This window comes from Pseudomonas sp. RHF3.3-3 (assembly GCF_048069595.1).
Lineage (GTDB): Bacteria > Pseudomonadota > Gammaproteobacteria > Pseudomonadales > Pseudomonadaceae > Aquipseudomonas > Aquipseudomonas fuscovaginae_B.
The window spans coordinates 6,058,436-6,113,544 of sequence record NZ_CP182250.1 but is presented as its reverse complement, the minus strand read 5'-3'; the positions used below and the strand labels follow the sequence as shown (position 1 = coordinate 6,113,544).

53 protein-coding genes are annotated in these 55,109 nt (G+C 63.8%); 30 read left to right on the top strand and 23 right to left on the bottom strand.

The window, feature by feature from the left end; all coding sequences use genetic code 11:
- Positions 1-44: 44 nt before the first annotated feature.
- Together hisD and hisC are read left to right on the top strand one after the other, a co-directional pair.
- On the top strand, positions 45-1,367 hold the full coding sequence (gene hisD, locus ACMGT0_RS26830) for a histidinol dehydrogenase (RefSeq protein WP_054058977.1): 1,323 nt from the start codon (positions 45-47) through the stop codon (positions 1,365-1,367).
- A gap of 12 nt (positions 1,368-1,379) precedes the next feature.
- Complete coding sequence (gene hisC / locus ACMGT0_RS26825) at positions 1,380-2,432, top strand: histidinol-phosphate transaminase (protein WP_054061741.1); 1,053 nt, start codon at positions 1,380-1,382, stop codon at positions 2,430-2,432.
- Between the two features lie 172 nt (positions 2,433-2,604).
- On the opposite strand, the gene algW is transcribed toward hisC, so the two are convergent.
- On the bottom strand, positions 2,605-3,762 hold the full coding sequence (gene algW / locus ACMGT0_RS26820) for a Do family serine endopeptidase AlgW (protein WP_054058979.1): 1,158 nt from the start codon (positions 3,760-3,762) through the stop codon (positions 2,605-2,607).
- A 101-nt stretch (positions 3,763-3,863) separates the two neighbouring features.
- Here algW and ACMGT0_RS26815 point away from each other — a divergent pair, with 101 nt between their 5' ends.
- From ACMGT0_RS26815 to cysN, 3 genes are all read left to right on the top strand, one after another.
- Positions 3,864-4,622 (top strand): Nif3-like dinuclear metal center hexameric protein, encoded by a 759-nt coding sequence (locus ACMGT0_RS26815; RefSeq protein WP_054058980.1) that lies wholly within the window; start codon positions 3,864-3,866, stop codon positions 4,620-4,622.
- Between the two features lie 167 nt (positions 4,623-4,789).
- Positions 4,790-5,707, top strand: a complete 918-nt coding sequence (cysD, locus tag ACMGT0_RS26810) for a sulfate adenylyltransferase subunit CysD (protein ID WP_017904285.1) — start codon at positions 4,790-4,792, stop codon at positions 5,705-5,707.
- 13 nt (positions 5,708-5,720) lie between these two features.
- Complete coding sequence (gene cysN / locus ACMGT0_RS26805; RefSeq protein ID WP_054058981.1) at positions 5,721-7,619, top strand: sulfate adenylyltransferase subunit CysN; 1,899 nt, start codon at positions 5,721-5,723, stop codon at positions 7,617-7,619.
- Between the two features lie 260 nt (positions 7,620-7,879).
- Here cysN and ACMGT0_RS26800 read toward each other — a convergent pair whose 3' ends face one another.
- The 4 genes from ACMGT0_RS26800 to ACMGT0_RS26785 all read right to left on the bottom strand — a co-directional run bounded on the left by ACMGT0_RS26800 (position 7,880) and on the right by ACMGT0_RS26785 (position 12,073).
- The gene (locus ACMGT0_RS26800) at positions 7,880-8,338 is read right to left on the bottom strand and encodes an REP-associated tyrosine transposase (protein WP_416770498.1); all 459 of its coding nucleotides are present in this window, start codon (positions 8,336-8,338) and stop codon (positions 7,880-7,882) included.
- A 233-nt stretch (positions 8,339-8,571) separates the two neighbouring features.
- Positions 8,572-9,477 carry an acyltransferase gene (locus tag ACMGT0_RS26795; RefSeq protein ID WP_416770497.1) on the bottom strand — a complete coding sequence of 302 codons (906 nt, stop codon included), beginning with the start codon at positions 9,475-9,477 and terminating at the stop codon, positions 8,572-8,574.
- 101 nt (positions 9,478-9,578) lie between these two features.
- Entirely contained in the window at positions 9,579-11,678 is a 2,100-nt protein-coding gene (pta, locus tag ACMGT0_RS26790) for a phosphate acetyltransferase (RefSeq protein WP_416770496.1), read from the bottom strand.
- Between the two features lie 56 nt (positions 11,679-11,734).
- Complete coding sequence (locus ACMGT0_RS26785; protein ID WP_081005897.1) at positions 11,735-12,073, bottom strand: DUF3565 domain-containing protein; 339 nt, start codon at positions 12,071-12,073, stop codon at positions 11,735-11,737.
- On the opposite strand from ACMGT0_RS26785, the gene ACMGT0_RS26780 reads away from it, so the two are divergent.
- From ACMGT0_RS26780 to ACMGT0_RS26770, 3 genes are all read left to right on the top strand, one after another.
- Positions 12,042-12,527 (top strand): FKBP-type peptidyl-prolyl cis-trans isomerase, encoded by a 486-nt coding sequence (locus ACMGT0_RS26780; RefSeq protein WP_054057319.1) that lies wholly within the window; start codon positions 12,042-12,044, stop codon positions 12,525-12,527. The genes ACMGT0_RS26785 and ACMGT0_RS26780 overlap by 32 nt on opposite strands.
- A 136-nt stretch (positions 12,528-12,663) precedes the next feature.
- The gene (locus ACMGT0_RS26775) at positions 12,664-13,146 is read left to right on the top strand and encodes a glutathione peroxidase (RefSeq protein WP_054057318.1); all 483 of its coding nucleotides are present in this window, start codon (positions 12,664-12,666) and stop codon (positions 13,144-13,146) included.
- Between the two features lie 254 nt (positions 13,147-13,400).
- Positions 13,401-14,504 (top strand): NADH:flavin oxidoreductase, encoded by a 1,104-nt coding sequence (locus tag ACMGT0_RS26770; protein ID WP_416770494.1) that lies wholly within the window; start codon positions 13,401-13,403, stop codon positions 14,502-14,504.
- Positions 14,505-14,507: 3 nt separating this feature from the next.
- Here ACMGT0_RS26770 and ACMGT0_RS26765 read toward each other — a convergent pair whose 3' ends face one another.
- A complete protein-coding gene (locus tag ACMGT0_RS26765; RefSeq protein ID WP_416770492.1) occupies positions 14,508-15,686 on the bottom strand; it encodes a glycosyltransferase family 4 protein in 1,179 nt (392 codons plus the stop codon).
- A gap of 147 nt (positions 15,687-15,833) precedes the next feature.
- Between ACMGT0_RS26765 and ACMGT0_RS26760 the strand changes: the two genes are divergently transcribed.
- Positions 15,834-16,412 carry a hypothetical protein gene (locus ACMGT0_RS26760; RefSeq protein WP_054061733.1) on the top strand — a complete coding sequence of 193 codons (579 nt, stop codon included), beginning with the start codon at positions 15,834-15,836 and terminating at the stop codon, positions 16,410-16,412.
- A gap of 50 nt (positions 16,413-16,462) precedes the next feature.
- Here the strand turns inward: ACMGT0_RS26760 and cysZ are convergent, their stop codons facing one another.
- Positions 16,463-17,218: a sulfate transporter CysZ gene (gene cysZ, locus ACMGT0_RS26755; protein WP_054057314.1), complete on the bottom strand. Its 756-nt coding sequence runs from the start codon at positions 17,216-17,218 to the stop codon at positions 16,463-16,465.
- 302 nt (positions 17,219-17,520) lie between these two features.
- On the opposite strand from cysZ, the gene trxB reads away from it, so the two are divergent.
- Positions 17,521-18,483 carry a thioredoxin-disulfide reductase gene (trxB, locus tag ACMGT0_RS26750; RefSeq protein WP_054057313.1) on the top strand — a complete coding sequence of 321 codons (963 nt, stop codon included), beginning with the start codon at positions 17,521-17,523 and terminating at the stop codon, positions 18,481-18,483.
- 169 nt (positions 18,484-18,652) lie between these two features.
- On the opposite strand, the gene ACMGT0_RS26745 is transcribed toward trxB, so the two are convergent.
- From ACMGT0_RS26745 to ACMGT0_RS26720, 6 genes are all read right to left on the bottom strand, one after another.
- A complete protein-coding gene (locus ACMGT0_RS26745) occupies positions 18,653-18,991 on the bottom strand; it encodes a HopJ type III effector protein (protein WP_010445219.1) in 339 nt (112 codons plus the stop codon).
- On the bottom strand, positions 18,984-19,280 hold the full coding sequence (locus ACMGT0_RS26740) for a DUF1244 domain-containing protein (RefSeq protein ID WP_054057312.1): 297 nt from the start codon (positions 19,278-19,280) through the stop codon (positions 18,984-18,986). Before ACMGT0_RS26740 ends, ACMGT0_RS26745 begins: the two co-directional genes overlap by 8 nt.
- Before the next feature lie 77 nt (positions 19,281-19,357).
- The gene (gene folX / locus ACMGT0_RS26735) at positions 19,358-19,729 is read right to left on the bottom strand and encodes a dihydroneopterin triphosphate 2'-epimerase (protein ID WP_054057311.1); all 372 of its coding nucleotides are present in this window, start codon (positions 19,727-19,729) and stop codon (positions 19,358-19,360) included.
- Positions 19,730-20,290 carry a GTP cyclohydrolase I FolE gene (gene folE, locus ACMGT0_RS26730; protein ID WP_054057310.1) on the bottom strand — a complete coding sequence of 187 codons (561 nt, stop codon included), beginning with the start codon at positions 20,288-20,290 and terminating at the stop codon, positions 19,730-19,732. It lies immediately after the preceding gene.
- Between the two features lie 23 nt (positions 20,291-20,313).
- Positions 20,314-21,024 carry a dihydromonapterin reductase gene (gene folM / locus ACMGT0_RS26725; protein ID WP_054057309.1) on the bottom strand — a complete coding sequence of 237 codons (711 nt, stop codon included), beginning with the start codon at positions 21,022-21,024 and terminating at the stop codon, positions 20,314-20,316.
- A gap of 92 nt (positions 21,025-21,116) precedes the next feature.
- Positions 21,117-21,686, bottom strand: a complete 570-nt coding sequence (locus tag ACMGT0_RS26720) for an antibiotic biosynthesis monooxygenase (RefSeq protein WP_054060562.1) — start codon at positions 21,684-21,686, stop codon at positions 21,117-21,119.
- A gap of 211 nt (positions 21,687-21,897) precedes the next feature.
- Between ACMGT0_RS26720 and ACMGT0_RS26715 the strand changes: the two genes are divergently transcribed.
- On the top strand, positions 21,898-22,857 hold the full coding sequence (locus ACMGT0_RS26715) for a MerR family transcriptional regulator (RefSeq protein WP_416770487.1): 960 nt from the start codon (positions 21,898-21,900) through the stop codon (positions 22,855-22,857).
- Positions 22,858-22,876: 19 nt separating this feature from the next.
- On the opposite strand, the gene ACMGT0_RS26710 is transcribed toward ACMGT0_RS26715, so the two are convergent.
- Positions 22,877-23,482 (bottom strand): hypothetical protein, encoded by a 606-nt coding sequence (locus ACMGT0_RS26710; protein ID WP_054061730.1) that lies wholly within the window; start codon positions 23,480-23,482, stop codon positions 22,877-22,879.
- Between the two features lie 67 nt (positions 23,483-23,549).
- Positions 23,550-24,014, bottom strand: a complete 465-nt coding sequence (locus ACMGT0_RS26705; RefSeq protein WP_054061729.1) for a PAS domain-containing protein — start codon at positions 24,012-24,014, stop codon at positions 23,550-23,552.
- A 154-nt stretch (positions 24,015-24,168) separates the two neighbouring features.
- On the opposite strand from ACMGT0_RS26705, the gene ACMGT0_RS26700 reads away from it, so the two are divergent.
- Positions 24,169-24,624: a flavodoxin gene (locus ACMGT0_RS26700; RefSeq protein ID WP_054061728.1), complete on the top strand. Its 456-nt coding sequence runs from the start codon at positions 24,169-24,171 to the stop codon at positions 24,622-24,624.
- Here ACMGT0_RS26700 and ACMGT0_RS26695 read toward each other — a convergent pair.
- Positions 24,605-25,501, bottom strand: coding sequence for a LysR family transcriptional regulator (locus ACMGT0_RS26695; protein WP_054060567.1), 897 nt, complete (start codon positions 25,499-25,501; stop codon positions 24,605-24,607). The two genes, ACMGT0_RS26700 and ACMGT0_RS26695, sit on opposite strands and share 20 nt — an antisense overlap.
- A gap of 98 nt (positions 25,502-25,599) precedes the next feature.
- On the opposite strand from ACMGT0_RS26695, the gene ACMGT0_RS26690 reads away from it, so the two are divergent.
- From ACMGT0_RS26690 to ACMGT0_RS26665, 6 genes are all read left to right on the top strand, one after another.
- Complete coding sequence (locus ACMGT0_RS26690) at positions 25,600-25,986, top strand: CidA/LrgA family protein (RefSeq protein ID WP_054060568.1); 387 nt, start codon at positions 25,600-25,602, stop codon at positions 25,984-25,986.
- Positions 25,976-26,662: an LrgB family protein gene (locus ACMGT0_RS26685; RefSeq protein ID WP_054061727.1), complete on the top strand. Its 687-nt coding sequence runs from the start codon at positions 25,976-25,978 to the stop codon at positions 26,660-26,662. The genes ACMGT0_RS26690 and ACMGT0_RS26685 overlap by 11 nt, the downstream gene beginning before the upstream one ends.
- Positions 26,663-26,810: 148 nt before the next feature.
- Positions 26,811-27,722, top strand: coding sequence for an SDR family oxidoreductase (locus tag ACMGT0_RS26680; RefSeq protein ID WP_054061726.1), 912 nt, complete (start codon positions 26,811-26,813; stop codon positions 27,720-27,722).
- Positions 27,723-28,260: 538 nt separating this feature from the next.
- Complete coding sequence (locus ACMGT0_RS26675) at positions 28,261-30,045, top strand: DUF1302 domain-containing protein (RefSeq protein WP_273825806.1); 1,785 nt, start codon at positions 28,261-28,263, stop codon at positions 30,043-30,045.
- Between the two features lie 24 nt (positions 30,046-30,069).
- Complete coding sequence (locus ACMGT0_RS26670) at positions 30,070-31,437, top strand: DUF1329 domain-containing protein (RefSeq protein ID WP_054060572.1); 1,368 nt, start codon at positions 30,070-30,072, stop codon at positions 31,435-31,437.
- Positions 31,438-31,712: 275 nt separating this feature from the next.
- On the top strand, positions 31,713-34,262 hold the full coding sequence (locus tag ACMGT0_RS26665) for a LuxR C-terminal-related transcriptional regulator (RefSeq protein WP_416770483.1): 2,550 nt from the start codon (positions 31,713-31,715) through the stop codon (positions 34,260-34,262).
- Positions 34,263-34,471: 209 nt separating this feature from the next.
- Here ACMGT0_RS26665 and ACMGT0_RS26660 read toward each other — a convergent pair whose 3' ends face one another.
- Complete coding sequence (locus tag ACMGT0_RS26660) at positions 34,472-35,266, bottom strand: IclR family transcriptional regulator (protein WP_054061724.1); 795 nt, start codon at positions 35,264-35,266, stop codon at positions 34,472-34,474.
- A 182-nt stretch (positions 35,267-35,448) separates the two neighbouring features.
- On the opposite strand from ACMGT0_RS26660, the gene hmgA reads away from it, so the two are divergent.
- From hmgA to maiA, 3 genes are read left to right on the top strand one after another with little or no spacing between them, the layout of a single operon-like run.
- A complete protein-coding gene (gene hmgA, locus ACMGT0_RS26655) occupies positions 35,449-36,747 on the top strand; it encodes a homogentisate 1,2-dioxygenase (protein WP_054060358.1) in 1,299 nt (432 codons plus the stop codon).
- A 3-nt stretch (positions 36,748-36,750) separates the two neighbouring features.
- Positions 36,751-38,055, top strand: a complete 1,305-nt coding sequence (gene fahA / locus ACMGT0_RS26650; protein ID WP_416770481.1) for a fumarylacetoacetase — start codon at positions 36,751-36,753, stop codon at positions 38,053-38,055.
- A gap of 12 nt (positions 38,056-38,067) precedes the next feature.
- On the top strand, positions 38,068-38,706 hold the full coding sequence (gene maiA / locus ACMGT0_RS26645; RefSeq protein ID WP_054060360.1) for a maleylacetoacetate isomerase: 639 nt from the start codon (positions 38,068-38,070) through the stop codon (positions 38,704-38,706).
- A gap of 44 nt (positions 38,707-38,750) precedes the next feature.
- Here the strand turns inward: maiA and ACMGT0_RS26640 are convergent, their stop codons facing one another.
- Together ACMGT0_RS26640 and ACMGT0_RS26635 are read right to left on the bottom strand one after the other, a co-directional pair.
- Entirely contained in the window at positions 38,751-40,106 is a 1,356-nt protein-coding gene (locus ACMGT0_RS26640; protein ID WP_416773553.1) for a Fic family protein, read from the bottom strand.
- Positions 40,107-40,248: 142 nt separating this feature from the next.
- Complete coding sequence (locus ACMGT0_RS26635) at positions 40,249-41,052, bottom strand: SirB1 family protein (RefSeq protein WP_416770479.1); 804 nt, start codon at positions 41,050-41,052, stop codon at positions 40,249-40,251.
- 183 nt (positions 41,053-41,235) lie between these two features.
- Between ACMGT0_RS26635 and ACMGT0_RS26630 the strand changes: the two genes are divergently transcribed.
- Positions 41,236-42,255, top strand: coding sequence for a Leu/Phe/Val dehydrogenase (locus tag ACMGT0_RS26630; RefSeq protein ID WP_054060363.1), 1,020 nt, complete (start codon positions 41,236-41,238; stop codon positions 42,253-42,255).
- A 9-nt stretch (positions 42,256-42,264) separates the two neighbouring features.
- Here the strand turns inward: ACMGT0_RS26630 and ACMGT0_RS26625 are convergent, their stop codons facing one another.
- Positions 42,265-42,531: a YebG family protein gene (locus tag ACMGT0_RS26625; protein ID WP_054060364.1), complete on the bottom strand. Its 267-nt coding sequence runs from the start codon at positions 42,529-42,531 to the stop codon at positions 42,265-42,267.
- 311 nt (positions 42,532-42,842) lie between these two features.
- Here ACMGT0_RS26625 and ACMGT0_RS26620 point away from each other — a divergent pair, with 311 nt between their 5' ends.
- Positions 42,843-43,343: a phosphate-starvation-inducible protein PsiE gene (locus ACMGT0_RS26620; RefSeq protein WP_054060365.1), complete on the top strand. Its 501-nt coding sequence runs from the start codon at positions 42,843-42,845 to the stop codon at positions 43,341-43,343.
- A gap of 28 nt (positions 43,344-43,371) precedes the next feature.
- On the opposite strand, the gene ACMGT0_RS26615 is transcribed toward ACMGT0_RS26620, so the two are convergent.
- Positions 43,372-43,716, bottom strand: a complete 345-nt coding sequence (locus ACMGT0_RS26615) for a YXWGXW repeat-containing protein (protein WP_054060366.1) — start codon at positions 43,714-43,716, stop codon at positions 43,372-43,374.
- 270 nt (positions 43,717-43,986) lie between these two features.
- Between ACMGT0_RS26615 and ACMGT0_RS26610 the strand changes: the two genes are divergently transcribed.
- Both ACMGT0_RS26610 and ACMGT0_RS26605 read left to right on the top strand, forming a co-directional pair.
- Complete coding sequence (locus ACMGT0_RS26610) at positions 43,987-45,522, top strand: DUF1800 domain-containing protein (protein WP_416770476.1); 1,536 nt, start codon at positions 43,987-43,989, stop codon at positions 45,520-45,522.
- Between the two features lie 8 nt (positions 45,523-45,530).
- Entirely contained in the window at positions 45,531-46,730 is a 1,200-nt protein-coding gene (locus ACMGT0_RS26605) for a DUF1501 domain-containing protein (protein ID WP_416770473.1), read from the top strand.
- Here ACMGT0_RS26605 and ACMGT0_RS26600 read toward each other — a convergent pair.
- Entirely contained in the window at positions 46,727-47,050 is a 324-nt protein-coding gene (locus ACMGT0_RS26600; protein ID WP_054059997.1) for a DUF3509 domain-containing protein, read from the bottom strand. The genes ACMGT0_RS26605 and ACMGT0_RS26600 overlap by 4 nt on opposite strands.
- Before the next feature lie 428 nt (positions 47,051-47,478).
- Here ACMGT0_RS26600 and ACMGT0_RS26595 point away from each other — a divergent pair, with 428 nt between their 5' ends.
- From ACMGT0_RS26595 to dacB, 5 genes are all read left to right on the top strand, one after another.
- Positions 47,479-47,892, top strand: a complete 414-nt coding sequence (locus tag ACMGT0_RS26595; RefSeq protein WP_054059996.1) for an HPF/RaiA family ribosome-associated protein — start codon at positions 47,479-47,481, stop codon at positions 47,890-47,892.
- A 339-nt stretch (positions 47,893-48,231) separates the two neighbouring features.
- The gene (locus ACMGT0_RS26590; protein ID WP_081006049.1) at positions 48,232-48,804 is read left to right on the top strand and encodes an RNA polymerase sigma factor; all 573 of its coding nucleotides are present in this window, start codon (positions 48,232-48,234) and stop codon (positions 48,802-48,804) included.
- Positions 48,801-49,787: a FecR family protein gene (locus ACMGT0_RS26585; protein ID WP_416770470.1), complete on the top strand. Its 987-nt coding sequence runs from the start codon at positions 48,801-48,803 to the stop codon at positions 49,785-49,787. The genes ACMGT0_RS26590 and ACMGT0_RS26585 overlap by 4 nt, the downstream gene beginning before the upstream one ends.
- Before the next feature lie 174 nt (positions 49,788-49,961).
- Positions 49,962-52,412 (top strand): TonB-dependent siderophore receptor, encoded by a 2,451-nt coding sequence (locus ACMGT0_RS26580; protein WP_416770468.1) that lies wholly within the window; start codon positions 49,962-49,964, stop codon positions 52,410-52,412.
- A gap of 258 nt (positions 52,413-52,670) precedes the next feature.
- Complete coding sequence (dacB, locus tag ACMGT0_RS26575) at positions 52,671-54,191, top strand: D-alanyl-D-alanine carboxypeptidase/D-alanyl-D-alanine-endopeptidase (protein WP_416770466.1); 1,521 nt, start codon at positions 52,671-52,673, stop codon at positions 54,189-54,191.
- 42 nt (positions 54,192-54,233) lie between these two features.
- On the opposite strand, the gene ACMGT0_RS26570 is transcribed toward dacB, so the two are convergent.
- On the bottom strand, positions 54,234-55,109 hold the full coding sequence (locus ACMGT0_RS26570) for a helix-turn-helix domain-containing protein (RefSeq protein WP_054060420.1): 876 nt from the start codon (positions 55,107-55,109) through the stop codon (positions 54,234-54,236).

Sequence of the window (55,109 nt, the reverse complement as noted above, 5' to 3'; positions counted from 1 at the left end):
GACTTGCTGTTCCCAAGCATTCGCCAATTATTGAGGCCCTCGCTATGACTACGTCCACCGCCATTCGCCGACTCAACGCTGCCGATCCCGATTTCGCCCATCATCTGGATCATCTGCTGAGCTGGGAAAGCGTGTCCGATGACTCGGTCAACCAGCGGGTGCTGGATATCATCAAGGCGGTGCGCGAGCGCGGCGATGCCGCCGTGGTCGAGTTCACCCAGCGCTTCGATGGCCTGGAGGCGGCCTCGATGGCCGACCTGATCCTGCCGCGCGAGCGCCTGGAACTGGCCCTGACCCGCATCACCCAGGCCCAGCGCGAAGCCCTGGAAAAGGCCGCCGCCCGTGTGCGCAGCTATCACGAACGGCAGAAACAGGACTCCTGGAGCTACACCGAGGCCGATGGCACGGTGCTGGGCCAGAAGGTCACGCCGCTGGATCGCGCCGGCCTGTACGTGCCCGGCGGCAAGGCATCCTACCCATCCTCGGTGTTGATGAACGCGATTCCGGCCAAGGTCGCCGGCGTCGGTGAGGTGGTGATGGTGGTGCCGACCCCGCGTGGCGAGGTCAACGAACTGGTCCTGGCGGCGGCCTGCGTCGCCGGTGTCGACCGGGTGTTCACCATCGGTGGCGCCCAGGCGGTCGCGGCGCTGGCCTACGGTACCGAGAGCGTGCCGCAGGTCGACAAGGTGGTTGGCCCCGGCAACATCTATGTGGCCACCGCCAAGCGCCATGTCTTCGGCCAGGTCGGCATCGACATGATCGCCGGTCCTTCGGAGATCCTGGTGGTCTGTGACGGCCAGACCGATCCGGACTGGATCGCCATGGACCTGTTCTCCCAGGCCGAGCACGATGAAGATGCCCAAGCCATTCTGGTCAGCCCCGATGCGGCGTTCCTCGACCGTGTCGCGGCGAGCATTGACAAGCTGCTGCCGACCATGGACCGTGCACCGATCATCGAGACCTCGATCAATGGTCGCGGCGCGTTGATCCAGGTACGCGACATGCAACAGGCGATCGAGGTCGCCAACCGTATCGCGCCGGAACACCTGGAGCTGTCGGTTGCCGACCCGCAGGCCTGGCTGCCGCAGATCCGCCACGCCGGCGCGATCTTCATGGGCCGTCATACCTCAGAGGCCCTGGGGGACTACTGCGCCGGTCCCAACCACGTGCTGCCGACCTCCGGCACCGCGCGCTTCTCGTCGCCGCTGGGGGTCTACGACTTCCAGAAACGTTCGTCGATCATCTTCTGTTCCGAACAGGGTGCGTCCGAATTGGGCAAGACCGCTTCAGTACTAGCCCGCGGCGAGTCGTTGAGCGCCCATGCCCGCAGCGCGGAATACCGGATCGTCGCCGAAGACCAGGAATAAGGGGAAACAAGCATGAGCAAGTTCTGGAGCAAATTCGTCAAGGACCTGGTGCCCTACGTGCCGGGTGAGCAGCCCAAGCTGACCAAGCTGGTCAAGCTCAATACCAACGAAAACCCCTACGGCCCGTCGCCCAAGGCCCTGGCGGCGATGCAGGCCGAGGTCAACGACAACCTGCGCCTGTATCCCGACCCCAACGGCGACCGACTCAAGCAGGCCGTGGCCGAGTACTACGGCGTGCAGACCAGCCAGGTGTTCCTCGGCAACGGTTCCGACGAAGTCCTGGCCCATATCTTCCACGGCCTGTTCCAGCAGGATCGGCCGCTGCTGTTCCCGGATATCAGCTACAGCTTCTATCCGGTCTACTGCGGCCTGTACGGGATCGACTTCGAGGCGCTGGCGCTGGACGAGCAGTTCCAGATCCGCGTGGCCGACTATGCCCGGCCCAACGGCGGGATCATCTTCCCCAACCCGAACGCGCCAACCGGCTGCCTGCTGGCGCTGGACGCGGTGGAGCAGATTCTCCAGAGCAGCCCGGATTCGGTGGTGGTGGTCGATGAGGCCTACATCGACTTCGGTGGCGAGACGGCCATCCGCCTGATCGATCGTTATCCGAACCTGCTGGTGACCCAGACCCTGTCCAAGTCGCGCTCCCTGGCGGGGCTGCGGGTCGGCCTGGCGGTCGGGCATCCGGACCTGATCGAGGCGCTGGAGCGGGTCAAGAACAGCTTCAACTCCTATCCGCTCGATCGCATGGCGATTGCCGGCGCGGCGGCGGCGTTCGAGGACCGGGCGTATTTCGAGCAGACCTGTCGCCAGGTCATCGAAAGCCGTGAGCGGCTGGTGGCGCAACTGCAGGCCAAGGGGTTCGAGGTGCTACCGTCGGCGGCGAACTTCATCTTCGCCCGGCACCCGCAGCACGACGCCGCGGCACTGGCAGCGAAGGTACGGGAACAGGGGGTGATCGTGCGTCACTTCAAGCAGGAGCGTATCGCTCAGTTCCTGCGGATCACCATCGGTACACCGGAGCAGAACCAGGCGCTGATCGAGGCTCTGGGCGAGCTTTGATCGCCTGATCCTTTGTAGCCGTATAGAGGGAGCGGCGGCATGATTTATGGGGGCGTCGGATTTATCCGCGAAAGGGTCCTTGAGGAACGCTAAAAGGCTTCGCGGATAAATCCGGCTCCCACAGAATGGACTGCCATGGAACGCCGCTCCCTCAGGTGGCAGGCGTCTTTGCCTATTCCTCTTCTTGTGGCGCCGTCTGCTGTGGCGGACGCAAGCCGATCTCTGCCGTCAGCTTGAGCTCCTTGCCATTGCGCAGCACCTGGATCGCCACCTTGTCGGTCGGTTTGATCCGCGCTACCTGGTTCATCGACTTGCGCCCGTCATTGGCCGGTTCGCCGTCGATACTGAGGATCACGTCACCCAGCTGCAGGCCGGCCCGCTGCGCCGGCCCGTCACGGAAAATACCCGCCACGACGATGCCCGGACGTCCACTGAGGCCGAACGACTCCGCCAGTTCCTGGGTCAGCGGCTGCACTTCGATACCCAGCCAGCCACGGATCACCTGGCCGTGCTCGATGATCGCCTTCATCACCTCGACCGCCAGATTGATCGGGATCGCGAAGCCGATGCCCTGGGAGCCGCCGGATTTAGAGAAGATCGCCGTGTTGATTCCGGTCAGGTTGCCATTGGCATCGATCAGCGCGCCGCCGGAGTTGCCGGGGTTGATCGCCGCGTCGGTCTGTATGAAGTCTTCGTAGTTGTTCAGGCCCAGCTGGTTGCGCCCGGTGGCGCTGATGATGCCCATGGTGGTGGTCTGGCCGACACCGAAGGGGTTGCCGATGGCCAGCGCGATGTCGCCGATGCGGATCTTGTCCGAGCTGCCGATGGTGATCGATGGCAGGTCCGGCAGGTCGATCTTGAGTACCGCCAGGTCGGTTTCCGGATCGCTGCCGATCACCCGTGCCAGGGTCTCGCGACCGTCCTTGAGCGCCACGACGATCTGGTCGGCGCCGGCGGTCACGTGGTTGTTGGTCAGCAGGTAACCGCTCTTGCTCATGATCACCGCCGAACCCAGGCTGGACTCCATGCGCTTCTGCTTGGGCAGGTTGTCGCCGAAGAAACGCCGGAACTGCGGGTCTTCGAACAGCGGATGGCTGTTCTTGTTGACCATCTTGGTGGTGTACAGGTTGGCCACCGCCGGCGCAGCAAGGTTCACCGCATCGGCATAGGACACCGGACCCTGCTGGATGGTCGCGGTCTGCGGGGCCTGTTGCAGGTTCACATCCAGGTCAGGCAGGCCGACCCACTGGGGGTAACGCTGGATAATCAGCAAAGCGGCCAGCACGCCGACCACCAGCGGCCAGCCGAAAAAACGCAGAGCCTTGAGCATTGAACACGTCCTGGGAGGTTGCAGGCCATCCGGGACGGCCCATAATGTCGCGCATTATACGAGGCTGCGAGCGCCTCTGGATGGGATATTGAGGAGTTTTTATGGCCGTTGCCCTGAGTACCCTGGTCGAGGAGGCGAACCGCTTTCTCGGTATTTCGCGAATCGCCGATTACTGCCCCAACGGCCTGCAGGTGGAGGGTCGGCCGCAGGTCTGTCGGATCGTCAGCGGCGTCACCGCCAGCCAGGCGCTGCTCGATGCGGCGGTGGAGGCCGAGGCCGATCTGGTGCTGGTGCATCATGGCTACTTCTGGAAGGGCGAGGACCCTTGTGTCGTGGGGATGAAGCAGCGCCGGCTGAAAACCCTGCTCAAGCACGATACCAGTCTGCTGGCCTACCACCTGCCGCTGGATCTGCACCCGGAAGTCGGCAACAACGTGCAGCTTGCCCGCCAGCTGGATATCACCGTCGAGGGTCCGCTGGACCCAGAGAATCCCAAAGTGGTCGGCCTGGTCGGCTCCCTCGGCGAGCCGATGACCCCGCGCGACTTCGCCCACAAGGTCCAGGGCGTGCTGGGGCGTGAGCCGCTGCTGATCGAGGGCAACGAGATGATCCGCCGGGTCGGCTGGTGCACCGGTGGTGGCCAGGGCTATATCGACCAGGCGGTGCTGGCCGGGGTCGACCTGTACCTGAGCGGCGAGGCGTCCGAGCAGACCTTCCACAGCGCCCGGGAGAACGGCATCAGCTTCATCGCCGCCGGCCATCATGCGACCGAGCGTTATGGCGTCCAGGCCCTGGGCGATTACCTGGCACGGCGCTTCGCCCTGGAACACCTGTTCATCGACTGCCCGAACCCGATATGAGCCCGCCGGGCGGGCCTGCGGAAAAGGGACGGCAGCCAAACGAGGCGATATATTCTTATATCGTTTCGATCTATCCGGCCTAATCAATAGAATAGGTCGCTGTGCTAGCATGCCTGGCTCGAACACGGCCCGCAGGCCGTCCACAAGAACGCTTTTCGTGAGTAGCCATGGTCGACAAACTGACGCATCTGAAACAGCTGGAGGCGGAAAGCATCCACATCATCCGCGAGGTGGCCGCCGAGTTCGACAACCCGGTGATGCTGTACTCCATCGGCAAAGATTCCGCCGTAATGCTGCACCTGGCCCGCAAGGCGTTTTTCCCCGGCAAGTTGCCGTTTCCGGTGATGCATGTCGACACCCAGTGGAAATTCCAGGAGATGTACAAGTTCCGTGATCGCATGGTCGCGGAAATGGGCCTGGACCTGATCACCCACGTCAACCCGGAAGGGGTGGCGCAGGGCATCAACCCGTTTACCCACGGCAGCTCCAAGCACACCGACATCATGAAGACCCAGGGCCTCAAGCAGGCGCTGGACAAGCATGGCTTCGACGCGGCCTTCGGCGGCGCCCGTCGTGACGAAGAGAAGTCCCGCGCCAAGGAGCGCGTGTATTCCTTCCGCGACAGCAAGCACCGCTGGGATCCGAAGAACCAGCGTCCGGAGCTGTGGAACGTCTACAACGGCAAGGTCAACAAGGGCGAGTCGATCCGTGTCTTCCCGTTGTCGAACTGGACCGAGCTGGACATCTGGCAATACATCTACCTCGAAGGCATCCCGATCGTGCCGCTGTACTTCGCCGCCGAGCGTGAAGTCATCGAGAAGAACGGCACCCTGATCATGATCGACGACGAGCGTATCCTCGAGCACCTCAGCGACGAGGAAAAGGCCCGTATCGTCAAGAAGAAGGTGCGTTTCCGTACCCTTGGCTGCTACCCGTTGACGGGCGCGGTGGAGTCCGAGGCCGAAACCCTCACGGACATCATTCAGGAAATGCTCCTGACGCGTACTTCCGAGCGCCAGGGCCGGGTCATCGACCACGATGGCGCCGGTTCCATGGAAGACAAGAAACGTCAGGGCTATTTCTAATTAGGGTCTAAGCATGTCGCACCAATCCGATCTGATCAGCGAGGACATCCTCGCCTACCTGGGCCAGCACGAACGTAAAGAACTGCTGCGCTTCCTGACCTGCGGCAATGTCGATGACGGCAAGAGCACCCTGATCGGGCGCCTGCTGCACGACTCCAAGATGATCTACGAAGACCATCTGGAAGCCATCACCCGCGATTCGAAGAAAGTCGGCACCACCGGTGAGGACGTCGACCTGGCGCTGCTGGTCGACGGCCTGCAGGCCGAGCGCGAACAGGGCATCACCATCGATGTGGCCTACCGCTATTTCTCCACCGCCAAGCGCAAGTTCATCATCGCCGACACCCCCGGCCATGAGCAGTACACCCGCAACATGGCCACCGGTGCCTCCACCTGTGACCTGGCGATCATCCTGGTCGATGCCCGCTACGGCGTGCAGACCCAGACCCGTCGCCACAGCTTCATCGCCTCCCTGCTGGGCATCAAGCACATCGTCGTCGCCATCAACAAGATGGACCTCAAGGACTTCGACCAGGGCGTGTTCGAGTCGATCAAGGCCGACTACCTGAAGTTCGCCGAAGGCCTGAAGATGAAGCCGTCGAGCATGCACTTCGTGCCGATGTCGGCGCTCAAGGGCGACAACGTGGTGAACCGCAGCGAGCGTTCGCCGTGGTACACCGGCCAGTCGCTGATGGAAATCCTCGAGACCGTGGAAGTGGCGGGCGACCGCAACCTCACCGACCTGCGTTTCCCGGTGCAGTACGTCAACCGGCCGAACCTGAACTTCCGTGGTTTCGCCGGCACCCTGGCCAGCGGCATCGTGAAGAAGGGCGACGAGGTCGTGGTCCTGCCGTCGGGCAAGAGCAGCCGCGTGAAGTCCATCGTCACCTACGAGGGCGAACTGGAGCATGCGGGTCCCGGCCAGGCCATCACCCTGACCATGGAAGACGAGATCGACATCTCCCGTGGCGACCTGCTGGTGCATGCCGACAACGTGCCGCCAGTGACCGACAGCTTCGAGGCCATGCTGGTCTGGATGGCCGAGGAGCCGATGCTGCCGGGCAAGAAATACGACATCAAGCGCGCCACCAGCTACGTGCCGGGCTCGATTGCCAGCATCGTCCACCGGGTCGATGTGAACACCCTGGAAGAAGGCTCGGCCAGTGCCCTGCAACTGAACGAGATCGGCAAGGTCAAGATCGCCCTGGATGCACCGATCGCTCTGGATGGTTACGACAGCAACCGCACCACCGGGGCGTTCATCGTCATCGACCGCCTGACCAACGGCACCGTCGGCGCCGGCATGATCGTCGCCCAGCCGCTGGCCCATGGCAGTGCCACCCACCATGGCAAGCTGGCCCATGTCGCGACCGAAGAGCGTGCCCAGCGTTTCGGCCAGCAACCGGCGACCGTGCTGTTCACCGGCCTTTCCGGCGCGGGCAAGAGCACCCTGGCCTATGCCGTGGAGCGCAAGCTGTTCGACATGGGCCGTGCGGTGTTCGTCCTGGATGGCCAGAACCTGCGCCACGACCTGAACAAGGGACTGCCGCAGGACCGTGCCGGCCGTACCGAAAATTGGCGCCGTGCCGCCCACGTGGCGCGCCAGTTCAACGAAGCCGGCCTGCTGACCCTGGCCGCCTTCGTCGCGCCGGATGCCGAAGGCCGTGAACAGGCCAAGGCTCTGATCGGCGGCGAGCGCCTGGTCACCGTCTACGTCCAGGCTTCGCCGCTGGTCTGCCGCGAGCGTGATCCACAAGGCCTGTACGCGGCCGGTGGCGACAACATCCCCGGCGAGTCCTTCCCGTACGATGTGCCGCTCAATGCCGACCTGGTGATCGACACCCAGGCCCTGTCGCTGGAAGACAGCGTCAAGCAGGTGCTGGATCTGCTGCGTCAGCGCGGCGCGATCTAAGCCTCGCCGGCAACTGAAAAGCCCGCGACCGAGCGATTGGTCGCGGGCTTTTTCATGGGCCTTCAGATCGCTTTCGCGGGCAAGCCACGCTCCTACAGTGCTTCGTCGTTCACAGGACGGGTGCATGGCACAACCCTGTATGGTCGTTCACAGGGCGGGTGCACGGCACAACCCTGTATGGTCGTTCACAGGACGGGGCACGACACAATCCTGTAGCAGCCGGGCTTGCCCGCGAATGCGTCCTCAAATCCACTACAAGATTAAAGCCAGACGGCATCCCAAAGCGGATAATCCCCAATCCGCTCCACCAACCCCGCCCGCAACGGATTAGCCACGATATAGCGTGCCGCCGCTCGCAAATCTTCCTCCCGACGCAACGCCCGGTCATGAAAACCTTTCTGCCAGAGCGCTCCGGCTCTCTGCATTCGCCGGTTTACCGCCAACGCCGTGCGGGATTTGGTCTTGCCCATCAGCTCACCGAGACTGGCCTTCTGCAGTTCGACCAGCCAGTGAAAATGGTCCGGCATCACCACCCAGGCCAGGGAAAGGGACGCGTGTTCTTCCTGCGCGGTCCTGAAGCTCCGTACCAGCAGGCGGCCCAGGTGGAACTTGCTGAACAGAGGTTCGCGGTCGGACAGTACGGCAGTCAGCAGGTAGATCCGACCGGGTTCGGAATAGCGGCCGGTGCGCAGGTTCTTGGCTTTGTAGCGGTGCGTCATCCTCGCGGCTTCCGAGATATTGAGAAGATCTCAAGCTACAGCAGCGGGGACTGGGGATTGGAGGTGCGCAAGGGAACGGGAGGTGTCGGAGAGTTCTGAGGCGTTTTGGGGGATCTTGCGGGCCCATTCGCGGGCAAGTCCGGCTCCTACAGGGTTGTGCCGTACATCTGTTCGATAAACGGCGCGCCCGTGTAGGAGCGTGGCTTGCCCGCGAAGATGATCTCCCAGATACCTCAGGCCTTGGCGGGGTACTCACTGTGCAGGCGCGCGAGCAAGGCATCCTTGTCCGCCCACAGCTGGTTGATCCAGGCCTGGAACGCCTGGCGGTACTCGGCATCCTGTTCGTAGTTGCGGCCGATGAATGCCGCCGGGATCTGTAGTTCCTCGAAATGCACCACCACCTCACGCACCTTGCCGCACAGCAGGTCCCAGAACCCCGGCCGTCCCGCCGGATAGTGAATGGTCACATTGACGACGGACTCCAGCTGCTCACCCATCGCGTCCAGCACGAAGGCAATACCGCCGGCCTTGGGCCTGAGCAGGTAGCGGAATGGCGATTGCTGTTGCGCATGCTTGCCGGCAGTGAAGCGCGTGCCTTCGGCGAAGTTGAAGATACCCACAGGGTTGTTGCGAAATTTCGCGCAGGTCTTGCGGGTGGTTTCCAGGTCCTTGCCCTTCTTTTCCGGATGCTTTTCCAGGTAGGCCTTCGAGTAGCGCTTCATGAAGGGAAAGCCCAGGGCCCACCAGGCCAGGCCGATCACCGGGACCCAGATCAGCTCCTGCTTGAGGAAGAACTTCAGCGGGCGGATCCGCCGGTTGAGCACGTACTGCAACACCAGGATGTCGACCCAGCTCTGGTGATTGCTGGTGACCAGGTAGGAGTGCTGGTAGTCCAGCCCGTCCAGACCGCTGAGGTGCCAGCGGGTCCTGCTGACCAGTTGCATCCAGGCCTTGTTGTTGCTGATCCAGGCCTCATGGGTGTGGTTCATCAGCCAGTGGCTCAAGCGCTGGGTCAGGGCAAAGGGCAGGGCCTTGAACAGTGCCACGCCGAACAGGAACGAGCACAGCAGCAGGGTGTTGAGGGCCAGCAGCAGCGAGGCGAGCAGGCCGCGCAGGGGCGCCGGGAGGAAGTCGAGCATGGTGTCTTTCTCAGGGATACGTTCTTGTTTGAGCGAGCGGCCGCAGCCCTCACGCCTTATGGCATGAGGGTAGCGGACGTCGATGCGATCGTGCAGCCGGTTCAGATATCCACAGGTCGGTTGGCGGCCTGAATGGCCGTCAGGGCGATGGTGTAGACGATGTCATCGACCTGGGCGCCGCGCGGCAGGTCGTTGACCGGCTTGCGCAGGCCTTGCAGCATCGGCCCCAGGCTGACGCAGTCGGCACTGCGTTGCACGGCCTTGTGGGTGGTGTTGCCGGTGTTCAGGTCGGGGAACACGAACACCGTGGCGCGGCCGGCGACCTGACTGTTGGGCGCCAGTTGCCGGGCGACGTTTTCGTTGGCGGCGGCGTCATATTGCAGCGGGCCGTCGATCAGCAGGTCGCGCTGGGCTTCGTGGGCCAGCAGCGTGGCCTCGCGGACCTTCTCCACTTCCTCGCCGCTGGCCGATTCGCCACTGGAATAGCTGATCATCGCCACCCGCGGGGCGATGCCGAACGCCTGGGCCGAGTCGGCGCTCTGCAGGGCGATTTCCGCAAGCTCCGTGGCGGAGGGGTGCGGGTTCATCACGCAGTCGCCGTAGACCAGCACCTGCTCGGGGAACAGCATGAAGAACACCGACGACACCAGGCTGCAGCCCGGCGCGGTCTTGATCAGTTGCAGGGCCGGGCGGATGGTGTTGGCGGTGGAGTGGATCACCCCGGAAACCAGGCCATCGACCTCGTCCAGCGCCAGCATCATGGTGCCGATCACCACCGGGTCTTCCAGTTGCTGCTCGGCCATCGGCGTGTTGAGGCTCTTGTTCTTGCGCAGGGCCACCATCGGCTCGGCATAACGTCCGCGAATCTCGTCCGGGTCGAGAATCTCCAGCCCCGGCGGCAGCTCGAAACCGTGGGCCTTGGCCACCGCCTCGACATCCGCCGGCCTGGCCAGCAGCACGCAACGGGCGATGCCCCGCGCCTGGCAGATCGCCGCGGCCTGGACGGTCAGCGGCTCGCTGCCTTCGGGCAGGACGATGCGCTTGTTGGCCTGCTGGGCGCGCTGGATCAGTTGATAGCGGAACACCGCCGGCGTCAGGCGCATTTCCCGCGGGGTGCCGCAGCGCTGGTGCAGCCACTGGGCATCGAGGTGGCTGGCGACGAAATCGGTGATGATTTCCGCCCGCTCGCGGTCATCGACCGGGATTTCCTTGTTCAGGCTGTTGAGCTGGTTGGCGGTGTCGTAGGAGCCGGTGCTCACCGACAGCACCGGCAGGCCGGCCTGCAGGGCGCCGCGGCAGAGTTCCATCAGCCGCGGGTCGGGCTTGGTGTCGCTGGTCAGCAGCAGGCCGGCCAGCGGCACGCCGTTGAGTGCCGCCAGGCTGACGGCGAGGATGATGTCGTCGCGGTCGCCGGGGGTCACCACCAGCACGCCCGGCTTGAGCAGTTGCAGGGTGTTGAGGACGGTACGGGCACAGAGGATGATCTTCGACATGCGCCGGGTTTCGTAGTCGCCGGCATTGAGCACCTGGGCGCCCAGCAGTTCGGCGACGTCGCGGGTCCGCGGTGCGTTGAGTTCCGGCTGGTACGGAATGCAGCCGAGCAGGCGGAAGTCGCCGCTGCGCAACAGCGGCGAGTGTTCCTTGAGACGGGCGGCAAAGGCTTCCATGCTCTCGTCGGTGCGCACCTTGTTGAGGATCACGCCGAGAACCTTGGGGTCCTTCGGGCCGCCAAACAGTTGCGCCTGCAACTCGACCCGGCCGGACAGTTCGGTCAGCACTTCGTTTTCCGGTGCCGAGACCAGGATCACCTCGGCGTCCAGGCTTTTCGCCAGGTGCAGGTTGACCCGCGCGGCATAGCTGGCGCTGCGGGTCGGGACCATGCCCTCGACCACCAGCACGTCCTTGCCGATTGCGGCCTGCTGGTAGAGGGTGATGATTTCTTCCAGCAGTTCGTCGAGCTGGCCGTCACCGAGCATCCGCTCGACATGGGCCAGGCCCAGTGGCTGGGGGGGCTTGAGCCCATGGGTACGGGCCACCAGTTCGGTCGAGCGTTCCGGCCCGGTATCACCCGGATGCGGCTGGGCGATGGGCTTGAAGAAGCCGACCTTCAGGCCGGCGCGTTCCAGCGTGCGGACCAGCCCGAGGCTGATCGAGGTCAGGCCCACGCCGAAATCGGTGGGCGCGATAAAGAAAGTTTGCATGCGTAGTCTCTTGTGGAGCGCAACTGCGGGGACCGATGGTTGATCCCCTGCGATGTTCAGACGCCAAGGTTAGCGCTAACCGAGCCCTGTGCGCACCAACCACATTCAAAGGGCTGGCCGATTCGCGCCGAACGCTGCGTCGGGTCCTGCACCCAGGCACGCGACTGCCACGGCGGCTGGTGGCGCAGGTGCTGGGTGTGGCCGCAGGACAGTTCGGCGACCCAGTGGCCGTCCTCGTCCTGATGGAAACCGAGGATGAAAGATGGGGTTGGTTCAACCCGTCCGTCCGGGTTCCGTTCGCTTTCGGACGAATCCTTGTTTAGACTTGTCCGTTCTTCATTCTTCTGCAAAAGGTCTCGCCCCATGCTGATCGCCGCCAATAAGGCTGTGTCCATCGACTATACCCTGACCAACGACGCTGGTGAGGTCATCGACAGCTCTGCCGGCGGCGCGCCGCTGGTGTACCTGCAAGGTGCAGGCAACATCATTCCAGGCCTGGAAAAGGCCCTGGAAGGCAAGGCCGTGGGTGACGAACTGAACGTCACCGTCGAGCCTGAAGATGCCTACGGCGAATACTCCGCTGAACTGGTCAGCACCCTGAGCCGCAGCATGTTCGAAGGCGTCGACGAGCTGGAAGTGGGCATGCAGTTCCACGCTTCCGCTCCGGATGGCCAGATGCAGATCGTCACCATCCGTGACCTGGACGGCGACGACGTCACCGTCGACGGCAACCACCCGCTGGCTGGCCAGCGCCTGAACTTCAAGGTCAAGGTCGTCAACATCCGTGACGCGAGCCAGGAAGAAGTCGCCCATGGTCACATCCATGGCGAAGGCGGCCATCACCACTGAGTTCTGCTGCTAAGCTCTGGTTGTAGGAAGGCGCCCACGGGCGCCTTTTTAGTCCGCCGCGGTTTCGTCGCTGGAAACCGGTCGTGGTGTCGGGCAACAATGTCGGGACGTAACAGGGGATTATCGGGAGTTCGCCATGAGTGCTTTTCACGACCTTACGCTGGTGGCGCTGGACGGCCAGGACCTGCCTCTCGCTCCCTTCAAGGGGCATGTCGTGCTGGTGGTCAATGTCGCCTCCAAATGTGGCCTGACGCCGCAGTACGCGGCACTGGAAAACCTCTACCAGCAGTACAAGGGCCAGGGATTCACGGTGCTGGGCGTGCCGTGCAACCAGTTCGCCGGCCAGGAGCCGGGTTCCGAAGACGAGATTCGCGAGTTCTGCAGCCTCAACTACGGGGTGACCTTTCCGTTGAGCCGCAAGCTGGAAGTCAACGGCCATGATCGTCATCAGCTCTATCGGCTGCTGGCGGGCGAGGGGGCCGAGTTTCCCGGTGACATCACCTGGAACTTCGAGAAGTTCCTGATGGGCAAGGACGGGCGCGTGCTGGCGCGTTTCTCGCCGCGTACGGCGCCGGATGATCCGGCGGTGATCCAGGCCATCGAGAAGGCGTTGGCCTGATACCGGTCCGTGACAGCCGGACTGCCTGGGTCGGACCAGTGGGAGCGGGCTTTGGCTTGACCGTGAAGCTTTTGGCGGCCTTGCGCTCCCCTTCGCGGGCAAGCCCGCTCCTGCAGGGTTCAGCGTTTTTCGGGTGCGGCCGGTTTCCTCACACTTTTCGAGCTTGATCACTCAGATCAATAGTGCTGGGCGTGGCGCTGACGGCGGAATATTATCCTGATCATAAATTCCCCTTCAGCCGTGGAGTGCCACCCATGTCGGTCCAAGCCTTGTTCAAACCTTTCCACCTTGGTGCCCTGGAACTGCCGACCCGGGTGGTGATGGCACCGATGACCCGTTCGTTTTCCCCAGGCGGCGTGCCCAATTCGAAAGTCATCGAGTACTACCGCAAGCGGGCGGCGGCGGGTGTCGGCCTGATCGTCACCGAGGGCACCACCGTCGGCCACCCGGCGGCCAACGGGTACCCGAACGTGCCGCATTTCTATGGCGAGGCGGCCCTGGCCGGCTGGAAGAAAGTGGTGGAGGCGGTACACGCCGAAGGCGGCAGGATCGTTCCGCAGCTCTGGCACGTGGGTAACGTGCGGCGCCTGGGTACCGAGCCGGATGCCAGCGTTCCCGGCTACGGCCCGAGCGAAAAACTCAAGGACGGCCAGGTGGTGGTCCACGGCATGACCCACCAGGACATTCAGGACGTGATCGCCGCGTTCGCCCAGGCGGCGAAGGATGCCAAGGCCATCGGCATGGACGGTGTCGAGATCCACGGCGCCCACGGCTACCTGATCGACCAGTTCTTCTGGGAAGGCAGCAACCAGCGCAGCGACGAATACGGCGGCAGCCTGGCCAACCGTTCGCGCTTGGCCATCGAGCTGATCCAGGCCGTACGCGCCGCCGTCGGCCCGGGCTTTCCGATCATCTTCCGCTTCTCCCAGTGGAAGCAGCAGGACTACACCGCGCGTCTGGTGCAGACACCGGAGGCGCTGGGTGAGTTCCTCAAGCCGTTGGCCGATGCCGGCGTGGATATCTTCCACTGCTCCACCCGACGTTTCTGGGAGCCGGAGTTCGAGGGTTCGACACTCAACCTGGCCGGCTGGACCCGCAAGCTGACCGGCAAGCCGACCATCACCGTGGGCAGCGTCGGCCTGGATGGCGAATTCCTGCAGTTCATGGTCAATACCGACAAGGTGGCCCAGCCGGCCAGCCTGGAAAAGCTGCTGGAGCGCCTGAACAACGATGAGTTCGACCTGGTGGCGGTGGGCCGTGCGTTGCTGGTCGATCCGGACTGGGCGGTGAAAGTGCGCGACGGGCGCGAGCAGGACATCCTGCCGTTCAGCCGCGAGGCCCTGGCCAGCCTGGTCTGAGGGCTATCGCGGAACCGGGGGCGCATGGGGCGTCCCCTGTTCCGCTTCGCAGGCGCCGCGCAACTGCATCTCGAACTGTTCGACGATCGCCCCCCAGCTCTGCCGGCTGGCATGCTGGCGCGCGTTCAGGCGCACGTTACGCAGGGTTTCCCCGCCTTCGAGCAGCCAGCAGGCGGCGTCACGAAAGGCCTCCTCATCGCCGGGCATCGCCAGCACGCCGTTGTAGCCATGGCGGATATGCTGGGCCGCCGCCGCCTGGTCATAGGCGACCACCGCCAAACCCGAGGCCAGCGCTTCGAGCACCACATTGCCGAAGGTTTCGGTCAGGCTGGGAAACACGAACAGGTCGCCGCTGGCATAGTGCGCCGCCAGGGTCTCGCCACGCTGGGTGCCGCAGAAAATCGCCCCGGGCAGTTCCTTCTCCAGCGTGGCGCGCAGTGGACCGTCGCCAACCACGATCAGCTTCAGCGTCCGTTGTGGATAAGTCGTCTGCAGGGCCTGGAAGGTACGGCCCAGCAGGCCGAGGTTCTTCTCGGTCGCCAGCCGTCCGACATACATCACGGCGATATCGTCCTGCGCCAACCCCCAACTTTCCCGCAGTGCATGCTGCCGCTTGGCCGGGTGGAACAGTTGGCTGTCGACGCCCCGCGACAGCAGTTCCAGGCGTTCGAAGTGCCGCCGCTCCAGTTCCAGGCGCTGGCTGACACTGGGCACCAGGGTCAGCTTGGAGCGGTTGTGGAACCAGCGCAGGTAATGGGTCAGCAAGCGCGTCAGCATCCCCAGGCCGTACTGGTGGGAGTATTGCTGGAAATTGGTGTGGAAACCGCTGACCACGGAGATTCCCAGGCGGCGTGCCGCGCGCAACGCGGAGAGGCCCAGGGGCCCTTCGGTGGCGATGTACAGCACGTCCGGGCGCTGGCGTTTCCAGCGGCGCAACAGCTTGTGCATCGACGACTGACCCCATTGCAGGCCCGGATAGCCCGGCAGTGGCCAGCCGCGACACAGCAACAGTTCGGTGTCACTGGGACGGGTCTGGTCGCAGCTCTGGCGCGGGCGCACCAGCTCGATCTGGTGACCCCGGGCGCGCAAACCCTCGCACAGGCGGCCAAGGGTATTGGCCACGCCGTTGATTTCGGGTGGGAAGGTTTCGGTGATCAGGGTGATATGCAGAGCTGTCGTCATGGTTGCAGTATTCACCCGGGCCCGTTGCGGGGTTGTGGCATTTGGGTGATGGATTTGTGACGGAGGCTCCAGACTGCCCTTCGCGTCCTCGATATCCGGGTCACTGGCTCGTTATCATCAGGCGTCCACCACGTTCAAGGAGATCCCGTGACCGACAATATCTATGCGCCGCCCCAGGCGGACCTGAATGCACCGCGCAGCGAGGCCATCGGCCGCTTCTACGTGGTTTCGAAAACCAAGTTCTTCCTGCTGTTCATCTTCAGCCTGGGGATTTACCAGATCTACTGGTCCTACAAGAACTGGAGCCAGTACAAGGCATCGACCCAACTGGATATCTGGCCGGCTGCCCGCGGGCTGTTCGCGATCTTTTTTGTCCACGCGCTGTATCGCCATGTCGAAAAGAGCATCCTGGCCAGCGGCCGCGGCTATCGCTGGGATGCCTCGCTCTGGGCGACCCTGTTCGTGGTCTTCGCGGTACTCGGCAACGTGCTGGAGATGCTGGTCAGGAAGAATATCGGCGGCTCGCTCCTGGTGGTGCTCAGCACCTTCTGGGTGTTTGCCCAGGTCTTCGTCACCTGGCAGGGCCAGCAGGCGATCAATTTTGCCAGCGGTGATGTCGAGGGTGACAGCAACGCCAGCTTCAGCCCGCTCAATTACCTGGTTATCGTGCTCGGCGGTATCGTCTGGGTGCTCGCCCTGATCGGCATCTTTGCACTCCCGAGCTGAAATGAGCACCGGGCCGATGACTGGCCCGGTGCCATGTGACTGGCCTGGCGTCAGCGTGCAACCGGCGCCAGTGCCTCATCCCCGCGTTCCCGTACCCAGAACAGCGTTGCCCCGGCAATCGCCGCCGGCATCATCAGCAGGTTGACCACCGGAATCAGCAGCGCCAGGTAGACGCTGCCACCGAAGCTCATGCTCTGCCAGCGCTTGCTGCGCAGCCAGGCGAGCATGTCCTGCCAGCTCATCTTGTGGTTGTCCGCCGGATAATCGATGTACTGGATCGCCATCATCCAGACCCCGAACAGCAGCCACAGCGGGGCGGCGACGATATTCACCACCGGGATGAACGACAGGATGAACAGCCCGATGGCCCGTGGCAGGAAATAGCCCAGCTTGCGCATTTCCCGGGCCAGGGTCCGTGGCACCATCGCCAGCAGTTCGCCCCAGCTGAAGGCTGGGAAGTTGTCATTGCCGCGCACCACCACCTCGACCTTTTCCGCAAGAAAACCGTTGAACGGCGAGGCGATGATGTTGGCCAGCATCGTGAAGGTGAAGAACACCATCAGGATCACCAGCACCACGAACAGCGGCCAGAGGATGTAGTTGAGAAAGCTCAGCCAGCCGGGCAGGGTCGGCATCAGGTGATCGACCCAGAGGCTGAACTCATGGCCGGCGAAATAGATCAGCCCGACGAACAGCACCAGGTTGACCAGCAGCGGCAGCAGGACAAACAGGCGCAGCCCCGGGCTCAGGACCAGTTTGAGGCCCTCGCGCAGGTAGTGTGGGCCGGACATCACGGGTGCGGGCATAACGGGCTCCGAAGCAGGTGAAAACGCGCCGACCTTACCGGCTTTGCACAGGCGGTGAAAGCGTCGACATTTAAGGTAACAAAGGGATCGGGCAGAACGTCCCTATGGATAGAGACCTGCTATGAGCTGGATTGTTATTGCGTATTTCCTTAATCTTTGCCCCCTCGTTACGCTGCACAACATTATTTTTCAGGACTGTGTGCTACAAGCCTTCCCCAAGCGCTTTCGCAGTCCTTTTTTATTCCAGCCGGTTCGCCGGCGTTCCGTCCCGGTGCCATACGGGCGGTCGACAGGAGTGAGTCATGTCTGAAGTACGTCATTCGCGAGTGATTATTCTCGGTTCCGGCCCTGCCGGTTACAGTGCTGCGGTCTATGCGGCTCGGGCCAACCTCAAGCCGCTGCTGATCACCGGCATGCAGGCCGGCGGCCAACTGACCACCACCACCGAAGTCGACAACTGGCCCGGTGACGTGCACGGCCTGACCGGCCCGGCGCTGATGGAGCGCATGCGCGAACACGCCGAGCGTTTCGAAACCGAAATCGTCTTCGACCACATCAACGCGGTGGACTTCGCCAAGAAGCCCTACACCCTGGTCGGCGATAGCGGCACCTTCACCTGCGACGCCCTGATCATCGCCACCGGCGCCAGCGCCCGCTACCTGGGCCTGCCTTCGGAAGAGGCCTTCATGGGCAAGGGCGTTTCGGCCTGCGCGACCTGCGACGGTTTCTTCTACCGCAACAAGCCGGTCGCCGTGGTCGGTGGTGGCAACACCGCCGTGGAAGAGGCGCTGTACCTGGCCAACATCGCCAGCACCGTGACCCTGATCCACCGTCGCGACACCTTCCGCGCCGAGAAGATCCTGATCGACAAGCTGCACGCCCGTGTCGCCGAAGGCAAGATCATCCTCAAGCTGAACGCCACCCTGGACGAAGTGCTTGGCGACAACATGGGCGTGACCGGTGCCCGCCTGAAGAACAACGATGGCAGCTTCGACGAGATCAAGGTCGACGGCGTGTTCATCGCGATCGGCCACACCCCGAACACTTCGCTGTTCGAAGGCCAGCTGGAACTGAAGGATGGCTACCTGGTGGTGCAGGGCGGCCGTGAAGGCAATGCGACCGCCACCAGCGTCGAGGGTATCTTCGCGGCGGGCGACGTGGCTGACCATGTCTACCGCCAGGCGATCACCTCGGCCGGCGCCGGCTGCATGGCGGCACTGGACACCGAGCGTTACCTGGACGGTCTGCAGAACGCATCGTTCTGAGTGAACCTGAAATGAAAAAACCGGCCCTTGGCCGGTTTTTTTGTATCTGTGCCAGGCAATGCTGTTCTGTGGCACTTGTTCGCGGATAAATCCGGCTCCCACAAGAGCCATCTGCCGCACACCACATAGGTGCCTGACGGGACCATTGTGGGATTTATCCGCGAAAGCCTCAGCGCCGGGTCAGCGGCTGCGCGGTGAACTTCACGCCGGCCAGGCCGTGCTTGATCAGCGCACGGATGTTGCCGTGATCGCTGCCTTCAGGGGTCGCCAGCACCGAACGGTAATGCTCGCCAAACGCCAGCAGCGCCTGCTGGTCACTCAGGCCTTCGAGCAGGGCCAGGCCCAGGGTCTTGCACGAGCCCTCGTTCTGCCCGGCGGCATTTTCCACGCCACCATTGTTGAAGGCCTGTGGCTGGTAGTCGTAGCCGGCGGCGATGAAGGCCAGGGTGTCGGCAAAGACGTGCTCGCCGCTCTCTAGGCTGGCGCGCAGGGTGTTTAGATCAGTCATGGGGTTTTCCTTTGGCGAATGCCGCCTGTTGTTCGGCACTGGCTTCTTTCTGGTATTGGGCTTTCCACTCGGCGTAAGGCATGCCGTAGACCACTTCACGGGCCTCGTCGAGGCTCAGCTCGATCCGGCGCTCGTCGGCTTCGGCCTTGTACCACTTGGACAGGCAGTTGCGGCAGAACCCGGCGAGGTTCATCAGGTCGATGTTCTGCACGTCCTTGCGGTTGTCCAGGTGGGCGACCAGCCGGCGAAAGGCGGCGGCTTCGAGTTCGAGGCGTTCTTGCTCGGTCATGATGGGCTCTGTGCTTGGGGGAACGTAGGGCGCGATGATATGAGCCTGGCGCCGCTAGCGCCAGGCAGCTCAGGTTTTCAGCGGTTTGCCGCCAGGGTGATCGATACCGACTCGGCGAACCGCAGGGCGTGCGGCTTGTCGACTTCGACCTCGGCGTAGAGCACCGCCTGGTTGCTCATCACCAGGTCCAGCAGTTCCTGGGTCATGCGTTCGAGCAGGGCAAAGCGGTTGCCCTCCACGTGCTGGATGATCGACTTGGTGATGGTGCGGTAATTCAGCGCATGATCGATATCGTTGTCACGCACCGCCTCCTGGGCGGCGTACAGGATGGTCAGGTTGATCAGCACATCCTGCTTGTTGAGGATCTCTTCCTCATTGATCCCGATGAAGGTGCGCAGGCGCAGGTCCTTGACCCGGATCCGGGCCATTCCCGGTTGAAGTTGTGGCATTTACTTGCTCCGTCCGATCAGTTGCAGGAACTCCATGCGGGTGGTGTTCGAGTCGCGGAAGGCGCCGAGCATCACCGAGGTGTTCATGGTCGAATTCTGTTTTTCCACGCCGCGCATCATCATGCACATGTGCTGCGCCTCGATCACCACCGCGACCCCGGCAGCGCTGGTTACCTGCCGGATCGCCTCGGCGATTTCCCGGGTCAGGTTCTCCTGGATCTGCAGGCGCCGGGCGAACATGTCGACGATCCGGGCGATCTTCGACAACCCCAGCACCTTGCCGGTCGGTATGTAGGCGACGTGGGCCTTGCCGATGAACGGCAGCAGGTGATGTTCGCACAACGAGTACAGCTCGATGTCCTTGACGATCACCATCTCGTCGTTGTCCGAGGCGAACAGCGCCCCGTTGACCACCTCGTCGAGGGTTTCGGCATAGCCGTGACACAGGTACTGCATGGCCTTGGCCGCCCGTTTCGGGGTATCCAGCAGACCCTCGCGATCCGGGTCTTCACCCAGGCCGAGGAGGATCTCGCGGTAATGCTCGGGCAGTGATGCGCTCATTGCGTGGTTTCCTCGCGGGCGGCCTACTTGAGGTGCCGGCCGCCATTGACGGTCAAGGTTGTGCCGGTGACATAGGGATTGTCCAGCAGATAGCGCAGGCTCTGGTAGATCACCTCGGCACCGGGCTCGATGCCCATGGCCGACTTGGCCAGGGTCTTGGCGCGGTACGCCGCGTCGTCGTCGGGGTTGAACATCAGCAGGGCCGGGGCGATGCCGTTGACCTTGATCCGCGGGGCGTATTTGGCCGCGAAGGACAGCGTCAGGCTGTCGAGCCCGGCCTTGCTGGCGCAGTAGGCGATGTGCTTGCTGCTGCCCTTGCGGGTCACGTCATCGCTGATATGAATGATGTCGGCCTGTGGCGAACGGCGCAGCAGCTCAGCGCAATGCAGGTTGATCAGGTACGGCGCGAGCATGTGGATGCCGAACATCCGGGTGAAGGCTTCGCTTTCGTCTCCCGGGGTCTCGGCCAGCCACGCCGAAGCATTGTGGACGATCGCCCGCAGGCTGTCGGCGTGCTGCTTGAGGCTGTCGATGAAGGCCAGGATGCCGGCTTCGCTGGCGAAGTCGGCGAACAGCGTGATCGCGCCCTGTTCCCGCAGGCTCTGCAGGCCCGGGCGCTCGCTGCGGTAGCTGACGATCACCGGGCAGCCGTCGGCCAACAGCCGCTCTGCGCAATGCAGGCCGACGCGCTGGCTGGCGCCAGTGATCAGGATCGGGGCGGAGGACGATGGCATCGAAGGCTCGCGGCAGGCTGTGAAGGGGTGACTGGAGTCAAACTATACCAGCCACACGCCTTCCACAACCATGCCGCGAGCCCGCGCCAGCCTCAGCGGCTGCGGGTGGGCGCCGTGCCCGGCAGCGTCCGCGGCGGGGTGCCGTGCAGCCAGCCGGCGAGCAGTCGGGTCGACAGGGGAATGAAGCAGTACACCATCATCGGTGTCAGCATCAGGGTGCTGACGAGAATCCGCGGCACCAGTTCCAGCTCGGCCAGCAGGGGCCCCAGCACGAAGTTGAACAGCAGCGACACCGGAAAGAATGCCAGCCAGATCGCCACGCTCTGCTTCCAGCGTGGCGGGCGCTGGTCGGTGTTGCCGAACCAGCCTTCCAGGCCGCTGACACGATGTTCGGAAGGCCGTGCGAACAGGTCGCCGCCGCGTTCCAGCCAGGCCTTGCGCGAGGCGGAGTGCTCCCAGGCGTGCAGGGTGTCGGCGTCGCTGAAGCGGAAAATCATCTGGAATTCGTTGTCGCCGGGAGGTGGCGCGAGTACACCGGAACCCAGGTAGCCGGGAAAGTCGGTAGCCAATTGTTCGCCTTCCTGGAGCCAGGCGAGCATGTCGTGATAACGGCCGTCGGCGACGCGACGGGCCACCATCATGGTGACGGGTGAGGTAGACATCATGTATCTCCACAAGACGGGCAGGCTGTCCGGGTAGGACCACTGCGAAATGCAGCGCCGGGGTGTTGGGCTGCACCTGGAGGTAGTGCAAGAATCATTCCCTGTTGCGGGAAAAGCACAAGTTGTATTAAACGTAGTGTTTCATGTTTGAAGAAACGGGTGCGGTATAGGCTAGAATATCTGGAAAATTTTACACATTGATGTGAAAAACATGTCTATCATCAGCGAACGTGACGCGATCGAGCTGCCGTTGCCGGCTCTGAAGCAGGAAGAGCTGTTTCCCATCCGCGAGGTTTCGCGCCTGACCGGTGTGAACCCGGTGACCCTGCGTGCCTGGGAGCGGCGCTATGGCCTGATCCAGCCGACACGCACCGAAAGTGGGCATCGTCTCTATGCCATGAGCGATATCGAGACGGTGCGCAGCATTCTCGGCTGGATCGAGCGTGGGGTGGCCGTCAGCAAGGTGGGCAAGCTGCTGGCGAAGCAGGCGGCGGTGCGGGTGCCCGAGACTGAACGGTTGTTGCCGTTGCCGCTCGAGGACTGGCAAAACTGCCAACTGCAACTGGGCGGCGCCATCAGCCGCTTCGACGAACTGGCGTTGGAGCGCCTGTACGGGCAGATTTTTTCCAGCTATCCGCTGACGGTGGTCTTCCAGAATATCCTGATGCCGCTCTGGCAGGAGTTGCGTGCCCAGTGCGACGCCTACGGCCAGACCAGCGAATGGCTGTTTCTCGACAGCTTCCTGCGTGGCCGGGTGTTGCAGCGGTTGCAATCGGTCAGGGGAGGCGCCGGCGAACGGATCGTTCTCGCCGCCTTGCCGGGCGATTGCCGCGAACTGGAACTGCTGGTCGCTGGCCTGCTGCTGGGCAATGGCGAATGGCCGATCAGCGTACTGGCCATCGGGCAGCCGTTCGACGAGTTGCCGCTGATCTGTGAAAAGGCCCGGCCTCGGGCGCTGGTGTTGTACTCCAACCGCTCACCGGCCTCGGACATGCCCCGGCGGTTGAACCGCCTGGCGCTGGCGGTGGAGTGCCCGGTGATGCTGGCCGGCGATGCCTCGGATCTGCTGCAGGATACGCTGGAAGGCACCAGCATCGGTTGCCTGGGGCACGACGGCCAGTCGATGCGCCAGCGCCTTCAGCAGTTGCTGGCCGGCAAGCTCGATACCTGATGATCGGCCGTGCAGGCCTTCAGGCGTGAAATTCCGGGTGCGCCAGGCGGTGCTGTTGCAGGATGTACTGGCGCAATCGCTGGATTTCGTCCGGGTTGCTCTGGTTGAGTCGGTAGGCGTACAGGCCCTGTTCGGTTTCGCGCTCGAAACGTCCCTGCAGGGCGATACGTTCATAGCCTGACGGGCTGAACCACTGGTTGAACTGCCGGGGCGGCTTGAGACCATTGCGCAATTCCAGCAATACCCCCTTGAACGAAATCTCGCGGACCGCCAGTGCTCCAGGCTCGCCGCGGACGTTCTCCAGGTACACCGGGGTTGCCAGGGCCAGGCGCCACGGCCGGACCCGCGGACCGTCCTCGAAGATGCTCGGCACGCCCAGGCGCAGGTGCTGGGCATGGAACTCGTCCTCGACCAGGTGCAGCGGAAAACTCATCTTCTGGTTTTCGAAATTGGCCTGGAGGGTGACCTGCTCATGGGCCGCCAGCCTCGTCAGCAGGTCGCGGATCTGCGACACGCCGTTGACCAGCAGGCTCGACGAATTGTCGCGCTTGTTGAGCTGCGGGTTGTGCTGCATGTTCCGGATGAAATCCAACTCGTCCTGAGTCAGAAGGGCAGTGCGGGGCATGATCGGGCTCGAGAAAACAAGGCGGTCTGGTTGAGGCGGCTGACGCTGCATAAGACAACGGATTGCATCATTGGTTGACGCCACTGGTCGCCCGGAGGGCTTCGAGTTGGGCCTTGACCTCGGCCAGTTGCGCCTCCAGTTGGGCAGCCCGTTGCTGGGCCTTCACCTGGGCCGTGACATCCTTCTGCACACCGACGAAATAGGTCAGTTGGTCGCTTTCGTTGAACACCGGCGAAATCGACAGTTCGTTCCAGAAATGCGTTCCATCCTTGCGATAGTTGCGAATGATATGGCGGCACGGCTGGCGTGTGCGCAACGCTTCGCGAATCAGCGCCAGGGCCGGCTGGTCGCGATCGCCGGACTGCAGGAAACGGCAGTCCTGGTAGAGAATTTCCTCCTTGCTGTATCCGGTAAGGCGTTCGAAGGCGGGGTTGGCGTAGATCAGGATGTTGTCTTCGCCTTCCTGCTCCGCAACCACGATACCTTCGTTGGAGGCATCGATGACAAGTTGCAGCAATTTCGAATTGATCATTGTCGGAGAAATCCACAGTCCATTGGCACGCCATTCAAGTTTAAGAGAATGTCCCGGCGGGTCAATGCCGGCCGGGACGTGTGGAGGGAATTTCAGTGGGAATATTTCTCATCTGGTAATATCCCCGGCTTTACACAGCTCCAGGATGAGATTGATGAAAGTCGCCATTCTTTCCGGCTCGGTCTACGGCACCGCCGAAGAAGTAGCCCGTCACGCCCAGCGGATCCTCGACAAGGCCGGCCTCGAGGCCTGGCATGACCCGCGTGCGAGCCTGGCCGACGTCCAGGCGTTCGCCCCCGAGGCCTTTCTGGCGGTGACCGCCACGACCGGCATGGGCGAGCTGCCGGACAATATCCAGCCGCTCTACTACGCCATTCGCGATCAGTTGCCAGCGGCCTGGCGCGGCCTGCCGGGTGCGGTGATCGCCCTCGGCGATTCGAGTTATGGCGACACCTTCTGCGGTGGCGGCGAACAATTTCGCGAACTGTTCGCCGAACTCGGCCTGCGTGAGGTCCAGCCGATGCTGCGCCTGGACTCCAGCGAAACGGTCACCCCTGAAACCGACGCCGAGCCCTGGCTGGCCGAGTTCATCAGCGCACTGAAAGGTTGACCGGCCGCTCGCGCAGCAGCGCCAGCCAGGCCTGCGCGGCTTGTGACAGATAGGCGCCACGGCGCCAGATGAAGGCGATATCCCAGCGCAGGTCGGTGGGCGAACTGAGGCTCAGGCGGACCACGCCGGGCCGCACCAGCGAGCGTGCGACCACGCTGGGCATCAGCGCCACGCCTTGCCCGGCGGCCACCAGTGCCGCGAGGAAGTCCGCCTGGCCGCTGCGCCCGCTTTCCCTGGGGGTGAACCCCAGCCGCTCGCAGGCCTGGATCAGCCGGTGGTTGAGCACGAAACTGCGCTGATACAGCAGAAAGGGCGTGTCGGCCAGTTGCTCCAGGCGAATCGAGCCTTCCTCGGCCAGTGGATGGTCGATTGCCAGCAGCACATCCAGGGGCTCGTCGCAGAACGCCTGGCAGTCGAACGCCGGATTGCTCGGCGTGAGACCGGCACCCAGCTCAAGCTCGCCACTCAGCACCGCCGGTTCGATGTTCAGGCTGCCGCCCTCGAGCAGTTGGATGGCGATATTCGGATAGCGTCGCCGATACTCGGCGAACAATCCGGCGAACAAGGTATCGCCGCCCAGTTGCGGCAGCCCCAGGCGCAACTCGCCCCGGGCCAACTGGCTCAGGTCATCGAGTTCGTGCAGCAGCCCGTTGCGCAGGCGCAACATCTCCTCGGCTCGTTGCAATACCACCCGGCCTGCAGCGGTCGGCAGCACCTGCGGGCCCTGGCGGTCCAGCAGCATGACCCCGAGGCTGTGTTCCAACTGGGCGACCTGCTTGCTCACCGCCGACTGGCTGATGTGCAGGGTCTTGGCGGCCTGCGTGAAGCCGCCCTGGTGAACCACTTCGACAAAACTGCGCAGTTGCTTGAATTCCATGGGCCAATTCCAATTTGGAATGGATGTCAGTCTAACAATTCGCTTTTGGGATGGGAGGCCCGGCTCTAGAATTTTCGCCATGGGAGGGCCTGAATCCGATGAACAGATCACTGCTGAAAAAAACCGCGCGCCTGCTTGCCGAACTGTCGGTGTTGTGCGGCCTCTATCTGCTCGGCGGTCAGGTGGCGGCCTGGACCGGCTGGCCGATTCCCGGCGGGGTGATCGGGCTGGCGCTGCTGTTGCTGCTGTTCGCTTCGGGGCGGGTCAAGCCGGCCGCGCTGCAACTGGGCGCCGGCTGGCTGATGGCGGAGATGCTGCTGTTCTTCATCCCGGCGCTGATGAGCCTGCTGGACTATGGCGCCATGCTGCGCCAGGACGGTTGGCGGATCCTGCTGGTGATCATGTGCAGCACCCTGCTGGTGATGCTTTCGACCGCATTCACTGTCGAATGGGTCTGCCGCTGGAGCAGCCGCCGTGAAGCTTGAGTGGATGTCGCTGTTCTGGCTGGCGTTGACCCTGGGCGCCTATGCCTTCAGCCGCTGGAGCTACCGACGCACGGGGCGTTACCTGTTGTCGCCGCTGATCCTGGTGCCGATCATCCTGCTGGCGGTCGCCGTTCCGTTGCACACCGCCTATGCCGAATACTCGCGCGACACCCATTGGCTGGTCCTGGTACTGGGGCCTGCCACCGTCGCCTTCGCGGTGCCGATCTGGCAGCAGCGTGGCCTGCTCGTTCGCCATTGGCCGGCGCTGTTGCTGGGCATGCTGGCCGGCAGCGTGGCCTCCATCGGCAGTTCCTACGGGCTGGCCCGTGCCCTGTCGCTGGACAGTGCCTTGGCCCTGTCGCTGGTGCCGCGCTCGATCACCACGCCCTTCGCCATGCCGCTGGCCCGTGATCTGGGCGGTGTACCCGACCTGACGGCGGTGTTCGTGCTGGTCACCGGGGTGTTCGGCGCGATGGTCGGTGGCGTCCTGCTCAAGTGGCTGCCATTGCGCAGCAGCCTGGCGCGTGGTGCGCTGTTCGGCGTCGGCGCGCACGGTGCCGGGGTCAGCCGGGCCCGTGAAGCCGGAGGCGAGGAGGGTACGGTCGCCGGCCTGGTGATGGTCCTGACCGGCCTGCTCAACCTGTTTTGCGCGCCACTGCTGGCTATGCTGATCTGAATCGGCCGGGCTGATGCCAGCGGGGAGGCGCGGACTATCCCTCTGCCTTATCGCGCACCATTCACCCCCAGCCGTATTTATTGTGACCGGATGCCACGTGTCCGACACTCAGGCTCTATATCCCATTGCCCCTGGCTGGAGAGCTGTCATGAGTGAGTCTGTGCGCTTCGAAGATAAAGTGGTGATCGTCACCGGTGCCGGCGGTGGCCTGGGGCGGGCCCACGCGTTGCTGTTCGCCCGCCACGGTGCGCGGGTGGTGGTCAACGATCTGGGTGGCTCGACTCACGGCGAGGGCGCCAGCGCCTCGGCAGCGGACCGGGTAGTAGCGGAAATCCGCGAGGCTGGCGGCACCGCCGTGGCCAATCACGATTCGGTAACCGACGGCGACAAGATCGTGCAGAACGCCCTGGATGCCTTCGGTCGGGTCGACGTGGTGGTGAACAACGCCGGCATCCTGCGCGACAAGACCTTCCTCAAGATGGAGGACGCCGACTGGGACCTGGTCTACCGGGTGCATGTCGAGGGTGCCTACAAGGTCACCCGCGCCGCCTGGCCGCATCTGCGCGAGCAGAACTACGGCCGGGTGATCTTCACGGCCTCCACCTCCGGCATCTACGGCAACTTCGGCCAGTCCAACTATGGCATGGCCAAACTCGGGCTGTATGGCCTGACCCGCACCCTGGCGATCGAGGGGCGCAAGAACAACATCCTGGTCAATGCCATCGCGCCCACCGGCGGTACCCGCATGACCGAGGGGCTGATTCCGCCGCAGGTGTTCGAACTGCTCAAGCCGGAACTGATCAGCCCGCTGGTGGTGTTCCTCGGCAGCGAGCAGTGCGAGGAAACCGCCGGCCTGTTCGAGGTCGGTGGCGGCTGGATCGGCAAGACCCGCTGGGAGCGCAGCCTGGGCGTCGGTTTCGATCCGCACAACGGTTTCGGCGTGGACGAGGTCGCGGCCAACTGGCAGAAGATCTGCGACTTCGACAATGCTGTGCACCCCGCGGATACCCCCGAGTCCCTGCAACAGATGATGGCGAACCTGCAAAAATACAGCGGCTGACAGGCGTCGCCGGTGAGCGAACGCCGGCCATAAAAAAGGCCGCTGTAATCACAGCGGCCAAGGAAAGACGTTTGATCAAGGAGCGATAAATCAACGTCAGTGAAGCAGGTGACCATCGGTTCGCCGGCGAGCCGATGTCGAAACCGGGGCGGCCGCACTGGCCGCAACCGCCTTCAGCGCAGAGTCGATGACTCGATGCCCGAACCTCTCCCGAAGCTTTGACCCTCCGAGCGATTCCCCTGAAAGCCAGGCCAGGATAGGGAATTGTCGCGCCCTGAAACAGTGCGCTTCATGACAATCACTGTTGCAGCGGGCGTAACAGTCGCGAATGACTGCGCCGAGGTCGCACCTTGTGTCGGCGAGCCTCATCCATTCCCCCTATGGCGTGCCATCCAGCCCTTCGATGGGGCCGTGCAAGCCCGTGCCGGTGCGGCCATTCATCCTTTGGAGGTACAACGAAAATACCTCCTTGGTGCGCTTATCGCTCCCGCTGGCGCTGGGTAGGGTGAAGCCTTCTGTCACTCACCGGGGAAGACGCATGACAAAAACAACAATGCGCGCCATCTTCACGCCGCAGGCGCTGGCGGTAGCCGTGGCTCTGGGGGCGAGCGCCCAGGCCAATGCGGTTTCGTTCAATATCGGGGAGATCGAGGGCAAGTTCGACTCGTCCCTGTCGGTCGGTGCGAGCTGGGGGATGCGCGATGCCGACAAGTCGCTGGTCGGGGTCTCCAACGGCGGTACCGGCCAGGCGTCCACCGGTGATGACGGACGGCTGAATTTCAAGAAGGGCGAGACCTTCTCGAAGATCTTCAAGGGCATCCACGATCTGGAACTGAAGTACGGCGATACCGGTGTATTCGTCCGTGGCAAGTACTGGTACGACTTCGAACTGGCGGACGACGACCGTGAGTTCAAGGACATCAGCGACCATCATCGCGACGAGGGCGCCCGCTCTTCCGGCATCGAACTGCTCGATGCCTTCGTCTACCACAACTATTCGATCGCCGACCTGCCGGGCACCGTGCGCCTGGGCAAGCAGGTGGTCAGCTGGGGCGAAAGCACCTTCATCGGCAACTCGATCAACAGCATCAACCCCATCGACGTTTCGGCCTTCCGCCGGCCCGGCGCCGAAATCAAGGAGGGGCTGATTCCGGTCAACATGTTCTTCGCCTCCCAGAGCCTGACCGATTCGCTGACCGTCGAGGGCTTCTACCAACTGAACTGGCAGAACACGGTTGTCGATAACTGCGGCACCTTCTTCGGCAACGACGTGGTGGCCCATGGTTGCAACAACAACTACACCGTCGGCAGCCCGGCCATCGCGCCGCTGCAGCCGGTAGCCGCGGCCTTTGGCCAGGGCTTCGAGGTCACCTCCGAAGGCGTGGTGGTGCAACGCAGCAAGGATCGTGAAGCCCGTGATGGCGGCCAGTTCGGCGTAGCCCTGCGCTGGCTGGGCAATGACACCGAGTACGGCCTCTATTTCATGAATTACCACAGCCGGACCCCGACCGTCGGTACCACCACGGCGGGCCAGGCCACCATCAACTCCCTGGGCAGCATTCTGCCGCTGGTGCCTGCCGCCTTCCGCACCGGCCTGGCCCAGAGCATCATGCTGGGGCGCGGCCAGTACTACCTGGAGTACCCGGAGGATATCCGTCTCTACGGCGCAAGTTTCTCCACCACCTTGCCCACCGGCACCGCCTGGAGCGGCGAGATCAGCTACCGGCCCAATGCGCCGGTGCAACTCAACACCACCGACCTGACCCTGGCCCTGGTCAACCCGATTGCCGGTGGTGCCGCCTCGCCGATCCGCACCACGGCCGGCTCCGACAACACCGGCTATCGCCGCAAGGAAATCACCCAGGCGCAAACCACCCTCACGCAGTTCTTCGACCAGGTGCTGGGCGCCGATCGCCTGACCCTGGTGGGCGAGGCCGGGATCACCTACGTCGGCGGCCTGGAGTCCAAGGACAAGCTGCGCTACGGGCGTGACTCGGTCTATGGCGCCTACGGCTTCCAGGGTGATACCGGCGGTTACGTCACCGCCACTTCCTGGGGCTACCGTGCCCGGGCGATCCTCGACTACAGCAACGTGATTGCCGGGATCAACCTCAAGCCCAACCTGTCCTGGTCCCACGACGTCAAGGGCTACGGCCCCAACGGCCTGTTCAACGAGGGCGCCAAGGCGGTCAGCATCGGCGTGGATGCCGACTACCGCAACACCTACACCGCGAGCCTGAGCTACACCGACTTTTTCGGTGGCCGCTACAACACCCTGATTGACCGCGATTTCCTGGCGCTCAGCGTCGGCGCGAACTTCTGATCAAGGCTGAATAAGGACTACTTCATGCGCAAGATGATTCTGCAATGCGGCGCCCTGGCCCTGAGCCTGCTGGCGGCCAACGTGATGGCGGCGGTTTCCCCGGAGGAAGCGGCCAAGCTCGGCACCACCCTGACCCCGATCGGCGCGGAAAAGGCCGGCAACGCCGATGGTTCGATTCCGGCCTACACCGGCGGCATTCCGAAAAACGCTGGCGCGGTGGACAGCAAGGGCTTCCTCGCCGATCCGTTCGCCAATGAAAAACCGCTGTTCGTGATCACGGCGGCCAATGCCGAGCAGTACAAGGCCAAGCTCTCCGATGGCCAGTTGGCGATGTTCAAGCGTTATCCACAGACCTACAAGATTCCGGTCTACCCCAGTCATCGCACCGTGGCCCTGCCACCGGCGGTGCTCGAGTCGGCCAAGCGCAGTGCCCTCAACGTCACCGCGATCAACGACGGCAACGGCCTGGCCAACTTCACCGGCAACCGCTACTACGCCTTCCCGATTCCGAAGAACGGCGTGGAGGTCCTGTGGAACCACATAACCCGCTACCACGGTGGCAACCTGCGCCGCACCATCACCCAGGCGACGCCGCAGACCGACGGTTCCTTCACCCCGATCACTTTCGAGGAAGAGGCTGCGGTGCCCTCTGAGATTCCTGATCTGGCGCCGGACAAGGGTGCCAACGTGCTGACCTTCTTCAAGCAGGAAGTCACCGCGCCGGCGCGTCTGGCGGGTAACGTGCTGCTGGTGCACGAAACCCTCGACCAGGTGAAGGAGCCGCGCCTGGCCTGGGTCTACAACGCCGGCCAACGCCGTGTGCGCCGGGCCCCGCAGGTCGCCTATGACGGGCCGGGTACCGCAGCCGATGGCCTGCGTACCTCGGACAACTTCGACATGTTCTCCGGCGCGCCGGATCGTTACGACTGGAAACTGATCGGCAAGAAGGAGATGTACATTCCCTACAACAGTTACAAGCTGGACTCGCCCAGCCTCAAGTACACCGATGTGATCAAGGCCGGGCATATCAACCAGGACCTGACCCGCTACGAGCTGCATCGGGTCTGGGAAATCGAGGGCACGGTCAAGCCGAGCGAGCGGCACATCTACGCCAAGCGTCACATGTACATCGACGAGGACAGCTGGCAGGTCGCGCTGGTGGACCACTACGACGGTCGTGGCCAGCTGTGGCGGGTGGCCGAAGGGCATGCGCAGTTCTACTACGATCACCAGGTGCCGGCCTACACCGTCGAAACCCTGTATGACCTGATTGCCGGTCGCTACATCGCCCTGGGCATGAAGAACGAAGAGAAGCACAGCTTCCAGTTCGGCTTCGTCGGTAAGGCCGCGGACTACACCCCGGCGGCGCTGCGGGCCAGCGGCGTGCGCTGATAACAGTCGCCACGGAACTCGTGGCCGCTGTGGAGTCCATGGGAGCACACGTGCCGGTGGGAGCTGGATGTACCCGCGAAGAACGATCACGCACTTATCCTGGATAAACGCGTGGTTGGGTTCGCGGATAAATCCTGCTCCCACTGAGGCCGGCTCCCACAACCTTTCTCTCCTGAAGCTTTTTTATGAGGTCCGATCAGCCTCCTGAATACTTGTTCATGCCGGTGCCCGAACAGGAATAGGGTAAGCGGATAAAACCAAGAAAGGCTGCCGCCATGACCGCCATGACCCCGCGTCTGGATCGTCCCGGGTTCCTGCCTCGCCTGTCCTCCCGCCATCTGTCGCGCCCACGCCTGAGTATTCCCCTGATCGAGTCCCAGGCCCGGGTCCGTCTGCTTTGCGCCCCCGCCGGCAGCGGCAAGAGCGCGCTGCTTGCCGAATGCCTGCTGCAGGCGCCCGCCGAGTGCGGGGTGTGCTGGCTGCCTCTGGCCGGGGCGAACCTGGCGACCGAGGCCTTCTGCAGCGCCCTGGCCGAAGCCCTGGGCCTGGACGGCCCATGTGACGAGTCGAGCCTATTGGCCCGGCTGGCCCGCTGGAGCACACCGACCTGGATTTTCCTCGACGACTATTGCCGCCTGCCCGACCCGGCACTGGATCAGTTGCTCGACCGCCTGCTGGCGGTCAGCAGCCCGATGTTGAGCTGGTGGCTGGGTGGACGGCGCCGGCCCCACTGCAACTGGCCACGACTGTTGCTGGAAGGCGAACTCCATGAGGTCGGGGCCGCGCAACTGGCTTTCGAGCGCAGCGAGATCGAACGCCTGGTGGTCAACCCGACGAGCCAGGTGTCCCCCCCGTGCATCGAGCGGATCAGCCAGTACACCGGCGGCTGGTGTGCCGGCGTGCGGGTGGCGTTGCTGGAGGCGCCGGCCTGGATCGCCAACGACCCGGATGCCGGTTCGCGGCGCTCGGCGACCCTGCTCGATTACCTGCAACACGAACTGTTCGACGTGCTGGCGCCCGAACTGGCCGAGGCCTGGCGGGTACTGGCCCATTTGCCGCGGTTCAACGCCGACCTGTGCGAGCACCTGTTCGGTGTGGGCGAGGGGGCCCAGTGGATGCGCACCCTGCAGGAGCTGGGGTGCTTCGTCGAACCCTGGGAGGAATCCGGCGAATGGCTGCGGATATTCGCCCCGCTGACCCTGCTGCTGCGTGACGAGCCGTGGCCGGCCGCACGCTCCTGGCATCGGCGGGCCTGCCAGTGGTTCAGCGCCCGGGGTGACTGGCAGGCGGCGGTGGAGCAGGCCCTGGCGGCCGAAGAGCTGGAAGTCGCGGCGAGCCTGCTGCACAACTTCAGTTTCGACTACCTGTTCGAGGGCCAGAACGTCCCGTTGCTGTTGCGCCTGCACGAGCAGCGCCCGGACGAGCTGTTGTTCGGTACCCCGCATCTGCTTGGCCTGATCACCACCGCGCTGCTGTTCGCCGGACGTTTCGACGAGGCGGCGCGGAGCATCGAGCAGATGGCCCGCTTCGCTCCACAACCGTCGGCGGCGGCCCAACGGCAGTTGGTTGCGCGTTGGCAGGCGCAGCAGGGTTGGCTGTTGCACCTGCAGGGACGGGCGGCAGCGGCCCGCGAGCATTTTCTCGACGCACTCCAGGACCTGCCGCCGGCGGCCTGGCCGGCGCGGCTGTTCTGCCTGTCGGGCTTGACCCAGCAGGCCCTGCTCAATGGTGAACTGGAGCAGGCCCATGCCTTGAGCCGGGAGGCCCTGTGCCTGGCCCGGGCGCAAGGCTCGCTGCTGTTCGAGGCGTTGCTGGAACTCGACCACGCGCAATTGCTGGAGCAGCGCGGGGCCTTGCAGCGCAGCGAGGCGCTGTTGGAGAACATCCAGGCGCTGCTGCTGGCCAAGCATTACGTGACCGGTCCGTTGCGCGGGCGTGTGGCCCTGCGCCAGGGGCGTCTGGCCTTGCGCCAGGGCCATGACCAGCAGGCCGCCGAATACTTCCGGGCCGGGCTCGATGAATGCCTGCGTTGCCACGATAAACGGGGGCTCTACGGCTTCCTCGGGCTGGCGTTGCTGGACGCCAACCAGGGTAATTATCCCCAGGCCTTCGTGCGCTTGCGCGATGCCGAGCGGCTGATGCAGCAGCGGCATATTCCCGACACGGTGTACCGCGCGGTGCTGCTGATGATCAGCAGCCATTTCTGGTTACAGCAGGGACGTCCCGAACTGGCGGATGAAGCGCTGACCCGGGTGCTGCGCCACTATCGCGGGCCGAACGCGGTACAGGCGCCGCCGGCCACCCTGGAGCTGATTCCACGGCTCGAGTATCTGCTGGTGCTGGCCCAGGTCTACCAGCACAAGCCTTGTGCGGCGCTGGAGTCGCTGGCCCGGCAACTGGAGCAGGCCCAGCACCGGGGCATGCAGGGCATCGAGACGGAGATTCGCCTGGCCCTTGCGGAGGTGGCGTTCCTGCAGGGGCAGGTAAGCCTGGCCCGGACTCATCTCGGCGAGGGCCTGGCACTGGTCGGTCGCTGCAATCTGCAACAGGCGCTGCGCGAACTGCGCCTGCGTCAACCGGGCCTGCTGGCGGCGCTGGGGGTCGAGGAGGAACTGGTGGCCAGCGGCGACAACCCGTTGAGCCAGCGCGAACTGGAAGTGCTCAGGCTGATCGCCCAGGGCAGTTCCAACCTGCAGATTGCCGACCAGTTGTTCATCTCGCTGCACACGGTGAAGACCCATGCCCGCAGGATCCACAGCAAGCTCGGTGTCGAGCGCCGCACCCAAGCGGTGGCCAAGGCCAAGGCGCTGGGCCTGATGGGCTAGGACAAGGCTGATGTCGTGGGCGTTGGGCTCAGCTGCGCAAGCGCTAGCCTGTGGGAGCCGGATTTATCCGCGAAGCCTTTGGCAGTCCCAAGGGCCTATTCGCGGATAAATCCGGCTCCCACAGTCACTGCATTCCCACAGTCACTGCATTCCCACAGTCACTGCATTCCCACAGTCACTGCATTCCCACAGTCACTGCATTCCCACAGTCACTGACTTTTCTGGTAGCCCATCCGCCAACTGATCGCCTCGCTGGCCGCCAGCAGGCGCTTGGCCGCCGGGCCGTTTTCATCGGCATGGAACAGCGACGTCGGGCCCACCACCGTCAGCACCGCCACCACCTGGCCCAGGGCATTGAACACCGGTGCCGACAACGCATCGACCCCCGGCATCAGCAGGCCATGGACGAAGTGCAGCCCACGCTGGCGGATCTGTTCGCAGGTCGCGGCGTAGGTGGCGGCATCGGCCAGGGGATGCGGGTGGCCGGCCTTGAGCTCGGCCTCGCGCAGGTCGACGGTCTCGCGATCCGGCAGGAAGGCGTTGAACACCAGGCCGGTGGATGAACTGAGCAGCGGCAACACCGAGCCCAACTGCGTGACCACGGTCACCGCACGCACCGCCGGCTCGATATGCACCACGGTCGCCCCGTGATTGCCCCAGACCGCCAGGAAGCAGCTTTCATTCAGGTCATCGCGCAGCTCCGCCAGGGGCATCGCCGCCACCTGCAGCACATCCATGCCGTTCAGCGCCGCGAGACCGACCCGCAACGCCTCGCGACCGAGGCCATAGTGATTGGTGGCGACGTTCTGTTCGGCGAAACCGCTGGCGATCAGCGCCTGCAGGTAGCGGTGCACCTTGCTCGCCGGCATCTGCACATGCTCGGCCAGGCGCGACAGCGAGGTGCTGGGCGACAGCTCGGCGAGGGCCTTGAGGATATCGGTACCGACCTCGGCCGAGCGGACTTTCTGTTTGGCGTTGCTGTCGCTGCTGCGCGGCTTTTCCATGGAGGCGATGTGATCCCGGGACGAATGGGCGTCTTTATAGCTTGACGAGCACAGGCAATCAAATTACGTTTTGCATAATCGAATTACGCAATTCATAAATTTCGATCCAATAAAAACAACCGACCTTGCTGCCTGTCCGTGATTGGGGGAGCCGGCACGGGTCCACTCCACCAGGAGGCTCCATGAACCTCGACTCCACGACGCTGGCCTACCAGTCCGGCTTCGGTAACGAATTCAGCAGCGAGGCGCTGCCCGGCGCGCTGCCGGTCGGCCAGAACTCGCCGCAGAAAGCCCCCTACGGGCTCTACACCGAGCTGCTGTCCGGCACCGCGTTCACCATGGCCCGCAGCGAAGCCCGGCGCACCTGGCTGTATCGCATCCAGCCCTCGGCCAACCATCCGGCGTTCGCCAAGCTGGAGCGACAACTGGCCGGCGGCCCTCTGGGCGAGGTCACGCCCAATCGCCTGCGCTGGAACCCGTTGCCGATTCCGGAGCAACCCACGGATTTCATCGATGGCCTGGTGAGCATGGTCGCCAACTCGGCAGCGGATAAACCGGCCGGCATCAGCGTCTACGGCTATCGCGCCAACCGCTCGATGGAGCGGGTGTTCTTCAACGCCGACGGCGAACTGCTGCTGGTACCCGAACAGGGGCGCCTGCGCATCGCCACCGAGCTGGGGGTGCTGGAACTCGAACCGCTGGAAATCGCCGTGCTGCCCCGTGGCCTGAAATTCCGCATCGAACTGCTCGATGCAACGGCTCGTGGTTATGTCGCCGAGAACCACGGCGCGCCGTTGCGCCTGCCGGACTTGGGACCCATCGGCAGCAACGGCCTGGCCAACCCACGCGATTTCCTCGCGCCCGTGGCCCATTACGAGGACCGCCGGCAGCCGACCACCCTGGTGCAGAAATTCCTCGGCGAGCTGTGGGGCTGCGAGCTGGATCATTCGCCACTGAACGTGGTCGCCTGGCATGGCAACAACGTGCCGTACAAATACGACCTGCGGCGCTTCAACACCATCGGCACGGTCAGCTTCGATCACCCGGACCCGTCGATCTTCACCGTGCTGACCTCGCCGACCAGCGTGCCGGGCATGGCCAACCTCGACTTCGTGATCTTCCCGCCGCGCTGGATGGTGGCGGAGAACACCTTCCGTCCGCCGTGGTTCCACCGTAACCTGATGAACGAATTCATGGGGCTGATCCAGGGCGCCTACGATGCCAAGGCCGAAGGTTTCCTGCCCGGCGGCGCGTCCCTGCACAGTTGCATGAGCGCCCATGGGCCGGACGGCGAGACCTGCAGCAAGGCGATCGCCGCCGAGCTGGCGCCGAGCAAGATCGACAACACCATGGCCTTCATGTTCGAGACCAGCCAGGTACTGCGTCCGAGCCGCTTCGCCCTCGACTGCCCACAGTTGCAGAACAATTACGACGCCTGCTGGGCAAGCCTGCCCAACACCTTCACCCCGGATCGGAGATAACCCATGACTCAACCCAACCTTGCGCGCAGCTGGGTCGCATCCGCCAACGGGCATGCCGACTTCCCGTTGCAGAACCTGCCGCTGGGCATCTTCAGCCATAAGGGCTCGGTCCCACGCAGCGGCGTGGCGATCGGCGAGCATATCTTCGATCTGCAGGCGGCGCTGGAAGCCGGCCTGTTCGACGGTGCGGCCAAGGCCGCGGTCGAAGCCACCCGTGGCGGTCAACTGAACGCCTTCTTCGAACTCGGCCGCAGTGCCCGCCAGGCCCTGCGCCAGCGCCTGCTGGAACTGCTCGGGGAAAACAGCAGCCTGCGGGGCCGGATCGAAGCCGAAGGGGCGAAGCTGCTGCCGCTGGCGGCGGACTGTGTCATGCACGTGCCGGCGAAGATCGGCGATTACACCGATTTCTACGTCGGTATCCAGCACGCGCAGAATGTCGGCAAGCTGTTCCGCCCCGACAACCCGCTGCTGCCCAACTACAAGCATGTGCCGATCGGCTACCACGGCCGGGCCTCGACCGTACGTCCATCCGGTACCGAGGTACGTCGGCCCAAGGGTCAGACCCTTCCTGCCGGGCAGAGCGAACCGGTGTTCGGACCTTGCGCCCGGCTGGACTACGAGCTGGAGCTGGGGATCTGGATCGGCCAGGGCAATGCCATGGGCGACTCGATCGCCATCGCCGACGCCGCGGAGCATATTGCCGGCTTCTGTCTGCTCAACGACTGGTCGGCGCGTGACGTGCAGGCCTGGGAGTACCAGCCGCTGGGGCCGTTCCTGTCCAAGAGTTTCGTCACCAGCATCTCGCCCTGGGTCGTCACCGCCGAGGCCCTGGAGCCGTTTCGCAAGGCCCAGCCGGCGCGTCCCGAGGGTGATCCGCAGCCGCTGCCGTACCTGCTCGACCCGCGGGACCAGGAAACCGGTGCCCTCGATATCGAGTTGGAAGTGCTGCTGCAAACCGAGGCGATGCGCGAGCAGCAGTTGCCACCCTTGCGCCTGGCCTTGAGCAACACCCTGCACATGTACTGGACCGTGGCGCAGATGGTTGCGCATCACAGTGTCAACGGCTGCCAGTTGCAGCCCGGTGACCTGTTCGGCTCCGGCACCCTGTCCGGCCCCGAGGCCGGCCAGTTCGGCAGCCTGCTGGAAATCACCGAGGGCGGCAAGAAAGTGGTGGAGCTGCCGTCGGGCGAAGTGCGCCGGTTCCTCGAGGATGGCGACGAAGTCATCCTGCGTGCTCGCTGCCACCGCGAAGGCTTTGCGTCGATCGGCTTCGGCGAATGCCGTGGCAGGATCCTGCCGGCGCGTTGAGAGGAGCGAGCCATGGAGCTTTACACGTACTACCGCTCGACCTCGTCCTACCGGGTGCGGATCGCCCTGGCGCTCAAGGGCCTGGACTATCACGCGCAACCGGTCAACCTGATCGCGCCGGGGGGCGGTGAACACCGCCAGCCGGCGTACCTGGCACTCAACCCGCAGGGGCGGGTGCCGGCATTGCGCACCGATGCCGGGCACCTGCTGACCCAGTCGTCGGCGATCATCGAGTTTCTGGAGGAGCGTTATCCACAGGTGCCGCTGTTATCCCGCGACCTGGCGACCCGGGCCCAGGAGCGGGCGGTGGCGGCGTTGATCGGCTGCGACATCCATCCGCTGCACAACGTCAGCGTGCTCAACCTGCTGCGCCAGTGGGGGCATGATGAGCAGAAAGTTCAGGAGTGGATCGGGCACTGGATCACCCAGGGGCTGGCCGCCGTCGAGCAGTTGATTGGCGAGACGGGCTACTGCTTTGGCAATGAGCCGGGATTGGCGGACGTCTACCTGATTGCGCAACTGTACGCAGCCGAGCGCTTCAAGGTGCCGCTGGAGGCCTATCCGCGTATCCGCCGGGTCGCGGCGCTGGCACAGCAGCATCCGGCGTTCATCCAGGCTCACCCGGCCAATCAGCCGGATACTCCGGCCTGAGGAACGCCATGAGTGGGCCTCGATGTTCCTGATCGGGGCCTGCTTCATGCCTTCCAGTTTTTCTGGATGGCTGTCGCCTCGATCATTTCATAGATCCATTCATTGCCCACCTTGCGCTTCCTGAACAGATTCAGCTCGACGAGACCGTTCAATACCGCCGCCGCCGTGTTGTAGGCGCAACCGAGATTGTCTTTCACGCCAGTGACGGTGAATTGTTGCGCCACACCGGATTTTGCGACATTGAACACGACCCGCTGTTTTTCCGAAAGCTTCGCGTAGAGGCCGGATTCGTACAGGAATGTACTGAATCGGTTCATCGACTCGAGAGTGGCGTCGTAGGTTTTCTTGAACTCTCCTATGGCACGGGTGATGACACGGCACTGATAGTCAACGAAGTAAGTCAGGTCCATGTCATCCGTTTCCGTGTACAGGTAGCTCTTTCCATATTGTATGGGCGCCGATTTCAGCAAGGTGCTGATGGCGATGTAACGGAACGCGCCAAACCCCCTTTTGAACAGATACCAGTAGAACAGCGAGCGGGCGACGCGGCCGTTACCATCATGGAACGGGTGCTCGAACCCTATCGCGAAGTGAAGAATGATCGCCTTCATGAGCGGGTGGATGTAGCTGAGGTTGCTCATGTCCGAATGGCTGGTATTGATCCATTCGCAGATCTGACGAAGGCGTGCGACGAGATTTTCTGCGGGAGGCGGTTGGTGGACCACATCGCCCCTGCCATCCTCGATGACGATACTGTCGTCATCCCTCAGGGCACCGGGGTGATAGTGTTGGTCGTCGATGCCTTCGACCCCCACCTGATGCAGCTCGGTGATCAGTTCCAGCGAGAGTTCACGGTCCCTGCATTCCCAAGCCAGTTTCATCATCTTGAAGTTGCCGATGATCATTTTTTCATCAGGTGTTCTCGGGCCCCGAGCCCGCTTCAACAGTTCCTTGGCCGCCCTTGTGGTGGTGGCTGCACCTTCCAGCTGGCTGCTGCTGATCGCTTCGTCTTCAACCAGATCCTTGAGCAGGTATTGCAGGTGTTTTTCCTCGCCAATTTTCGAACACATCCATTCCAGGGCAGCAGTAGTCGTGTGCTGGTCACAGGCGGAAATGGCGATATGCATCGCTGGTGTATAGAACAGGGGGCAAGGAAGTAACGGATCGCCTAGCGAGAGCACGGCCCTTTGTTGTTTCTTGCGTTCTACCTTGACGACAGCCCAGGCCAGTTGCGGGTCCACCGTCTTGGGCCAGCGATAACGCAGTTCGTCGAAATGCCGGTAGCGCCCCCTGGCATCGACTGCCTGTGCGAGTTCCAGATACACCTCGAGCATCCCCATATGCTTTTCGATGATGGTTGCATAGGGACTGAGAAGAGTCGGTGGTGGAGCCTTGATCAGATTCATTTCAAGAAAACTCTCATTTGAAATGAGCATAGCGATGAGAGGAGTGCATTTCAATAAAGCCAAAAAATGAAATGCTGAATCTGATGGTTGTCCGCGAATGCTCGATGACCGCGATTGATCCGTACCCGGTGTCCTGCTAATGCACGACGGTATCGGGCGGCATGCGCCCGAGGCGTTCGGTCAGGCGCAGGCGCTGGATCGGGTCGTCGCTGAGCAGCAGGGCGCGTTCCAGGTCATAGCGTTCGGCCCGCGGACAGTCGAGTTTCTGGTACAGGCTGGCACGGGCCAGGTAGTCGCTGGCGTTGCCCTGGCCCAGTTCCAGGACCCGTTCGGCATCGCGCAGGCCGGCGAGGAAGTCATCGTTGGCCAGGTGCAGTTGCCGCAGGTTGCGCGACAGGCGCTGGAGCATGTCCACCGGTGTCGCCGTCTGCATGTGTTCGGCACTCAGGAGCAGGGTCGGGCCGTACTGGCGGCTGAGCAACTCACGGCAATCGTTGGGGTAGAGACGGCGGCCGCCGCAGGGATCGAGCAGGTGGTCCGCGCCCGGTACCCGCAGCAGGAAGTGCCCGGGAAAGTTGACCCCCACCAGCGGAATCTCCAGGCCTCGCGCCAGCTCCAGGGCAATCAGTGCCAGCACCAGCGGTTGTCCGCGACGACGTTGCAGGACCTTGTCGAGCAGGGCGGCATGGGGGCGTAGCGGGGTGAACTCGTCCTGCTGGAAACCCAGCTCGTTCATGCGCCGCAGCAGCGGTTGCGCCAGCTCGCTGACCGGCAGCAGTGGCAGCCCCGCGCTGACCCGCTGTTGCAGATCCTTGAAATCGCGCAGCAGGCTTTCGGGCTGCACCTTGGAATCATGCTCGGCGGCGATCCACAACGCCGCTTCGAACACCGCGGGCGGCGTACGCTCCAGACAGGCAAAAAAAGCTTGGCGGGGGTTCATCGAAATCTCCGGCAGATGCTCTGTTTTAGCGCTGCGGCGGGGTTTCGTCCAGTGGTTTGGGCACCCCGGCGGGTTATGTCATAAAGCCTGCAATGCTGGCCGGCTTATTCCCCGGTACTTCGGCATTCTTTGCGGGCAGGCCTATACTCGCTGTGTACAAGAAGTGATCAGGGGGGCTATTCGATGTTTGCTCTCATGCAAAGCACTCGCCTTGAATCGCTGCACCTCAGCGTCGACCCGGTGACCGGGTTGAAGGCGGTGATCGCCATCCATAACCGTCGCCTGGGGCCTGCCCTGGGTGGTTGTCGTTACCTGGCCTACCCTGACGACGAATCCGCCATGACCGACGCCATCCGCCTGGCCCAGGGCATGAGCTACAAGGCGGCTCTCGCCGGCCTCCCGGTGGGCGGTGGCAAGGCGGTGATCGTCCGGCCTGCCCATGTCGAGAGCCGGGCCGCGCTGTTCGAGGCCTTCGGCCGCTGTATCGAACAGCTCGATGGCCGCTACATCACGGCGATTGACAGCGGCACTTCAACGGCCGACATGGATTGCATCGCCCAGTACACCCGGCATGTCACCAGCACCACCAGCGCGGGCGACCCTTCGCCCTACGCGGCCCTGGGGGTATTCGCCGGCATCCGTGCCACGGCCATGGCGCGCCTGGGCAGCGACAATCTCGAAGGCCTGCGCGTGGCGGTCCAGGGGCTGGGCAATGTCGGTTATGCCCTGGCCGAACAACTGCACGCGGTGGGGGCGGAGTTGCTGGTCAGTGACAACGACCCGGGCAAGGTGCAGTTGGCGATGGAGCAGTTGGGCGCCCACCCGGTCGCGACCGAGGCGTTGATCAGCACACCCTGCGATATCTTCGCGCCTTGCGGCCTGGGCAACGTCCTGACCAGCCAGAGCGTGATGCAGTTGCGTTGTGCGGCTGTCGCCGGTTCCGCCAACACGCAATTGACCAACCTGAGCGTCGCCGACCAGTTGGAAAAGCGCGGGATCCTCTATGCGCCGGACTACGTGATCAACTCCGGAGGGTTGATCTATGTGGCGCTCAGGCACCACGGGGGGGAACTGTCGGACATCACCGCGCACCTGTCACGAATCGGTGCGCGGCTGACCGAGGTCTTTGCCCATGCCCAGGCGGAAAAACGCTCGCCAGCGCGGGTCGCGGACGAGCTGGCGGAACGCCTTCTGTACCGCTGAGGTCCCGGGTTACTCGGCGTCTGCCGGGGCCGAGAGCAGTTCGGACAGGGCGTCCGGCTGGCTCTTGAAGGCCTTGGCGAATACATCGCGGTTCTTCGCCATGTAGATGCCGACTTCTTCCACCTGTTGCTCGTTCAGCGAAGGCACGGCCTTCTGCAGGACTTCAGCCAGCAATTCGGCCAGTTCGAGCATCTTGTCATGACGGTCAGCTTCGGCTTTATCCATGAACAAACGCTCCAGATCTCGGCTGCTGCGGTATACCACTTCGACGGCCATTTACCACCTCACATGCCTTCTCGATAGGTTGTCTTGTGCGATTACTGTATTTATATACAGTTGAGAGGATATGCGAATCCTCGAGGTTTGGATAGTGGCTTTTTAATGTAGACCTGTTTCGGGTTTTGTCAGGGGGTGCGGCTTCCGGTCGCGGGCAAAGCCGCCGTCATAGGCCGGGGGCACGTGCCTCGAAGGCCGCGGTCACCATCTCACTCCAGCCCCTGGCCTTTTTTCTGCATGGCTTTTACGTGCAGTGAAACAGTCACCTTCAACCCGCATCATCCGATCGAGCCGATCTAAGGACGTGCACCGTGAAAATCAATTGGGCCGAGAAACTGCGGCAAAACGTGCATCAGGTGGCCGAGTCCCTGGGCAATCTGTTCGTCGAGTCCTTCCATTACCTGGCACTGTTCGCCATCGGTGGGGTCACGGCCTGGGCGGCCGTGATGGAGTTCCTGCTGATGATCGAGGAGGGGCACATCAAGATCGATGACATCCTCCTGTTGTTCATCTACCTCGAGCTGGGCGCGATGGTCGGGATCTACTTCAAGACCAACCACATGCCGGTGCGCTTCCTGATCTACGTGGCGATCACCGCGCTGACCCGCCTGCTGATCTCCAATGTGTCGCACCACAACCCACCGGACATGGGCGTGGTCTACGTGTCCGGGGCGATCCTGCTGCTGGCGTTCGCGATCCTGGTGGTGCGTTACGCCTCGTCGCAGTTCCCCTCGGTGAAGATCGAGCACCCGCAGCGCAAGGTCGGCGAGGGTTCGGCCGAACATCCTGAAGTGGAAAAAGGCGAGCTCTGAGCCCGCCTTCCAGGAACGCTCCCGTGGGTCAGTTGATCCACATCCCGGCCCGCAGGTGCCAGCCATCCCCACGCTGCTCCCAGTGCGGGTGCACGTAGCGGTAGCCGGGTCGCACCGGCTCCCAGTGGCCGTGCACCGCCACATAGCGGCGACCATCCCAATGCCAGTAGCCGCGGGCCCAGATGAAGCCCGGACGGTAGGCCGGCTCGACTTCGATGACTTCCTGCGGTGGCGGTTGTGGCGCCACCACCTCGACGTACCTGACCGGCGCAGGACGCTCGACGATCACCGGGCGTTCACGTACCACCCGTTCCTGCACACAGCCCGCTGCGGCGACCACAGCGATGGCCAACACGGCATAACGAAAAAACATCAGACCTCCTCGGACTCTTCCTGGCATGGCGTGTCTGTAGTGAACGACGGAATTTTCAGGTTCGGCCGTTGAATAGGTTGTAACAGTGTGTGTCTGTCCGTTGGCTGAACCCGAAGGCGCTTTGTTCCATGTCGGTTGCCGTTGGTCGGGTGGGCGTCAGTCAGGCGCTGCAGGCGGTCCTGGGGATGAAGGGTGTCAGCCTCCGGACAGGCGCACGGATAGACACTGGTGCTGTGGTAGACAACATTTTCCCAGCAAGGAAGTTTCCGCATGTCGCTTGCCCGTGCTGTTTTTCGACCGCTGTGTTGCTGGTTGCTGGTCTCGCTTTTCGCCCCCGTCGCGGCCATGGCGGCGGCCGCGCCCCTGAGCCCGGCTGATGCGGCCTGGCTGCGGCGTGACGGTTTCGACCTGGATGCAGCCAATGTCGCCCGCTTCCGGGCCATGGGCCGTACCGGGCTGTTGCAGGCGCAACTGATCGATCGTCTCCACGATTCGTTGCCGCCCGCCATCGAGGCCCAGTTGCAGGCCTATCCGATCCTGGCGACCCCGTTGCAGGCGACCCTGCTGGCCTTCCGGCAGGCCCAGGAGCAGGTCAAGGCGATGCCCACGGGCGATCCCCAGGCCGAGGCGAAGAAGTCCTTGCAGCGACAGGCCAACGACGCCGCCGACCAGGCCCGGCAGATCGTCCTGCTGCGGGCGGTCTACGGCAGCAACCCGCTCAAGGAGCAGTTGGTGTGGTTCTGGCTCAACCACTTCAGCGTTTTCGCCGGCAAGGGGTCGGTGCGGCTGATGGTGGCCGACTACGAGGAACGGGTGATCCGCCCCCACGCGCTGGGCAAGTTCAAGGACCTGGTATTGGCGACGCTGAAGAGTCCGGCCATGCTGGAATACCTGGACAATGCGCAGAACGCCCGGGGCAAGGTCAACGAGAACTACGCCCGTGAACTGATGGAGCTGCACACCCTGGGTGTCGGCTCCGGCTATACCCAGCAGGATGTCCAGCAATTGGCGCTGATCCTCACCGGTGCCGGGGTGCTGCCGCTGGATGACCGGGTGCAGAAGTTCGGCCCGCGGGTCGCGCCGCTGGTGGTGCGCGACGGCCTGTTCCAGTTCAACCCCAACCGGCATGACTTCAGCGACAAGGTGCTGCTGGGCCAGCCGATAGCCGGCAGCGGCTTCGACGAGATCACCCGCGCGGTGGAGTTGATCACCCGGCAGCCGGCCTGCGCCCCCTTCATCTCGCGCAAGCTGGCCGAATACTTCGTCGCCGATCAGCCACCGCAGGCCCTGGTCGCTCGCATGAGCGCCACCTTTCAGCGCACCGACGGCGATATCGCCCAGGTCATGGGCACGCTGTTCGAGTCGCCGGAGCTGCAGCACAGCGCCGGCAGGAAATTCAAGGATCCGATGCAGTTCCTGGTCTCGGCCGTACGCCTGGCCTACGACGGCAAACCGATCGCCAACCCGCGTCCGCTGCTCAACTGGCTGAACCAGCTGGGCGAGCCGTTGTTCGGCCGTCTGACGCCCGATGGCTGGCCGCTCGATGCGGCCGGCTGGGCCAGTTCCGGGCAGATGTCCAAGCGCTTTGAAATCGCCCGAGCCATTGGCGCGGGCAGCAATCGGCTGTTCACGCCCGAGGGCAGCCAGAGCATCGGTGCCGGATTCCCGCTGATCACCACGCCGCTGTACTACGACGCCATTGAGCCGCATCTGTCGGCGGCCACCCTCGGGGCGCTGAATCAGGCCCGGTCGCCGCAGGAGTGGAACACCTTTCTGCTGTCCTCCCCCGACTTCAACCATCGCTAGGTGCCCTGATGAATCGTCGAGACTTTCTGCTGGCCTGTGCGGCAAGCGCGGTGACGCTGCCGGGCCTGTCGTTTTCCACACGGCTGTTCGCCGCTCCTGCGTCGGCCCCGCGTTTTCTGCTGGTGTTCCTGCGCGGTGGCTACGATTGCAACAACCTGCTGGTGCCCTACGCCAGCGACTTCTACTACGAGTCGCGTCCGAGTCTGGCGATTGCCCGCCCGGATGCCCACAACGCCGACAGCGCCATCGCCCTGGATGGCCACTGGGGCCTGAACCCGGTGCTGCGGGATTCGATCTACCCGCTGTGGCAGCGCAAGCAGATCGCCTTTGTGCCGTTCGCCGGGACCGACGATCTGTCCCGCAGCCATTTCGAGACCCAGGACAATATCGAGGCCGGGCAGCCGGCCGGGCAGCAGGCCCATTACCGGTCGGGTTTCCTCGCCCGCCTGGCGGGCGCCGTCCCCGGCAGCGCGCCGATCGCCTTCACCGACGCCCTGCCGGCGAGCTTCCAGGGCGGCCGGGATATCCCCAACCTGTCGCTGCGTGGGCTGTCCAGGCCGGTGTTCGATGAGCGCCAGTCGAACATTCTCGCCTCGATGTACCGGGGCACGCCGCTGGCGGCGTCGGTCACTGACGGCCTGGAACTGCGCCAGCAGGTTTCCCGAGAGTTGCAGGAGGAAATGCAGAAGGCCGGGCGCGGCGCACCGACGGCCCGCAACTTCGCCGCCGAAACCCGGCGCATCGCCACCCTGTTGCGCGATCAGTACCGCCTGGGTTTCGTCGATGTCGGCGGCTGGGATACCCATGTCAATCAGGGGGGCGTCCAGGGGCAACTGTCGAACAACCTGGCCAACCTCGGCCAGGGCCTGGCCGCGTTTGCCGAGGCCATGGGCGAGCAGTGGAAAGACACCACGGTGGTGGTGGTTTCGGAGTTTGGCCGAACCTTTCGCGAGAACGGCAACCGCGGCACCGACCACGGGCACGGCACGGTGTATTGGGTGCTGGGCGGCAGCTTGCGGGGCGGGCGGATCGCCGGTGAGCAGGTGGCGGTGAACGCGGCCGGCCTGCTGCAGAACCGCGACTATCCGGTGCTCAACAACTACCGTGACCTGCTGGGTGGGCTGCTGGGGCGGACCTGGGGAATGTCCGCTGCGCAGTTGCAGGTCGTTTTCCCCGGCGCGCGCCCCAATGGGCTGCAATTGGTCTAGATCGCCAGGTAGCCGAGCTCCGGCCGGGGAAGCCTGGCAGGGCGGGCCAGCAGCTTGAGATTGTCGTCATCGGTCATGGCCGTGAGAATCTCCAGGGCGCTGTGGCCCTGCTCGATGGCGATGCCGAACTGCACGCTCTGTATCAGGCGTTTCAGGCGCTGCGGGTCGTTGCGTTGCGCCGGGCTGATCATCCGCTTGGCGACCACGCCGTCGGCATTGGACAGAGTCAGCAGGATGCTGCCATCCAGGCCCTGCAGGCTCAGGTTGACCCGGTACTCGGGCTGGAAGGCGTCGTTGATCAACTGGAAGGGATTGTCCATGGTTTTCACCGTTCTGATCGGAACATGCAGGCATTGACTACGTGGAAACCGGATTGGTTCGTTATTCCGGACCACTGGCCATCCGTGGTCCTGGCTTCATGCCGGAACCGTCGAACTGGAGAATGACAAAGCAAGCCCTGTGCCGGATCGCGGGCGGGGCGTTCGCCATGAGCGGGGAGGTCGATTCGGTGGGGATTTTCAGCTGACGTTGTGTCGGGAAATTTCAGATGCTAAGGCCTGACCCAATTCCCGACCATACCAGTGCTTTTGCGGCTTGTCCGGCTTTTTTTGTCGAAAAATATTTATCTTTTCAAAGGGCTTGAATTGTTTTTCCAGCTGCCCAACTCTGTAGACAAGAGGCTATGTTTCGCACTGCCTCCAGCGGTGCGGCGAACCTCTTGCGAGCTAGCTGAAATAAGGGAAGAACTATGCAAATCCAAGTCAATAGTGATAACCATATTCAAAGCAGCAAACGACTGGAGGAGTGGGTCCGTACGACCGTTGAGAGCACGCTCGAACGCTACGAAGACGACCTGACCCGGGTCGAAGTCCACCTCGGGGATGAGAACGGCGACAAGCCCGGCCCCCACGATATTCGTTGCCAGATCGAAGCCCGGCCAAAAGGCCGCCAACCGATTTCCGTCACCCATAAGGCCGATACGCTGGAACAGGCGATCGACGGCGCGTCCAGCAAGCTGGAGCATGCACTGGAACACCTGTTCGGCAAACTGGCGGCCAAGCGCGCCACCATCGTCAGGGGCGAGCGCCGCGACCTGGGTGATGCCCTTCTGGAAGAGGAGTTCGAAGAGAAAGAGCGCGTACGCCTGGCCGCCAATGGCTGATCGTCAGCGCTGAAGAAAAGGGCCTGCATTTGCAGGCCCCTTTTTTTTTGCCTGGCGTAATCCCCATCGCGGTGTCGTTGATGATCAATGAAATATTCGTTTGGTACCTTTGCGTATGAGAATATTTATCATTAGTATTGCCTGACCATTTGTCGCGACTCATCGGAGACTTCCCCGTTGTCGTCTCTCGCTTCTTCCTCTTTTCCCAGGTTGGTCCATGAATAGCAGCGCTGATGGGCTGTCGGTTTCCTATGGTCTGCTTGCCTCTTCGCAGGTGAACGCGGCGCCGCAGGGCCTGGTGTCCAGCCTGGCGGCTGCGCGGGTGCTGTCTTGAACCTGATGCTGACGCCACCCGAATCGCCACAAGGCAATGACCTGGAAAGCAGTGCCGGGCGCGCGCATTTCCTGCGGGTATTCCTCTCCCAGCGTTCGCAGATGGAAGCGCTGGTCAGCCGCCGCGTCGGCTGTCGGGCGACGGCGGCCGACCTGGTGCAGGACCTGTTCCTGCGCTTCTGGCGCCGGCCGCTGGTGCAGGTGGAGGAGTTGAGCACCTACCTGCTGCGCTGTGCCGGCAACATTGCCATCGATCATCTGCGCAGCGAGGGGGCCCGGGTGCGAGTCAATGAAGGCTGGTTGCCCGAGCAGCCCACCGAGAGCCACGAGCCCGAGGCGGCCTTGGAAGCCGGCAATGACCTGCGGCATGTCGAAGCGGCGTTGCGGGCGCTGCCGGAGCGCACGCGGCAGATTTTCCTGCTGAACCGCATCCATGGGCGCAAGTACGCCGAGATCGCCCGGGCCATGGGGTTGTCCCAAAGTGCCGTGGAAAAACATATGATGCGCGCCCTCGAAGCCTGCAAGGCCAGCCTTCGTGATCCCCAGATACCGCGCACGCCAGGGAATGCCTCGAAATGAACCGCTCCAGCGTCCAGGTGACGCCCGCTCAGGAACAGGCCGCGCTGGTCTGGTTGAGCCGCTTGCACGACCAGCCCGGCAGCGCCGAGCAGGCGATGTTCAGCCGTTGGTTACAGGCTGATCCGGCCCATGCCGAGGCCTATGCCCAGGCCCAGGTGCTCTGGGAGTTGAGTGAGGTGCCGGCGAGCCGCCTGGCGCAGGAAGAGGCCTTCGCCCTGCAGGGGTTGCTCAGGGAAATGGACCGTCCGCGTCGTAGCGTCTTGCGCCGCTGGTCCGGGCCGTTGGCAATGGCCGCCTGCCTGTTGTTGATGATCGCCATCGGCGCCGGTTGGCAGCCGCAGCGCTTGCTCGACGATCTGGGCGCGGATTATGTGTCGGCGCCGGGGCAGGTGCGTACGGTGACCCTGGCCGATCGCTCCGAGGTGACCCTGGACACCGACAGTGCCATCGCCGTGGATTTGCGCGGCGGCGAGCGGCATGTTCGGCTGCGTCGTGGTTCGGCGTTCTTCAGTGTCAGCCACACCGGCGAGCCGTTCGTGGTCGAGGCCAGGGGCGGCGAGGTGCGGGTACTGGGGACTCAGTTCGAGGTCCGTCTGCAGGGCGAGGGCGCGCGGGTCACCGTGTTGTCCGGGCGGGTCGGGGTTACGCCCGCTCAGGGCGCGGCGCAACAGGTGCTGACCGCCAACCAGCAGCAGGCCTATGCCGACGGCGCGGCGCAACCGCTGCAGACGGTGGACAGCGATCTGCAACTGGCCTGGCGCCAGGGCTGGCTGAACTACTCGAAGGCGCCGCTGGCCGAGGTGGTGGACGACCTGCGACGCTACTACCCGGGGCGCATCCTGCTGTTCAACGACGCCCTGGCGGCGCGGCGGATCAGCGGCAGTTTCCCCAATCGGGACCCGCAGGCGGTGCTGGATTCGCTGCAGGGCGTGCTGGGGTTCGAACAGCACAGTCTGCTGGGGCGGGTCATCGTGTTGCGCTGAGTGTCCTGGCCTGGACCTGAGCATCAGCCGCGGCTCCGGATAATCACGCCATCACCCCGTGGGCCCTGAAAATATTTTCAAAAAAGAGGTGAGGTAAACCCGGACGTCATTCGTGTAGTGGGTGAAAGTGCGATGCATTCGCATCAACGGCTTATCTACACACGGGTCTCCAGCATGAAGTCCAAGGCAAAATCGGTGGCAGGCAATTCGCTCAAACAGTGGCTCGGCGCTTCGGCGCTGGCGGTTTCAGGGCTGGCCCTGTTGCCGTCGAGCGTGGCCCGGGCGGTTGAAGCGAGCACGCAGCAAAGTGCAGTCTTCAACTTTTCCATCGCCGCCAAGCCGCTGCCCCAGGCCCTGAACGATTTCAGCCGGGTCACCGGCCTGAGCGTGGTCTACACCGATGAGGCGCCCTACAACCTGCAGGCCCCGGCGGTCAGCGGTCAGTTGAGTGCCGAGCAGGCCATGCAGCGCCTGCTCGGCAACTCCGGTTTCACCTTCCGTCGTACCGACGAACACACCCTGGCCCTGGAGCCGCTGCCGACCGAAGGTGCGCTGAACCTCGGCGCCACCACCATCAACGGCAACCGCCCGAACGATGGGGGCGGCACCAGCTACCAGCCGCCGCAGGTCACCTCGATTGCCCGCTCCAGCGCCTCGCTGCAGGAGATCCCGCAGACCATCAACATCGTCCCGGCCCAGGTCATCCGCGACCAGACGCCGCGCAATCTGGACGATGCGTTGAGGAACATCAGCGGCATCACCCAGGCCAACACCCTCGGCAGCACCCAGGACGCGGTGATGATCCGTGGTTTCGGCGACAATCGTAATGGCTCGATCATGCGCGACAGCATGCCGGTGGTGCAGGGCCGTGCCCTGAACGCCACCACCGAGCGGGTCGAAGTGCTCAAGGGCCCGGCGTCGCTGCTCTACGGCATCCAGGACCCGGGCGGGGTGGTCAACCTGGTCAGCAAGAAGCCTCAACTGGAGCAGTACAATGCGGTGACGATCCGCGGCTCGACCTATGGCTCGGGCAAGAACGGCAGTGGCGGCAGCCTCGACAGCACCGGGGCGATCGGCGACAGCAACCTGGCCTACCGGATGATCGTCGATCATGAAGACGAGGATTACTGGCGCAACTTCGGCACCCACCGCGAGACCCTGATCGCACCGTCCCTGGCCTGGTTCGGCGACAACACCAAAGTCCTGTTCGCCTATGAACACCGCGAGTTCCTGACCCCGTTCGACCGTGGCACCGCCATCGACCCGAAGACCAACCATCCGCTGAATATTCCGGCCGACCGCCGCCTGGACGAGCCGTTCAACGACATGGAAGGCCGTTCCGATCTCTACCACTTCGAGGTCGACCACGACCTGAACGACAACTGGAAAGCCCACTTCGGCTACAGCTGGAACCGCGAGACCTATGACGCCAGTCAGGTGCGTACCACTTCGGTGAATGCCAACGGCACCCTGACCCGCAGCATGGACGGCACCCAGGGCGCACTGACCACCGACCGCTTCACCACCGCCAGCCTCGAAGGCAAGGTACAACTCGTCGGCCTGCAGCATGACCTGGTGTTCGGCGTGGATGACGAGTACCGCAAGGTCTACCGGGCCGAGCTGATCCGCCAGAACCAGCGCCGCGCGTTCAACTACCTCAATCCGGTGTATGGGCGTGAAGTGGAGGGAACCACCGTCAGCGCCAAGGACAGTGCCCAGACCGATCTGCTGCGCAGCGATGCCGTGTTCCTGCAGGACTCGATCCACCTCGATGACCAGTGGATCCTGGTCGCTGGCGGGCGTTTCGAGACCTTCGACGAATATGCCGGCAAGGGCCAGTCGTTCCAGGTCAACACCAATACCAACGGGCAGAAGTTCTCGCCACGTTACGGCCTGGTCTACCGCTACACCGACGAGCTGTCGTTCTATGGCAGTTACACCGAGTCGTTCAAGCCCAACTCGACCATTGCCCCGCTGTTCACCACCGGCACCCAGCGCCTGGTTCTCGACGGCTCGATCGATCCGGAAGAGTCCAAGTCCTGGGAACTGGGCGCCAAGCTCGACATGCCGGGCCGGGTGACCGCCACCGCGGCACTGTTCGATATCCACAAGCGCAACGTGCTGGTCACCGTCGCCGAAGGCGCGACCAACGTCTACAGCGTGGCCGGGGAAGTGCGTTCCCGTGGCCTGGAAATGGATGTCAGCGGCCAGTTGAGCGACCGCTGGAGCGTGATCGGCAGCTATGCCTACACCGATGCCCAGGTCACCCGGGATGCCAACTTCCAGGGCAACGACCTGCAGAACGTGGCGAAGAACAGCGGCTCGTTGTCGGCGGTGTACGACTTCGGCACGATCATCGGTGGCGACCAGCTGCGCGTCGGCGCCGGGGCCCGTTATGTCGGCGAGCGTGCCGGTGATGCGGCCAACACCTTCGAACTGCCGGGCTACACCGTGGCCGATGCCTTCGCGACCTATGACACCAAGGTCGAAGGGCAGAAGGTCAAGTTCCAGCTCAACGTGAAGAACCTGTTCGACAAGACCTACTACACCTCGGCGGCCAGCCGGGTCTTCGTCTCCATGGGGGATTCGCGGCAGGTCTCGCTGTCCAGCACCCTGGAGTTCTGAGCAGGTATACGGTTCGCCTGCCGGGTATCGCCGGCAGGCTGAGCCTTGCTTCACCCTCTGGCACCTTAACCGCAGCTGTCCGAGCGCTTCATGTCCCGGGAAAGCCGGCTATCCTGCATGGATTCCCGGGGCCCTGTTACCGCATAATTCCTTCTGTTGACTCGATAAGTACCTTCTCCTATGTGCCTCGTTGAGTGATGGGCCGCGCTTTGCCGCGCGGCTCTTCTGTGTCTGTGTCAATTGAAGTTGGGGCATTGGATGAATTGGCTACAAGGTTTCACCGGCAGGGGCGTCGTGGTCGTCTGCTGCGCATTGCTCGGGGCCTGTTCCAGCAAGGCGCCGCCAGCACCCGAGCCGGTGCGTACGGTTATCCTGCAGGCGGCGCAGTTGCCGTTGCCGCTGCCACGTTCGAATTTCTGCGCCGGGCTCGACAACACCCTGCGCAGCCCGGTCATGCAGGGGGCGGTGACCTCGCTGGTGGTGCGTGAGGCGGGCAGCGGCAGGCTGGTTTGCGAATACAACGCCCAAAGCCGGCTGGTGCCGGCTTCGAGCATGAAGCTGGTGACCACGGCGGCGGCCATGGACGTGCTGGGCGCCGACTTCCGTTTTTCCACCACCGTGCTGAGCACCGGCGTGCAGCAGGGTGGGCTGCTGGTCGGCGACCTGTACCTGCGCGGCAGCGGCGACCCGAGCATGCGTCAGGAGGATTACCAGGCCCTGGCGGCGGATCTCGCCCGCAAGGGCATCACCCGGGTGCGGGGCCGGCTGATCCTCGACGACACCGCTTTCGACCGCCAGCGCCTCGGGCTCGACTGGGACCCGGCGGATGAGCAGCAGTACTTCGCCGCGCAGATTTCCGCCTTGAGCGTGTCGCCGAATGCCGACTTCGATGCCGGCTCGATCCTGGTCAATGTGCGGGCTGCGGGTGTACGCCAGCCTCCACGGGTCAGTTTCACTCCAGAGAACCGCTACATGACCCTGGCCAATCGCGCGATCACCGGGCGTGGTGGTCCGCTGGTGGTCAGCCGGGCCTCCGGCAGCAACCTGCTGCAGATCAGCGGGGCCTTGCCCAAGGGCGCCGAGCGTGTGGTGCAGCTGAGTGTCTGGGAGCCGACCGGGCTGGTGGCCGACGTGTTCCGTAGCGCGCTGCTCCAGCGCGGTATCGTCGTCGAAGGTGGCAGCGTGCTGGGACTGGCCACGCCAGCCCAGGCCCGGCCGCTGGCGGAGCACCAGTCACCGGTGCTGGCGGAGCTGATGCCGCCGTTGCTCAAACTGTCGAACAACAACATGGCGGAAATCCTGCTCAAGGCCATGGGCCGCAAGACCGCCAACAGCGGCACGGCGGTGGCGGGCGCGGCGGCGGTGAGCGGTTTCCTGCAGCGCCAGGGCGTCTCGCCGGCCGGTTTGCAGCAGTTCGACGGTTCCGGCCTGTCCCGGCGTAACCAGGTGTCGGCGCGGACCCTCAGCGATCTGCTGCTGGCGGTGCGCAACCGGCCCTGGTTCAACGCCTGGTACGCGGCGCTGCCGGTGGCCGGCAACCCCGAGCGGATGGTCGGCGGCACCTTGCGCAAGCGTCTGCGCGGCACGGCGGCGGCGAACAATGTGCACGCCAAGACCGGCAGCATGCGTGGCGTGTCGTCGCTGGCCGGATACGTCACCAGCGGCAACGGACAACCGCTGGTGTTCGCCATGTTGACCAACAACTACCGGGTGGGCGGCTGGGCGATCAAGGACATCGAGAACCAGGTGGTGACGGCGCTGGCCAACAAGACCGATTGAGCCCTGGCCTGTGGGGGCAGTCCAGGGAGCAGTGTTCGACCTTCAGTACAGAAATGCCTGCCGGTACTGGCCGGGCGTGGCCCCCAGTACCTGGCGGAAGCGGTTGGTGAAGTGGCTGGCACTGGCGAAACCACAGGCCAGGGCGATCTCTCCGAGTGGCCGGGCACTGCCGCGCAACAGCACCCGCGCCCGTGCCAGGCGGCGCGCCAGGACATACTGGTGGGGCGGCAGGCCGAAGCTGTGGCGGAACATCCGCGCGAAGTGATATTCGGACAATGTACATAACCCGGCCAGCTCGCCAAGGCTCAACGGCTGTTCCAGCCGGTGGTCGATGTAGTCCACCAGCAGGCGCCGCTGATGCGCGGCCAGCCCGCCCTTGAGCCGCAATCCCTGGCGCAGGCCGACCTGGTTGAGCAGCGCATGATCGAGCAGGTCATGGGCCAGGCTGCTGCCGAGCAGGCGTTCCGCCGGTTCGTTCCAGTCCAGCCCGATCAGTTGGCGAAAGCGGCGGGCCTGCTGCGGGTCTTCGAGAAAGGTGTGCTCCTGCAACTGCAGTTCACGCGGCTCGCGGTCCAGCAGGGTGACGCAACCGAGGGCGAACTGCTCCGGGCTGAAGTACAGGTGCGCCAGCCGGATGCTGCCGTTGATCACCCAGCCGGACTGGTGTTCGGCCGGCAGGATGCACAGCTTGTCCGGGCCGCCCTTGGTCTCGGGCCGGCCACGGCGGAAGGTGCCGGTGCCACCGGCGAGGTAGCAGGACAGGGTGTGATGGCCGGGCGCCTCGTAATCCTGGGCATCGTGGTGGTTGCTCCAGATGGCGGCCGCCAGCCCGTCGCCCAGCTCGGCGCTGTGTTCCAGGCGCGAATGGGGCGAGCGGTTGAGGGCTTGAAAGACTTGCAGGGTATCCAGTGCGGACAT

Excerpts from the sequence above, each read along its gene's own strand:
- hisD (WP_054058977.1), top strand. The coding sequence starts at position 45 with ATGACTACGTCCACCGCCATTCGCCGACTCAACGCTGCCGATCCCGAT.
- hisC (WP_054061741.1), top strand. The coding sequence starts at position 1,380 with ATGAGCAAGTTCTGGAGCAAATTCGTCAAGGACCTGGTGCCCTACGTG.
- algW (WP_054058979.1), bottom strand. The coding sequence starts at position 3,762 with ATGCTCAAGGCTCTGCGTTTTTTCGGCTGGCCGCTGGTGGTCGGCGTG.
- ACMGT0_RS26815 (WP_054058980.1), top strand. The coding sequence starts at position 3,864 with ATGGCCGTTGCCCTGAGTACCCTGGTCGAGGAGGCGAACCGCTTTCTC.
- cysD (WP_017904285.1), top strand. The coding sequence starts at position 4,790 with ATGGTCGACAAACTGACGCATCTGAAACAGCTGGAGGCGGAAAGCATC.
- cysN (WP_054058981.1), top strand. The coding sequence starts at position 5,721 with ATGTCGCACCAATCCGATCTGATCAGCGAGGACATCCTCGCCTACCTG.
- ACMGT0_RS26800 (WP_416770498.1), bottom strand. The coding sequence starts at position 8,338 with ATGACGCACCGCTACAAAGCCAAGAACCTGCGCACCGGCCGCTATTCC.
- ACMGT0_RS26795 (WP_416770497.1), bottom strand. The coding sequence starts at position 9,477 with ATGCTCGACTTCCTCCCGGCGCCCCTGCGCGGCCTGCTCGCCTCGCTG.
- pta (WP_416770496.1), bottom strand. The coding sequence starts at position 11,678 with ATGCAAACTTTCTTTATCGCGCCCACCGATTTCGGCGTGGGCCTGACC.
- ACMGT0_RS26780 (WP_054057319.1), top strand. The coding sequence starts at position 12,042 with ATGCTGATCGCCGCCAATAAGGCTGTGTCCATCGACTATACCCTGACC.
- ACMGT0_RS26785 (WP_081005897.1), bottom strand. The coding sequence starts at position 12,073 with ATGGACACAGCCTTATTGGCGGCGATCAGCATGGGGCGAGACCTTTTG.
- ACMGT0_RS26775 (WP_054057318.1), top strand. The coding sequence starts at position 12,664 with ATGAGTGCTTTTCACGACCTTACGCTGGTGGCGCTGGACGGCCAGGAC.
- ACMGT0_RS26770 (WP_416770494.1), top strand. The coding sequence starts at position 13,401 with ATGTCGGTCCAAGCCTTGTTCAAACCTTTCCACCTTGGTGCCCTGGAA.
- ACMGT0_RS26765 (WP_416770492.1), bottom strand. The coding sequence starts at position 15,686 with ATGACGACAGCTCTGCATATCACCCTGATCACCGAAACCTTCCCACCC.
- cysZ (WP_054057314.1), bottom strand. The coding sequence starts at position 17,218 with ATGCCCGCACCCGTGATGTCCGGCCCACACTACCTGCGCGAGGGCCTC.
- trxB (WP_054057313.1), top strand. The coding sequence starts at position 17,521 with ATGTCTGAAGTACGTCATTCGCGAGTGATTATTCTCGGTTCCGGCCCT.
- ACMGT0_RS26745 (WP_010445219.1), bottom strand. The coding sequence starts at position 18,991 with ATGACTGATCTAAACACCCTGCGCGCCAGCCTAGAGAGCGGCGAGCAC.
- ACMGT0_RS26740 (WP_054057312.1), bottom strand. The coding sequence starts at position 19,280 with ATGACCGAGCAAGAACGCCTCGAACTCGAAGCCGCCGCCTTTCGCCGG.
- folX (WP_054057311.1), bottom strand. The coding sequence starts at position 19,729 with ATGCCACAACTTCAACCGGGAATGGCCCGGATCCGGGTCAAGGACCTG.
- folE (WP_054057310.1), bottom strand. The coding sequence starts at position 20,290 with ATGAGCGCATCACTGCCCGAGCATTACCGCGAGATCCTCCTCGGCCTG.
- folM (WP_054057309.1), bottom strand. The coding sequence starts at position 21,024 with ATGCCATCGTCCTCCGCCCCGATCCTGATCACTGGCGCCAGCCAGCGC.
- ACMGT0_RS26720 (WP_054060562.1), bottom strand. The coding sequence starts at position 21,686 with ATGTCTACCTCACCCGTCACCATGATGGTGGCCCGTCGCGTCGCCGAC.
- ACMGT0_RS26715 (WP_416770487.1), top strand. The coding sequence starts at position 21,898 with ATGTCTATCATCAGCGAACGTGACGCGATCGAGCTGCCGTTGCCGGCT.
- ACMGT0_RS26710 (WP_054061730.1), bottom strand. The coding sequence starts at position 23,482 with ATGCCCCGCACTGCCCTTCTGACTCAGGACGAGTTGGATTTCATCCGG.
- ACMGT0_RS26705 (WP_054061729.1), bottom strand. The coding sequence starts at position 24,014 with ATGATCAATTCGAAATTGCTGCAACTTGTCATCGATGCCTCCAACGAA.
- ACMGT0_RS26700 (WP_054061728.1), top strand. The coding sequence starts at position 24,169 with ATGAAAGTCGCCATTCTTTCCGGCTCGGTCTACGGCACCGCCGAAGAA.
- ACMGT0_RS26695 (WP_054060567.1), bottom strand. The coding sequence starts at position 25,501 with ATGGAATTCAAGCAACTGCGCAGTTTTGTCGAAGTGGTTCACCAGGGC.
- ACMGT0_RS26690 (WP_054060568.1), top strand. The coding sequence starts at position 25,600 with ATGAACAGATCACTGCTGAAAAAAACCGCGCGCCTGCTTGCCGAACTG.
- ACMGT0_RS26680 (WP_054061726.1), top strand. The coding sequence starts at position 26,811 with ATGAGTGAGTCTGTGCGCTTCGAAGATAAAGTGGTGATCGTCACCGGT.
- ACMGT0_RS26675 (WP_273825806.1), top strand. The coding sequence starts at position 28,261 with ATGACAAAAACAACAATGCGCGCCATCTTCACGCCGCAGGCGCTGGCG.
- ACMGT0_RS26670 (WP_054060572.1), top strand. The coding sequence starts at position 30,070 with ATGCGCAAGATGATTCTGCAATGCGGCGCCCTGGCCCTGAGCCTGCTG.
- ACMGT0_RS26665 (WP_416770483.1), top strand. The coding sequence starts at position 31,713 with ATGACCGCCATGACCCCGCGTCTGGATCGTCCCGGGTTCCTGCCTCGC.
- ACMGT0_RS26660 (WP_054061724.1), bottom strand. The coding sequence starts at position 35,266 with ATGGAAAAGCCGCGCAGCAGCGACAGCAACGCCAAACAGAAAGTCCGC.
- hmgA (WP_054060358.1), top strand. The coding sequence starts at position 35,449 with ATGAACCTCGACTCCACGACGCTGGCCTACCAGTCCGGCTTCGGTAAC.
- fahA (WP_416770481.1), top strand. The coding sequence starts at position 36,751 with ATGACTCAACCCAACCTTGCGCGCAGCTGGGTCGCATCCGCCAACGGG.
- maiA (WP_054060360.1), top strand. The coding sequence starts at position 38,068 with ATGGAGCTTTACACGTACTACCGCTCGACCTCGTCCTACCGGGTGCGG.
- ACMGT0_RS26635 (WP_416770479.1), bottom strand. The coding sequence starts at position 41,052 with ATGAACCCCCGCCAAGCTTTTTTTGCCTGTCTGGAGCGTACGCCGCCC.
- ACMGT0_RS26630 (WP_054060363.1), top strand. The coding sequence starts at position 41,236 with ATGTTTGCTCTCATGCAAAGCACTCGCCTTGAATCGCTGCACCTCAGC.
- ACMGT0_RS26625 (WP_054060364.1), bottom strand. The coding sequence starts at position 42,531 with ATGGCCGTCGAAGTGGTATACCGCAGCAGCCGAGATCTGGAGCGTTTG.
- ACMGT0_RS26615 (WP_054060366.1), bottom strand. The coding sequence starts at position 43,716 with ATGTTTTTTCGTTATGCCGTGTTGGCCATCGCTGTGGTCGCCGCAGCG.
- ACMGT0_RS26610 (WP_416770476.1), top strand. The coding sequence starts at position 43,987 with ATGTCGCTTGCCCGTGCTGTTTTTCGACCGCTGTGTTGCTGGTTGCTG.
- ACMGT0_RS26605 (WP_416770473.1), top strand. The coding sequence starts at position 45,531 with ATGAATCGTCGAGACTTTCTGCTGGCCTGTGCGGCAAGCGCGGTGACG.
- ACMGT0_RS26600 (WP_054059997.1), bottom strand. The coding sequence starts at position 47,050 with ATGGACAATCCCTTCCAGTTGATCAACGACGCCTTCCAGCCCGAGTAC.
- ACMGT0_RS26595 (WP_054059996.1), top strand. The coding sequence starts at position 47,479 with ATGCAAATCCAAGTCAATAGTGATAACCATATTCAAAGCAGCAAACGA.
- ACMGT0_RS26590 (WP_081006049.1), top strand. The coding sequence starts at position 48,232 with ATGCTGACGCCACCCGAATCGCCACAAGGCAATGACCTGGAAAGCAGT.
- ACMGT0_RS26585 (WP_416770470.1), top strand. The coding sequence starts at position 48,801 with ATGAACCGCTCCAGCGTCCAGGTGACGCCCGCTCAGGAACAGGCCGCG.
- ACMGT0_RS26580 (WP_416770468.1), top strand. The coding sequence starts at position 49,962 with ATGAAGTCCAAGGCAAAATCGGTGGCAGGCAATTCGCTCAAACAGTGG.
- dacB (WP_416770466.1), top strand. The coding sequence starts at position 52,671 with ATGAATTGGCTACAAGGTTTCACCGGCAGGGGCGTCGTGGTCGTCTGC.
- ACMGT0_RS26570 (WP_054060420.1), bottom strand. The coding sequence starts at position 55,109 with ATGTCCGCACTGGATACCCTGCAAGTCTTTCAAGCCCTCAACCGCTCG.